This window comes from Streptomyces sp. NPDC031497, assembly GCF_055580905.1.
Map to the genome: position 1 here is coordinate 55,972 of NZ_JBVIKO010000032.1, position 50,654 is coordinate 106,625.

44 protein-coding genes (1 of these 44 running past the window's edge) are annotated in these 50,654 nt (G+C 71.0%); 24 read left to right on the forward strand and 20 right to left on the reverse strand.

Features of this window, described 5'->3' with window-relative positions:
• The 4 genes from ACZ5K7_RS41775 to ACZ5K7_RS41790 form a co-directional block, all read left to right on the forward strand.
• Positions 1-806, forward strand: partial view of an acetylornithine transaminase gene (locus ACZ5K7_RS41775; protein WP_450972294.1) — the 3' portion only. The gene continues 349 nt to the left of window position 1, outside the view; only the last 806 of its 1,155 coding nucleotides appear in the window; its start codon lies beyond the left edge, outside the window; it ends in the stop codon at positions 804-806.
• A 7-nt stretch (positions 807-813) separates the two neighbouring features.
• Positions 814-1,359 carry an arginine repressor gene (locus ACZ5K7_RS41780; RefSeq protein WP_351700519.1) on the forward strand — a complete coding sequence of 182 codons (546 nt, stop codon included), beginning with the start codon at positions 814-816 and terminating at the stop codon, positions 1,357-1,359.
• A gap of 109 nt (positions 1,360-1,468) precedes the next feature.
• The gene (locus tag ACZ5K7_RS41785) at positions 1,469-2,056 is read left to right on the forward strand and encodes an RNA polymerase sigma factor (protein ID WP_351700522.1); all 588 of its coding nucleotides are present in this window, start codon (positions 1,469-1,471) and stop codon (positions 2,054-2,056) included.
• Positions 2,046-2,801: a hypothetical protein gene (locus ACZ5K7_RS41790; protein WP_468922534.1), complete on the forward strand. Its 756-nt coding sequence runs from the start codon at positions 2,046-2,048 to the stop codon at positions 2,799-2,801. Before ACZ5K7_RS41785 ends, ACZ5K7_RS41790 begins: the two co-directional genes overlap by 11 nt.
• Positions 2,802-2,852: 51 nt before the next feature.
• Here ACZ5K7_RS41790 and ACZ5K7_RS41795 read toward each other — a convergent pair whose 3' ends face one another.
• The 7 genes from ACZ5K7_RS41795 to ACZ5K7_RS41825 all read right to left on the reverse strand — a co-directional run bounded on the left by ACZ5K7_RS41795 (position 2,853) and on the right by ACZ5K7_RS41825 (position 10,097).
• Positions 2,853-4,667, reverse strand: a complete 1,815-nt coding sequence (locus ACZ5K7_RS41795) for an ABC transporter ATP-binding protein (RefSeq protein ID WP_468922537.1) — start codon at positions 4,665-4,667, stop codon at positions 2,853-2,855.
• Positions 4,668-4,742: 75 nt separating this feature from the next.
• The gene (locus ACZ5K7_RS41800; RefSeq protein ID WP_468922540.1) at positions 4,743-4,916 is read right to left on the reverse strand and encodes a hypothetical protein; all 174 of its coding nucleotides are present in this window, start codon (positions 4,914-4,916) and stop codon (positions 4,743-4,745) included.
• Positions 4,917-5,193: 277 nt separating this feature from the next.
• Positions 5,194-5,934, reverse strand: coding sequence for an FAD:protein FMN transferase (locus tag ACZ5K7_RS41805; RefSeq protein WP_468922610.1), 741 nt, complete (start codon positions 5,932-5,934; stop codon positions 5,194-5,196).
• 55 nt (positions 5,935-5,989) lie between these two features.
• Complete coding sequence (locus ACZ5K7_RS41810; protein ID WP_351700537.1) at positions 5,990-6,775, reverse strand: FMN-binding protein; 786 nt, start codon at positions 6,773-6,775, stop codon at positions 5,990-5,992.
• 46 nt (positions 6,776-6,821) lie between these two features.
• Positions 6,822-8,204 (reverse strand): ferredoxin reductase family protein, encoded by a 1,383-nt coding sequence (locus ACZ5K7_RS41815; RefSeq protein WP_351700540.1) that lies wholly within the window; start codon positions 8,202-8,204, stop codon positions 6,822-6,824.
• Positions 8,205-8,263: 59 nt separating this feature from the next.
• Complete coding sequence (locus ACZ5K7_RS41820; RefSeq protein ID WP_351700543.1) at positions 8,264-8,728, reverse strand: FMN-binding protein; 465 nt, start codon at positions 8,726-8,728, stop codon at positions 8,264-8,266.
• Between the two features lie 10 nt (positions 8,729-8,738).
• Positions 8,739-10,097: a ferredoxin reductase family protein gene (locus ACZ5K7_RS41825; protein ID WP_468922544.1), complete on the reverse strand. Its 1,359-nt coding sequence runs from the start codon at positions 10,095-10,097 to the stop codon at positions 8,739-8,741.
• 152 nt (positions 10,098-10,249) lie between these two features.
• On the opposite strand from ACZ5K7_RS41825, the gene ACZ5K7_RS41830 reads away from it, so the two are divergent.
• Together ACZ5K7_RS41830 and ACZ5K7_RS41835 are read left to right on the forward strand one after the other, a co-directional pair.
• Positions 10,250-10,990, forward strand: a complete 741-nt coding sequence (locus tag ACZ5K7_RS41830; protein WP_351700696.1) for a response regulator transcription factor — start codon at positions 10,250-10,252, stop codon at positions 10,988-10,990.
• Complete coding sequence (locus ACZ5K7_RS41835) at positions 10,987-12,471, forward strand: HAMP domain-containing sensor histidine kinase (RefSeq protein WP_468922546.1); 1,485 nt, start codon at positions 10,987-10,989, stop codon at positions 12,469-12,471. Before ACZ5K7_RS41830 ends, ACZ5K7_RS41835 begins: the two co-directional genes overlap by 4 nt.
• 41 nt (positions 12,472-12,512) lie before the next feature.
• On the opposite strand, the gene ACZ5K7_RS41840 is transcribed toward ACZ5K7_RS41835, so the two are convergent.
• The 6 genes from ACZ5K7_RS41840 to ACZ5K7_RS41865 all read right to left on the reverse strand — a co-directional run bounded on the left by ACZ5K7_RS41840 (position 12,513) and on the right by ACZ5K7_RS41865 (position 20,824).
• Positions 12,513-13,124 carry a hypothetical protein gene (locus ACZ5K7_RS41840; protein WP_351700552.1) on the reverse strand — a complete coding sequence of 204 codons (612 nt, stop codon included), beginning with the start codon at positions 13,122-13,124 and terminating at the stop codon, positions 12,513-12,515.
• Positions 13,121-13,504 carry a hypothetical protein gene (locus tag ACZ5K7_RS41845; RefSeq protein WP_351700555.1) on the reverse strand — a complete coding sequence of 128 codons (384 nt, stop codon included), beginning with the start codon at positions 13,502-13,504 and terminating at the stop codon, positions 13,121-13,123. The genes ACZ5K7_RS41840 and ACZ5K7_RS41845 overlap by 4 nt, the downstream gene beginning before the upstream one ends.
• Positions 13,497-18,437 (reverse strand): HD domain-containing protein, encoded by a 4,941-nt coding sequence (locus ACZ5K7_RS41850; protein WP_468922550.1) that lies wholly within the window; start codon positions 18,435-18,437, stop codon positions 13,497-13,499. Before ACZ5K7_RS41850 ends, ACZ5K7_RS41845 begins: the two co-directional genes overlap by 8 nt.
• 75 nt (positions 18,438-18,512) lie before the next feature.
• Positions 18,513-19,217, reverse strand: a complete 705-nt coding sequence (locus tag ACZ5K7_RS41855; RefSeq protein ID WP_468922553.1) for a L,D-transpeptidase family protein — start codon at positions 19,215-19,217, stop codon at positions 18,513-18,515.
• 3 nt (positions 19,218-19,220) lie between these two features.
• Entirely contained in the window at positions 19,221-19,808 is a 588-nt protein-coding gene (locus tag ACZ5K7_RS41860; protein ID WP_351700563.1) for a pyridoxamine 5'-phosphate oxidase family protein, read from the reverse strand.
• 143 nt (positions 19,809-19,951) lie between these two features.
• Entirely contained in the window at positions 19,952-20,824 is an 873-nt protein-coding gene (locus tag ACZ5K7_RS41865) for a hypothetical protein (RefSeq protein WP_351700566.1), read from the reverse strand.
• A gap of 189 nt (positions 20,825-21,013) precedes the next feature.
• Between ACZ5K7_RS41865 and ACZ5K7_RS41870 the strand changes: the two genes are divergently transcribed.
• The 5 genes from ACZ5K7_RS41870 (at position 21,014) to ACZ5K7_RS41890 (ending at position 27,056) form a co-directional block, all read left to right on the forward strand.
• Positions 21,014-22,210, forward strand: coding sequence for an argininosuccinate synthase (locus tag ACZ5K7_RS41870; protein ID WP_468922556.1), 1,197 nt, complete (start codon positions 21,014-21,016; stop codon positions 22,208-22,210).
• Between the two features lie 99 nt (positions 22,211-22,309).
• Positions 22,310-23,737 carry an argininosuccinate lyase gene (gene argH, locus ACZ5K7_RS41875; RefSeq protein WP_468922559.1) on the forward strand — a complete coding sequence of 476 codons (1,428 nt, stop codon included), beginning with the start codon at positions 22,310-22,312 and terminating at the stop codon, positions 23,735-23,737.
• A gap of 178 nt (positions 23,738-23,915) precedes the next feature.
• Positions 23,916-24,890 (forward strand): aldo/keto reductase, encoded by a 975-nt coding sequence (locus ACZ5K7_RS41880; RefSeq protein ID WP_468922562.1) that lies wholly within the window; start codon positions 23,916-23,918, stop codon positions 24,888-24,890.
• Positions 24,891-24,975: 85 nt separating this feature from the next.
• Positions 24,976-25,527: a TetR/AcrR family transcriptional regulator gene (locus tag ACZ5K7_RS41885; RefSeq protein WP_351700578.1), complete on the forward strand. Its 552-nt coding sequence runs from the start codon at positions 24,976-24,978 to the stop codon at positions 25,525-25,527.
• Positions 25,524-27,056 (forward strand): MFS transporter, encoded by a 1,533-nt coding sequence (locus ACZ5K7_RS41890; protein ID WP_468922565.1) that lies wholly within the window; start codon positions 25,524-25,526, stop codon positions 27,054-27,056. The genes ACZ5K7_RS41885 and ACZ5K7_RS41890 overlap by 4 nt, the downstream gene beginning before the upstream one ends.
• 4 nt (positions 27,057-27,060) lie before the next feature.
• Here the strand turns inward: ACZ5K7_RS41890 and ACZ5K7_RS41895 are convergent, their stop codons facing one another.
• Positions 27,061-28,695, reverse strand: a complete 1,635-nt coding sequence (locus ACZ5K7_RS41895; RefSeq protein ID WP_468922568.1) for a multicopper oxidase family protein — start codon at positions 28,693-28,695, stop codon at positions 27,061-27,063.
• A 161-nt stretch (positions 28,696-28,856) separates the two neighbouring features.
• Complete coding sequence (locus ACZ5K7_RS41900) at positions 28,857-29,528, reverse strand: lysophospholipid acyltransferase family protein (RefSeq protein WP_351700587.1); 672 nt, start codon at positions 29,526-29,528, stop codon at positions 28,857-28,859.
• Positions 29,529-29,848: 320 nt separating this feature from the next.
• Between ACZ5K7_RS41900 and ACZ5K7_RS41905 the strand changes: the two genes are divergently transcribed.
• From ACZ5K7_RS41905 to ACZ5K7_RS41915, 3 genes are all read left to right on the forward strand, one after another.
• Positions 29,849-31,033: a glycerophosphodiester phosphodiesterase gene (locus ACZ5K7_RS41905; protein ID WP_468922572.1), complete on the forward strand. Its 1,185-nt coding sequence runs from the start codon at positions 29,849-29,851 to the stop codon at positions 31,031-31,033.
• A gap of 74 nt (positions 31,034-31,107) precedes the next feature.
• Positions 31,108-31,614 carry an RNA polymerase sigma factor gene (locus ACZ5K7_RS41910; protein ID WP_468922575.1) on the forward strand — a complete coding sequence of 169 codons (507 nt, stop codon included), beginning with the start codon at positions 31,108-31,110 and terminating at the stop codon, positions 31,612-31,614.
• Between the two features lie 44 nt (positions 31,615-31,658).
• Complete coding sequence (locus tag ACZ5K7_RS41915; RefSeq protein WP_351700595.1) at positions 31,659-32,156, forward strand: GNAT family N-acetyltransferase; 498 nt, start codon at positions 31,659-31,661, stop codon at positions 32,154-32,156.
• Between the two features lie 65 nt (positions 32,157-32,221).
• Here the strand turns inward: ACZ5K7_RS41915 and ACZ5K7_RS41920 are convergent, their stop codons facing one another.
• The gene (locus tag ACZ5K7_RS41920) at positions 32,222-32,641 is read right to left on the reverse strand and encodes a hypothetical protein (protein WP_351700598.1); all 420 of its coding nucleotides are present in this window, start codon (positions 32,639-32,641) and stop codon (positions 32,222-32,224) included.
• A 1-nt stretch (position 32,642) separates the two neighbouring features.
• Positions 32,643-33,002 carry a hypothetical protein gene (locus tag ACZ5K7_RS41925; protein ID WP_351700601.1) on the reverse strand — a complete coding sequence of 120 codons (360 nt, stop codon included), beginning with the start codon at positions 33,000-33,002 and terminating at the stop codon, positions 32,643-32,645.
• 69 nt (positions 33,003-33,071) lie between these two features.
• Here ACZ5K7_RS41925 and ACZ5K7_RS41930 point away from each other — a divergent pair, with 69 nt between their 5' ends.
• The 9 genes from ACZ5K7_RS41930 to ACZ5K7_RS41970 all read left to right on the forward strand — a co-directional run bounded on the left by ACZ5K7_RS41930 (position 33,072) and on the right by ACZ5K7_RS41970 (position 45,680).
• On the forward strand, positions 33,072-33,719 hold the full coding sequence (locus ACZ5K7_RS41930; protein WP_468922578.1) for an HAD family hydrolase: 648 nt from the start codon (positions 33,072-33,074) through the stop codon (positions 33,717-33,719).
• 320 nt (positions 33,720-34,039) lie between these two features.
• Positions 34,040-35,074, forward strand: coding sequence for a methionine ABC transporter ATP-binding protein (locus ACZ5K7_RS41935; protein ID WP_351700607.1), 1,035 nt, complete (start codon positions 34,040-34,042; stop codon positions 35,072-35,074).
• The gene (locus ACZ5K7_RS41940) at positions 35,071-35,796 is read left to right on the forward strand and encodes a methionine ABC transporter permease (protein WP_468922582.1); all 726 of its coding nucleotides are present in this window, start codon (positions 35,071-35,073) and stop codon (positions 35,794-35,796) included. Before ACZ5K7_RS41935 ends, ACZ5K7_RS41940 begins: the two co-directional genes overlap by 4 nt.
• Positions 35,797-35,873: 77 nt before the next feature.
• Positions 35,874-36,710: a MetQ/NlpA family ABC transporter substrate-binding protein gene (locus ACZ5K7_RS41945; protein WP_468922585.1), complete on the forward strand. Its 837-nt coding sequence runs from the start codon at positions 35,874-35,876 to the stop codon at positions 36,708-36,710.
• A 164-nt stretch (positions 36,711-36,874) separates the two neighbouring features.
• Positions 36,875-37,504, forward strand: a complete 630-nt coding sequence (locus ACZ5K7_RS41950; RefSeq protein WP_351700616.1) for a GNAT family N-acetyltransferase — start codon at positions 36,875-36,877, stop codon at positions 37,502-37,504.
• Positions 37,505-37,618: 114 nt separating this feature from the next.
• Positions 37,619-38,845 (forward strand): precorrin-6y C5,15-methyltransferase (decarboxylating) subunit CbiE, encoded by a 1,227-nt coding sequence (cbiE, locus tag ACZ5K7_RS41955; protein WP_351700619.1) that lies wholly within the window; start codon positions 37,619-37,621, stop codon positions 38,843-38,845.
• A gap of 344 nt (positions 38,846-39,189) precedes the next feature.
• Positions 39,190-42,930, forward strand: coding sequence for a nicotinate-nucleotide--dimethylbenzimidazole phosphoribosyltransferase (cobT, locus tag ACZ5K7_RS41960; RefSeq protein WP_468922589.1), 3,741 nt, complete (start codon positions 39,190-39,192; stop codon positions 42,928-42,930).
• 490 nt (positions 42,931-43,420) lie between these two features.
• Positions 43,421-44,680: a uroporphyrinogen-III C-methyltransferase gene (cobA, locus tag ACZ5K7_RS41965; RefSeq protein WP_468922592.1), complete on the forward strand. Its 1,260-nt coding sequence runs from the start codon at positions 43,421-43,423 to the stop codon at positions 44,678-44,680.
• A 100-nt stretch (positions 44,681-44,780) separates the two neighbouring features.
• On the forward strand, positions 44,781-45,680 hold the full coding sequence (locus ACZ5K7_RS41970) for a TrmH family RNA methyltransferase (RefSeq protein ID WP_468922594.1): 900 nt from the start codon (positions 44,781-44,783) through the stop codon (positions 45,678-45,680).
• Positions 45,681-45,801: 121 nt separating this feature from the next.
• Here the strand turns inward: ACZ5K7_RS41970 and ACZ5K7_RS41975 are convergent, their stop codons facing one another.
• Together ACZ5K7_RS41975 and ACZ5K7_RS41980 are read right to left on the reverse strand one after the other, a co-directional pair.
• Positions 45,802-46,827, reverse strand: a complete 1,026-nt coding sequence (locus ACZ5K7_RS41975; RefSeq protein ID WP_468922597.1) for a 2-oxoacid:ferredoxin oxidoreductase subunit beta — start codon at positions 46,825-46,827, stop codon at positions 45,802-45,804.
• Positions 46,817-48,712 (reverse strand): 2-oxoacid:acceptor oxidoreductase subunit alpha, encoded by a 1,896-nt coding sequence (locus tag ACZ5K7_RS41980; RefSeq protein ID WP_468922600.1) that lies wholly within the window; start codon positions 48,710-48,712, stop codon positions 46,817-46,819. The genes ACZ5K7_RS41975 and ACZ5K7_RS41980 overlap by 11 nt, the downstream gene beginning before the upstream one ends.
• 505 nt (positions 48,713-49,217) lie before the next feature.
• Between ACZ5K7_RS41980 and ACZ5K7_RS41985 the strand changes: the two genes are divergently transcribed.
• The gene (locus tag ACZ5K7_RS41985; RefSeq protein ID WP_450972239.1) at positions 49,218-49,982 is read left to right on the forward strand and encodes a response regulator transcription factor; all 765 of its coding nucleotides are present in this window, start codon (positions 49,218-49,220) and stop codon (positions 49,980-49,982) included.
• A 221-nt stretch (positions 49,983-50,203) separates the two neighbouring features.
• Here ACZ5K7_RS41985 and ACZ5K7_RS41990 read toward each other — a convergent pair whose 3' ends face one another.
• Positions 50,204-50,473 carry a hypothetical protein gene (locus tag ACZ5K7_RS41990; protein WP_351700639.1) on the reverse strand — a complete coding sequence of 90 codons (270 nt, stop codon included), beginning with the start codon at positions 50,471-50,473 and terminating at the stop codon, positions 50,204-50,206.
• Positions 50,474-50,654 lie beyond the last annotated feature (181 nt).

Below are 50,654 nucleotides of genomic sequence, written 5' to 3' on the forward strand. Positions count from 1 at the left end.
GCTTCCACGGCCGGACGATGGGCGCCCTCGCGCTCACCGGACAGCCCGCCAAGCAGGACCCGTTCCGCCCGCTGCCCGCCGACGTCACCCACGTGCCCTACGGCGACGCGCAGGCGCTGGCCGCCGCCGTCACCGAGGACACCGCCCTGGTCGTCATCGAGCCCGTGCAGGGCGAGAACGGCGTGGTCGTACCCCCGGCCGGCTATCTCAAGGCGGCCCGTGCGATCACCGCGGCCACCGGCGCGCTGCTCGTCCTCGACGAGGTGCAGACCGGGATCGGCCGCACCGGCACCTGGTTCGAGTACCAGGCCCACGAGGGCGTGCTGCCCGATGTCGTCACCCTCGCCAAGCAGCTGGGCGGCGGACTGCCGCTCGGCGCGACCGTGGCCTTCGGCCGGGCCGCCGAACTCCTCCAGCCGGGCCACCACGGCACGACCTTCGGCGGCAACCCGGTCGCCTGCGCCGCCGGCCTCGCCGTCCTCGACACCATCGAGAACGAGGGGTTGCTGGAGAACGTCAAGCGGCAGAGCGAGAAGTTGCGGGACGGAATCGAGGGTCTCGGCCACCGGTTGATCGATTATGTCCGGGGCGCGGGTCTCCTCCTGGGTATCGTGCTCACCGAGCCGCTGGCAGCACAGGTGCAGCAGGCGGCTCAGGAGGCCGGGTTCCTGGTGAACGCGCCCGCCCCGGACGTCGTTCGGCTGATGCCCCCGCTGAACCTCCGAGACGACGAGGCGGACGCGCTGCTGCGGGCCCTGCCCGGCATCCTCGACGCAGCGAGCGGGGACGGACGATCCGGAGAATGAGACGACGATGAGCCAGGCGCAGGAGTTCGACCAGTCCGGCGGGGCGGGGCCCGCGGTACCGCAGACCCGGACCGCCCGGCACCGCCGGATCGTGGACATCCTCAACCGGCAGCCGGTGCGGTCGCAGAGCCAGCTCGCGAAGCTGCTCGCCGACGACGGGCTGACGGTCACCCAGGCGACGCTCTCCCGGGACCTCGACGAGCTGAACGCGGTGAAGATCCGCAACACCGACGGGGAACTGATCTACGCGGTACCGAGCGAGGGGGGTTTCCGTACCCCGCGCGCGCCGCTGGGAGGGTCGGCGAAGGAGGAGCGGATGCGACGCCTCTCCCAGGAACTCCTGATCTCCGCGGAGGCGTCGGCGAACCTGGTCGTCCTGCGGACCCCGCCGGGGGCGGCGCAGTTCCTCGCGTCGGCGATCGACCAGGCGGAGCTGCAGGACATCCTGGGGACGATCGCCGGTGACGACACGTTGCTCCTGATCAGCCGCGACCCGACCGGCGGCCAGGCCCTCGCGGACCACCTGCTGCGCCTGGCCCAGAACGGCCACTGACCCGCGTGCGGGGCCCGGCCCGCCGACGGACAATGGACATGTGATCTTCCGCGGCGGGCGGACAGGCGGGAGAGCAATCCCCTGGCGGCCGTCGAACGTATACAGAGGTGTGTCGGGATTCCGGTTCCCCATCGGCCGCCTCCCGGACGAGGCTCTGCTGTCCGGGCTGGCCACCGGAGATCCGGACCTCGCTGTGATCTTCGTACGGAGGTTCCAGCACCGGGTCTTCGGAGTCGCCATGGCCGTCACCGGGGACCTGCAGCTCGCCGAGGACGTCGCCCAGCAGACGTTCGAGCGTGCCTGGCGGCATGCCCAGATCTACGACTCGCGCCGCGGCTCGGTCGCGACCTGGCTGACGACCATCGCGCACAACCTCGCCGTCGACGCCGTCCGCGCCCGGCGGACGGAACCGATGGCACCCGAGGGCCTCGACCCCCTCCTCGAAGCCGTCACCGAGACCCCCGAGCAGTGGGCGCTGGCCGACGAGGCCTCCACCCAGCTCCGGGCCGCACTGGCGCGGCTGCCGCGGGAGCAGGCCAGGGCCCTGACCATGGCAGGCATCTACGGCATGACCGCCCAGCAGATCGCCGACGCGGAGCAGATCCCGCTGGGCACCGCCAAGACGCGGATCAGAGCGGCGATGGCGAAACTCCGCACCGCACTCGCGTCTCCGAAGCGAGGCGACCATGTCCAGTGACGCGCACTGCGAGAAGCTGCGGGAGGTCGGCGCCGAACTGGCGCTGGGCGTACTGCCCGGCCGCGAGCGGGCCGAGGCCGTCGCCCATCTGGACCGGTGCGCGGACTGCCGGGAGTACGTACGCCAACTGACCGGGATCGGCGACCGGTTGATCGGCCTGCTGCCGGAGCGCGAGCCGCCGCCCGGCTTCGAGGCCCGGGTGGCGCGCAGTCTCACCGAGCAGGCGGCGGGACCCGAAGGGCAGCGAGCCGCCGCCCGCGCCCCCCGGGACTGGCGCAGCCACGCCCGGCGGGCCCGGCTGCGGCTCGCGGCGGTCGCCGCCGCCCTCGCCGTCGCCGTCGGATTCGCCGGCTGGGCGGTCGGCACCGCCGTCCAGGAGGTCACCGCCTCGGCGCCGCCCGCCGTCGAGTCCGAGCCCGTACTGGTCGGGGACATGATTCCGGCCGGCGGGGGGCAGCCCGTCGGCGAGGTCTACGCCCACCCCGGCAGCCCCGCCTGGATCTTCGTGTCCGTCGCCCTCACCGGCACTCCGTACACCGGCAAGGTCACCTGCCTCCTCGAACGCGCCGACGGCGGCACCGCCAGGGTCGGCGAGTTCCCGCTGCGGGCCGGACGCGGCAACTGGGGCGTGGCGGTACCCGTCGACCTCACCAAGTACACCGGCGCCCGTCTGACCTCTCCCGCCGGCGCCGTCCTGGCCACCGCCGAGCTGCAGAAGGGCACAGTGGTGGCCCCGCAGACGTGAACCGCCCGCTTGGGGACGGCAGGGCGGCGCCCGCGTTCAGGTCCCCGAGGTTCATGGCAGGGCGGCGCCCGCGCTCAGCCGGTGCAGCCGGGCGTATGTCCCCTCCCGTCCCAGCAGATCCGCGTGGGAGCCGTCCTCGACGACCCGGCCGCGGTCGAGCACCACGATGCGGGTGGCGTCGCGGACGGTCAGCAGATTGTGCGAGATGACGACGGTCGTCCGCCCGGCCATCAGCCGGCGCAGCGGGTCCATGATCCGCCGGCCCGAGCGGACGTCGAGCCCGGCGGTCGGTTCGTCCAGAAGCAGCACCGGCGCGTCCCGGATCATCGCCCGGGCGATCGCCAGCCGCTGGCACTGGCCGCCGGAGAGCGTCCGGCCGCGCTGGCCGACGAGCGTGTCGTAGCCCTCCGGAAGCCGCTCGACGAACTCGTGGGCGTCCGCGGCCCGCGCCGCCGCAATGATCTCCGCCTCCGTGGCCGCCGGCCGGCCGTAGGCGATGTTGTCCCGCACGGTGCCGTGGAAGACGAGCGTTTCCTGCAACACCACCGCGATGCTCTCCCGCACGTCCGACAGGCTGAACTCGCGCAGGTCGGTCCCGTCCAGCCGGACCGCGCCCCGGTCGGGGTCGTAGAACCGCAACTGCAGCTTCGCGAGCGTGGACTTGCCCGCCCCGCTCGCCCCTACCAGCGCCAGCGTCTGACCGGGCGCCACCTCGAAGGACACGTCCGACAGCGCCCAGGCCGCCGTACCGGGATAGCGGAACCACACCCCGTCGAACTCCACGGCACCCCGCGCCCGGTTGATCCGCCGGGCCCCCGGCGCCTCGGTCACCTGGGGGCGCTGGTCCAGCAGTTCGATGATCCGTTCCGCCGAGGCGGAGGCCGCGTAGAAGGTGGTGCCGAGCCCGGACAGGCCGTGCACCGGGCTGTACAGCTTGCCGATCAGGGCGAGGAACACCAGCAGTCCGCCGAGGGTGAGCTGGCCCTCCGCCAGCTTCCACGTGCCGAGGCCCAGCACCGCGAGGCCGCCCGCCACCTCGATGAACTCGACGACGGGTCCGTACACCGCACGGATCCGTGCCGAGGCCATCGCCGCCCGGAACCTGCCGACGTTCTCCCGGTCGAACCGGCGTGCCTCCCAGCCCTGCCGGTTGTACGCCTGCACCAGTACCACGTTGCCCAGCGACTCCTCGGCGATCGCGCTGAGCGAGCCGCCGCGACGCCTGCGCTCCCGCGACGCCTCCTTGATCAGCCGGGAGAAGTGCCGGGCGGACCCCCAGAACAGCGGCACGATGACGAGGGCGAGCAGGGTCAGGTCCCAGCGCAGATAGAACAGCAGACCGACGAAGACACCGAGGCGGATCACGTAGTACAGGGCGTCCGCCACGCCCGAGAGCAGGAACGTCTCCACCGCGTCGACGTCGCCCGTGACCCGGGAGAGCACGTCCCCGAGCCGCCGGCGCTCGAAGAAGCCGAGCGACAGCCCCTGGACGTGCCGGAAGACATCGGAGCGCAGCGACAGCAGGAAGCGTTCGCCGACCCAGGTGGACGTCACGTCGTCGGCGTAGCCCAGCACGCCGGAGCAGACGACGAGACCGAGATAGGCCGGTGCGACCCACAGGAACGGCCGCAGATCCCGAGGTACCAGCACGTCGTCCACGACGGTCTTGAACAGCCAGAGTTCCGCCGCGTCCACGACCGGGGCGGTCAGGCTCAGCAGGACGACGGGCACCAGCCAGCGGCGGCCACCGCGGGTGTACCGCCAGAACCGCCGGAACACCTCGCGCGGGGACACCGCGGGAGCGGCCGCGACCACGGTGCCGGAGGGATCGCCGGCCGGCAGCAGACGCCGTAGCACGTGCGCCATGACAGGGATTCTCGGAAACCGCCGGCGGAGCGGACCGGCTGACCCGTTTCCGGTCCGCTCCGCCTTCAGGTGTGGTCAGTAGCGGTCGTGCCCGTGCCGGTCGCCGTGGTCGTGCCGGTGACCGTGGTGGTCGTGGCGGTCGTGGCGGTCGCGATCGTGGTCGTGCCCGTGGTCGTGGCCGTGCCGGTCGTTGTGGTCGCGGTCGCGGTCCCGATGGTTGAACGGCATGAGGTTGCTGAAGACAGCCATGGTGTTCCTCCCGAAACTTGCTTCACAGGGGGTACGGCCGGGAGGGGCGTTGGGATGGCGTTTTACGGGACGAATCTGAAATACGTCGCGGCAGAGTCCGAGTGTCGGCGGCTGCGGGTGGTTCGTGGCTGGTCGCTCAGTTCTCCGCGCCCCTACGGGGCGCTGCCCAGCCGCCCCCTTTCTCAGCTACCTCAGCCGCGGGCAGGCGTGCCGCAGGGCGGCACGGGTGGGCGCGGCGGCACCCGGCAAGCTCCGGTGAGCGTCCCTACCCCCCACCTCAGCCCAGACGCGCCGCCAGCCCCCCGGTGCACCGCACCTCGTCGCCGGCCGTGATCAGCAGGGCCTCGACGTCCGGCAGGGACTCCAGCCACGCCAACCCCGCCCGCGACCCCATCGCGAACGCCGCTGTGGCCCAGCAGTCCGCCCAGGTCAGACGGGGGCCGACCACCGTCACCGCCACCAGGTCCGTCACCGCCGACTTCCCGGTCCGCGGGTCGACGATATGGGCGCCCCGCTCCGCCGTACCGGACGTGGCCACCGCCAGCTCGTCCACCCCCGCCGCCGTGATCACCGCGGCCAGTCCGCCCGGCCTGAGCGGATCGGCGATCCCCACCCGCCAGGCCCGCGTGGGCTCGGGCGCGCCGAACATCTGGACGTCGCCGCCCCCGTTCACGCTCACCCCGGTCACCCCGGCCACCCGCGCCAGCGCCCGCGCCGCCCGCTCGACGGACCAGCCCTTGACGATGCCGGTGGGGTCCAGGCTGCCCCGGTAGCGGGTGCTGAACCAGCCGTCGCTCACCCGTTCCGCCTCGGCAGCGAGCTCCAGCACCTCGGCCACCTCGGGGTCGCACTCGGCGAGGGCGGTCTCCTCCCGTGCCAGCCGGGACACCTGGCTGTTCTCGCGGTAGGTGCTGAACACCTCGTCGACCCGGTGCAGCCCGGCGACCGCCTCGTCCAGGGCCGCCCGTACGGCGTCCGGATCCCCGCCGCGGACGTCGAAGGAGAAGACGGTCCCCATGACCTCCTCCGCGTGCCGTACCGCCGCCGGAGCCTGCGCGGACTCGGCCACCGCCTCAGCCACCGGCCTGGTCCAGCGCCGACTGCAGGGACTGCTTGTAGCCGGTGCTGGTGTAGGTGGCCCCGGAGACCGAGTCGATGTTCGCGTTCCCGGCCGCCACCGCCTCCTGGTTGAGCTTCGGTACGGACAGCGCCGTCTTCTGGTCGCTGGTGCCGCCGCTGGGCGCCTGCACGGCCTCCGCCTTGGTGATCTTCCCGCCGGCGACGGTGATCCGGACCTGGACCGGCCCGTACTGGGTCTGCGCGACCTGCCCGGTCACCGTCTTGGCCTGCGCCTGCGCGGAACCGGAGGATCCCGAGGTACCCGACGAGGAGCCGGTCGCGCCCGCCGTCTCCTTCATCTTGTCCAGCGCCGACTGCAGGGACTGCTTGTACCCGGTGCTGGTGTAGGTCGCGCCGGAGACCGAGTCGATGTTCGCGCTCTGCGCCGCCACCGTCTCCTTGTTCAGCTGCGGCACCGACAGCGCGGTCTTCTGGTCGCTGGTGCCGCCCTTGGGGGCCTGGACCGCCTCGGCCTGCGTGATCTTGCCGCCTGCGACGGTCAGCCGCACCTGCACGACCCCGTACTGGGTCTGGGTCGCGTCACCGGTGACGGTGGTGGCGCCGGCGGCCCCGGTGCCGCCCTGCGGCGACTCCTGTCCCGCCGCCGCGGCCGACGGGGCCGCGCCCGCCGCCGCGGACGCCGGGTCGGACGACGGCTTCAGCGACAGCAGCAGCACGACACCGGACACGGTCGCCGCGGTGGCCAGCACCACACGCCTGATGGGGTGACTCTTCCTCATCGTTTCCGAACTCCCGATTCCCTGGATTCCCGTGTGGTCCCGTCGCTCACATCTCGAACGACTCGTGATGGATGCGGCGGGCGGGAACTCCCGCGCCGCGCAGTGCTTCGTACACGCCCTGCGCGAACCCGGGCGGGCCGCACATGAAGACGTCGTGGTTGTCGATGTCCGGGATCTTCCGCTGGAGGTTCTCCGCGGAGATGTCCGGCCGTTCGCCCTCCGGGCTGTTGACCGCGTACATCAGCCGGGCCCCGCGCTCGTTGGCGATCTTGGCCAGCTCGTCCCAGAGCGCCAGGTCCTGCGTGGTGTTGGCACGGTAGAGCAGGGTCAGGTCGCCGGCGGCGCCGGGCAGCGTCTCGAACAGCGCGCGCATGGGCGTGATCCCGACACCGCCCGCCACCAGCAGGACCTTGCCGCGGCTGCGCCGGGACGCGGTCATCGCCCCGTACGGCCCTTCGGCCCACACCCTGGTCCCGGGCCGCAGTTCGCGCAGCCGCGCGCTGTGGTCGCCGATCGCCTTGACGGTGATCCGCAGCATGTCGGGACGGGGTGCCGCCGACAGCGAGTACGGGTGCGAGCTGAACCGCATCCCGGGCGCCATGAACCGCCAGCGGAAGAACTGGCCGGCCTCCGCGCCCATCCGGTGCAGCTTGCGCCCGCCGATCAACACCGACACGATGCCCGGCGTCTCCTCGATGACCGCCTCGACCCGCATCCGGTGCCGCAGGTTGAGCCGGATCGGGGTGAAGATCCGGTACCACACGACCAGCGCGGTGACGGCGCCGTACAGGCCGTACCAGAACGTCTTGGCCATCGGCGTGAGGGCGAAGTCGTTGCCGGTGGTGATCTGGTGCCAGAAGGTCAGGAACACCGCCGCGTACGTGAGCAGGTGCACGTGGTACCAGGTGTCGTACGGCATCCTGCGCCGGACCGGGCCGATCGACGTGAGGCCGATGACCACGAACAGGCCGGTGCCGATGGCCGCCTTGCCCATGTCGGGAAGCTGGTTCACGGAGTCGATGGTCTGCTGGACGATGTCGTTCAGCGTCTTGCCGGCCTGCAGGGCATAGCCCCACATGATGAGGAAGACGTGCGCGAAGACCAGGCAGAGGGTGTAGCGGCCGCTCATCGCGTGCCAGCGGGCGACGCGGTCGGAGCCGACCCGCCGCTCCAGCGCCGGCACCCGGGCCATCTGCAGCACGACGAGTGCCATCAGGTATCCGGCCAACAGCCCGGTGATCCGGCCCGCGTTGAGGATCTTGCCGTTCTGGTCGGCGATGGACGGGGTGTTGTGCCACCACAGCCACAGCACGGCCGCCGCCCCCGCCCATACGGCGAGCAGCAGCGGTACGGCCGGGGAGCGGCGCGGGCGGATGCGGCGCATCGTCTGGCGGCGGGCGGCACGTCCGCCTGCGAGCGTGGTGGTCACGGTTCCTCCGTAGGGACTTGACCCTTGGCCCACAGATACGTGCCTTACAGCCTGAGTGTTCAGAGACCCGCGGAGTCCAGCGCGGACTGGAGCGACTGCTGGTAACCCTCGCTGGTGTAGGTGGCCCCGGAGACGGTGTCGATGCTCGCGCTCTGTGCCGCCAGCGCCTCGCTGCGCAGCTGCGGCAGGGCGTAGCTGTTGATCTGCTGGTCCCGGGGGTTGTCCTGCGGGTACTGGAGCGCCGTGACGTCGGTGATCTTCCCGCTCTTGACGGTCACCCGCACCTGGACGGGGCCCCAGCGGGTCTGCACGGTGTCCCCGGTGACTGTCCTGGTACCGGTACTGCTGCCCGACCCGCCGGACGCGGCGCTCGCGCTGCTCGACGGCGCGGGGGGCGCCGAGTCCGTGACCACGGTCGGGGCGGTGTGCGGCTTCAGCGCCAGCAGCAGCACCATCCCGGAGACGGTGGCGGCGCTCGCCAGCATGATGCGCCGCAGCGGCCGGTTCTTGTTCAGCGGATGCACGGCAGGGGCCTCACAGCTCGAAGGACTCGTGGTGAATACGGCGATCGGGCACACCGGCGGCGCGCAGCGCGCCGTACAGCTCCTGGGCGAAGCCGTGCGGGCCGCAGACGTACACGTCGTGCCCGGCGAGGTCGGGGAAGGTGGCCCGCAGCGACTCCGCGGTGAGGGCGGGGCGTTCGCCGCGCGGACCGTTGAGGGCATAGAGCACCCGGGCCCCGCGCCACCGCGCGATCGCCTCCAGTTCGCCGCCCAGCGCCAGATCCTCGGCCGTCCGGGCCCGGTAGAGCAGCGTGACCTCGCCGGGCAGCGTCTCGAAGAGCGCCCGCAGCGGGGTGACCCCGACGCCGGCCGCGATCAGCAGGGACCGGTGACCGGTGGCCCGGTCGGCGGTGAGCGAACCGTACGGCCCCTCCGCCCACACCCGGGTGCCGGGCCGCAGCAGCGACACGGCCGCGCTGTGGTCGCCGAGCGCCTTGACGGTGATCCGCAGCAGGTCGCCCCGCGGCGGCGCCGAGAGCGAGTACGGAGTCGACGTCCAGCCCATGCCGTCGCCGCCGAAGAACCGCCAGCGGAAGAACTGTCCCGCCCGCGCGCCCAGTTCACCGATCCGCCGGCCCCGCACCACGACCGAGTACACGCCCGGCGCCTCCTGCCCCACGGACTCCACCCGCAGTCGGTGCCGGAGGTTGAGCCGCACCGGCGCCAGCACCCGGAACCACACCACCAGGGCCGCGACCCCCAGGTACAGCGCGTACCAGAAGGCGGTGGCGACCGGCTTGCCGTTGAAGTCGTTGCCCAGCGTCAGCTGGTGGAAGAAGGCGAGGAAGACGGCGGCGTAGGTGAGCAGGTGGACGTAGTACCAGAACTCGTAGCTGGTACGCCGGCGTGCCGCGCGCATCGAGGTGATGCCGACGGTGAAGAGGATCACCGTGCCGGCGGTCGCCTTCAGCATGTCGGGGTAGTCCAGGACGACGTTCAACGTCTCGTGGACGATCGAGGCGTGGTCCTGGGCCGCGTACCCGGTGAGGATCAGCACGATGTGCGCGACCAGCAGACAGACGGTGTACCGGCCGGCCGTCGCATGCCAGCGGGCGACCCGGTCCGAGCCGACCCGCACCTCCAGCAGCGGCACCCGGGCCATCAGGCCGACGAGGACCGCGCAGGCGTACCCGCACAGCAGCCCGGCCATCCGCCCGGCCCCGGTCAGCCAGCCGGCCGCGCCGACGACCGAGCCGGTGTCCGACCACCACAGCACGAACACGGCGGCCGCCCCGGCCCACAGCACGGCGAGCACGGCGGCGGCCGGGGAGCGGCGCGTGGCCACGGCGGGCACGGCCGAGGCCGTACGCCGTTCGTCCACGGTCGTCATGAGTCGGGTCCTTTCTCCGTTCGGTGCCGCCACTGTGCAGCCCGAACCTCTGAGCGACCTCTCAGTGACCACCGTGCTGAGCCGACTCAGAGCAAACTCAGAGGGCCGCGGGTCACCGCTCGCCACCAGGAGGGGCGATGCTGGTAGACGCCATGAACACCACCCGCTCCGGCCGCCCCGCCCTCACCCGCCCCGACGGCACCCCGCTCCGCGTCCTCGTCGTCGACGACGACCCCGACCTGGCGGAGGTGCTCACCGGCGCCCTGCGTTACGAGGGCTGGGAGGTCCGCGCGGCCGGCGACGGCGCGTCCGCCCTGGCCGCGGCCCGGGAGCTGCTGCCGGACGCGGTGGTCCTCGACGTGCTGCTGCCGGACACCGACGGCTTCGCGGTGCTCCGCTCGCTGCACCAGGTCAAGCCGGACGTCTGTGTGCTCTTCCTCACCGCCCGGGACGCCGTCGAGGACCGCATCGCCGGCATCACCGCGGGCGGCGACGACTACGTGACCAAGCCCTTCAGCCTGGAGGAGGTCATCGCCCGGCTGCGCGGCCTGCTGCGCCGCGCCGGCATGGCCCGCCAGCAGGAGGACGGCCCCCGGCTGGTCGTCGGCGACCTGGCCATGGACGAGGAGGCCCGCGAGGTGACCCGGGCCGGCGAGCTGATCGAGCTCTCCCCGACCGAGTTCGAACTTCTCCGCTTCCTGATGCGCAACCCGCGCCGCGTCCTCAGCAAGGCACAGATCCTGGACCGGGTGTGGTCGTACGACTTCGGCGGCCGCGCCCACGTCGTCGAGCTGTACATCTCCTACCTGCGCAAGAAGGTGGACGCGGGCCGCGAGCCGATGATCCACACGGTCCGCGGCGCGGGCTACGTCCTCAAGCCGGTGACCAGGTGAGTCCCGTACGACGGCTACCGCGGCTACGGCGCCTGCCCCGCCTGCGCACCCTCCGCGCCCGCCTCACCGCGGGCCTGGTCGTCCTGCTCGCGCTGAGCTGCGCGGCCGTGGGCGTCGCGGCCGTGGTCGAACTGGACGGCTTCCTCACCGGCCGCCTGGACCAGCAGCTCCAGCAGACCGGCCCGAGCTTCCCGCAGTCCCTCGAACACGGCGGCAAGTTCAAGCCCAGCGACCGGGACGGCGACGAGCACGGCGACACCCGCCGCCAGGCCGCCGGCACCTTCGGCGCCCGCCTGCTGAAGGGCCGGGTCACCAACGCGGCCGTCGTCCCCTCCGGAGCCGACCCGGACCTGACCGTCGGCCTCAGCGCCCGCGATCGCTCGGCCCTCGCCGAACTGCCGGTGGACGGACGCGGCCACACGGTTCACCTCTCCTCGATCGGCGACTACCGGTTGCTGGCCTGGACGGGCCGGGACGGCGACGTCCTGATCACCGGCCTGCCCCTGGAGCCGGTACGGGCCACCGTGCACCGCCTGGAACTGGTCTGCGCCGCGGTCTTCGGCCTGGGCCTGGCCGTGGCCGGGGTGGCCGGCGCCCTCTGGGTCCGCTGGTCCCTGCGCCCGCTGAGCCGGGTCGCGGCGACGGCCACCCGGGTCAGCGAACTCCCGCTCGCCAGCGGCGAGGTGGCCCTGCCGCCCCGCGCCCCCGAATCCGACCCCCGCAGCGAGGTCGGCCGGGTGGCCACCGCCTTCAACCGCATGCTGGGCCACGTCGAGGACGCGCTGACGAAACGCCACGCCAGCGAGGAACGTCTCCGCTCCTTCGCCGCCGACGCCAGCCACGAGCTGCGCACCCCGGTCGCCTCGGTCCGCGGGCACGCGGAACTGGCACTGCTGCACCCGGGCCCGCTGCCCCCCGAGATCACCAGGGCCCTGGAACGCATCGCCGCCGAGTCCGCCCGGATGGGCGAGATGGTCGACGACCTCCTCCTGCTGGCCCGCCTGGACGCGGGCCGCCCGCTGGAACGCCACCCGGTGGACCTCACCCACCTGATCCTGGACGCGGTCACGGACGCGCGAGCCACGGGTCCCGACCACCGCTGGACCCTGGACCTCCCCGAGGAACCGGTGACGGTGACCGGCGACACGCACCGCCTGCAACAGGTGCTGGCCAACCTGCTGGCCAACGCCCGTCTGCACACCCCTGCGGGCACGCAGGTGACGGTGACGCTGGAGACGGACGGCGCCCGGGCGGCCCTTCAGGTCCACGACGACGGCCCCGGCATCCCGAGGGACATCCGGTCCGGCGTCTTCGAACGCTTCACGAGAGCGGAACACCGCCGCCGCGCGGACGTCTCCGGCGGGGGAGCGGGCCTGGGCCTGTCGATCGTGGCGGCGGTGGTGGAGGCGCACCGGGGGACGGTCGCCATGGAAAGCATCGAGGGATCGACGACGTTCACGGTCGGGCTCCCGCTCAGGTGACACACCTGGGGTGCAGGGCCGTATCGACCCGCGGCTCCTCGCTACGGGGTGTCGCCCGGCCCGCACGCCTCAACCGGCAGAACGGATACCACCGCCTTCTCGGACAACACCGTCCGCTTGTCGTCCTCCGTCCGCAACACCAGTCCACCTGAACCCTCGCCCAGAAACTCGCCACACCGCTCACCGGTCGTCGTCACCACTCGCACCAGATGATCCGGCGGCGACTCGGTGGTCGCCCAGGCGACGACGACCGCGCCGCACACCAGAAGGATCCCCGTGACACAGCACACCGAGGCCTGCCGCAGCGCCCCGGTGACCCGGACCACCTCCTGCTCGGTCCACCCACGCAGCACCTGCCCGGTGAGCAGCACCCGGCTGCCCGGTCGCCCATGGGCGGCCCGCACCGCCAGCACCGAGCCGACGGCCAGGGACAGGAACGCCGTACCGAGCAGCGCCGCGGCGGTGTTCCGCGCGGCGGAGGGAAGCTGGGACAGATCGTCCCGCCCCTTCAGCGTCACCAGGACCGCGAGCAACGCGGTGAGCCCGGTCAGACCATTGCGCCAGCCCTCCGCCTGCTTCCTGAGCTCGCTCAGCTCGGAGAACTCCAACTCGCGCGCCAGCTGCGCCCAGCGCCGGTCGGACTGGGCGCTCATCCGGTCGCGCCCGCGTTCAGTACGCCGATGCGCCAACTCGCTCCGCATCCTGTGAAGGGGGCGTCCTGCGGAAGGTTCGGATGCGGATGCCCGCACTCGCAGAAGTGGGTTCCCCGGATCAGCAGGCCGGCGTCCTCGGAGGGGTCGGGCTCGGGCTGCTTGCCGGCGAGCCAGGAGCGCAGGCCCTTGGTCCCGGTTCCCGGCGCGCCGTGCCGGTACTCGGTAGACGTCCGCCCATGGCACCGCGGGCATTCGCCCTCGACCACGACGCCGTGCCCGTCGGCGGAGGGGCTGTGGGCAAAGGGAGCGGCCGCCTGGCCGAGGTCTTCCTCGGCGTAGGCGAGGCCGAAGTCGTGACCGGGGCCGGAGGGGTCAGTCATCCGCGCAACTCTCACTCTCGCTCTTGTCCCCGTTGTCGGGAAGGTTCAGGTTGAACATCTCCGCGTACAGCCGCAGTCGGCCGGTGATCCATGCCTCGTCCTCACCGGTGGCCGCAGCGGCGAGCGCGACATGGCGTGCCGGCACGTCTCCTTCGACCGAGGGGAGTCTGCCGTCGAAGTGTCGCGCGAGCAGGGTGAGGTCCTGCCAGCAGGGGACGATGTCCGGGGCGGCGGGCAGCTCACTCCGGGTGGGGAGCAGGGGGAGGTACGGCCTGATCCGGCATGCCGTCTCGGAGACCCGTTCACCGAGGCGTGCGGCGATGCTGACGAGTTCGAGGGCGGTGTAGGCAGAGTCGGGGTCGGCGAGACGCTGCCCCGTGGAGAGGGCGACGAGATCCCAGTCGTCCGGGACGTCGTCGGGGAAATCGGCCAGTTCTTCCACCGTCAGTTCGGGCACGAGCGCGCCGAGAGCGCGGAACTCGCCGAGCTTCTCGTAGGCGGTCGCCGGACCGGTGCTGAGGGCACTGGCGTACTCGGCCAGCGCCGACGGGGAGAGCCGTCTCCAACGCGGGGCCGCGATGTAACCGGGTTCACCGAAATCACAGAGGGTGGAGCAGAGTTCCCAGGTGGGTCGACGGTCGGCAAGAGCGGCCGGCAGCGGCGGCACCTCGAAGCCGAAGGTGGGGGCGTGCTCCGAGGCGATCTTCCACACTTCGTCGAGCGGTTCCTGAAGATGCCGGGCAGCATTGAGCAGCCCGTCCGAAGTGAGCCGCGGCGCGGGGTAGTCGGTCTCGTCGTCCGACGCGTTCTTCCCCGAGAGCACGTACCGGCTGCGCAGATTCAAGGTGCGCCACAGTTGGATGAGCCGATGGTTGCTGGGAAGCGGGACGCCCATGGTGTTCAGGGTGTCGATGTGGTCGCCTGGGACCTGGCTGTCCGTCATGGCGAAGCCCAGGTCGTCCGGATCGATCCCGTCCTCCATGACGACCCCGATGTGCTGCGTCAGGTATTCGACGAATCGGGCGGTGTCCGAAGAAGGCACCAACGAACCCTCGACACAGCCGTCGCCATAGTGCGGTTCATGAGCTCTGCCGAGCGCTTCGGCGACTTTGCCGACGCGCCGCTCCGCGTCGGCCAGCGGGATCTGAAGCGTCCCGGCGATGTAGATGGTGGCGGCCCAGCCCAGCTGGAGCCTTCCTTCTTCGGCCCAGTCGTGCAGGTGGTTAAGGGTGTCCTTGGATTCCTCGTCCAGTTCCGGAAGGGAGGCCATGTCCGAAGGCGAAGGGGCCGTCCAGCCCAGCCAGCTGAACTCGGAGAGAGAGTCCAACACCTCGGACACGGGGATTCCGGTGAGATGGCAGTGCAGACGGATGCTGCCGGGACCGGACACCCTGGACCGAAGGGGCTGATTCGTGGTCGAGAACAGGCGACGGATATCGGCTTCGGTGCAGATGCGGTCCACGTGGTGCTCGGGTGGCGAGGGAATCGCCAGGCCATGCAGCGGCGCCAGCCGAGTCAGCGACTGGACCAGCTCGCCCAGCGGTATGCCGTGCTTTTGCGATGCCAGAACGATGGCGCTGAGCGCATCGGGGGCGAGGGCAGTCTCGCGCCTCGCCGGCCGAGCGTCCAAAGCCTGGACCAGAGCGGCGTCCGATTCCGTCGGAATCCATGCCAGTACCGTGTCATCGAGGGCGGGGGGTGGCGAGAGACTCGGGTCCGCGATGCGCAGCCGGCGAGCCCGGCGCAGCAGGGCGGCAAGGGGGATCTTGTTCTCCGCCGAGTAGGCGACGAAGCCGGGCCAGGAGCCGAGGCTCTCCTCGACCAGACGTGCGTCCCCGGGGGACGGCACCGGGTGGCCGGTGAGGCTCTGCGGCGGTGCCGCGTGGCCGAGGCCCGTGGGGCCGCCCAGTACGGCCAGGCGCCACGGCTGGATCCGATGGATGGCGCGGCTGCCCGGGTTGGCGGTGTCCATCTGCCGATCGAGGTAGAACCAGCCTGTGTCGTCCAGGGACAGCGGGTGGCCCGCTGTCCTGGCCACCCTGACATCCTTGCCGCGCCATTCTTCGTCCAGTGCCTGTGCTGCGTGGAGACTCCGCTGCTCAAGCATCGCTGTCCACGTCGTCGTCAGACCGGGCCACCGCGACAGCACCTCGGCCCCGGACCGCCACTGTTTTTCGGCCCAGCCGTGGTCGTAGTCCTGAAGCTGCGTACGGCTGACACTGAGCTTGCCCGCGTACGGACCGGACAGGTTCAGCACGTACCCGAACGGCTTCTGGTTCGTCATCACGCCGTCACAGAGAATGGCTCCCTCTCCGGCGACCCACCACAGCACCCTGGGAATCGCCCGCACCGAATCCTGTACGGAGTGCGCAGACAACGACTGGAGCACCCCGGGCTCCCACCGGTGCCCGACCCCGTCTCCGTCCACCGCGGACACCCGGAACTCGCTGACGCGCACCAGACCCCGCAGCACCCGAGTGCACGACAGCCCGGCGGTCGCCGCGCCCTCCCGCAGATAGAGCCGTACGCGGGTACCGCCCTCCGCCAGTCCGTCGTCCGGTCCGGTGTGGTGCCGGATCCGGAAGAGGCTTCCGCTGCTCGGGATGTCGACGCGCAGGGCGTGCTCGGCGGGGATGCCCTCCGGGCTGACCTGCCGGGTCACGATCGTCATCTCGTCGGCGAGCATGAAGTAGCTGAACACACCGATGCCGAAGCGGCTGTTGGGGTAGAGCCGGAGACTGCGGTCGTGCCGCAGCCAGCGCGACTGCTCCCGGCGAAATGACTTCGACCGCTCGAACCGGCTGCCGGCCCGGGTGAACGTATGGGTGAGCAGTTCTTCGCTCATGCCCACGCCGTTGTCCCGGCACTCGACGTACCGCCCCCGCTCGTCCTCGCCCTGAGTGAAGGTGATCTGCCCGTTCCACTTGACGGGACGGGCACCGCTGCTCGTGAGATAGGTCCAGCGCATGGCCCGGTACCGGCAGGCGTCCATGGCGTTCTGGTAGAGCTCGCGCAGTGCAAGGGTCGGGTCACCGCCGTACAGCTGCTCGCCCATGAGCAGCTCCCGTACCTCTGCCTGGGCGAGATGGAAGCGCAGCAGCGGCACTTCGTACGGCTTGTGCCGGCCACTGGTCCGCGCCGGGCGCAGCGCACGTGCGGTCACTCGTTTCGGCACGTCCGTCAGAAGGTCCGCCTCTGGGCCCGGCAGTTCGACGGCCCGGTCGCGGATGCGGGTGACGAGCTGGTCCGCCTCCTCCACGACCTCGGCGAGCGCGGCGTGCACCGCCTGATGCGGGCAGGGCGCGTCCAGATGGAGCGCCGAGTCCTCTCGCTCCCAGCTCAGGCCATGCGCGACGACCGTGACGTGCTCGGGCAGGACCGGATCTGTCACGGCCAGATGTTCCGCCAGGATCTCGGGGAACGTCCGGACGTCGACGGACAGGACGGCCGCCAGCCGCAGCAGTGCGGCCAGCGGGCGTATCCGCAGGGGCTGGGGGCCGGCCGGCAGCACCGCCTTGACCGACACCCGGCCGGACGCCACGACGCCGTCGGGCAGTTCGTCGAAGCCGATGGCCGAGGCCACCGCGCACAGCAGCTCGGCCACCTCGTGCACCCGGTCCGAGGCCACTCCCAGGTCACCGGCGAACGTCTTGGCCAGGCTGACCGGCATGGGCTCGTCGTCCGTCTCGAAACGGTCGGCGATCCAGCGGTGCACCAGCCACATCACGACCGCGGTCTCGTCCTCTGTCCGATCGCGAGCCCGGCACTGGTCCACCTTGCGCACGATGCGTGCGTGCTGGTCGCAGACCTGCTCGAAGTGCCTGCGGTGGGCCTCGGCTTCCGGCTGCCGGTCCGTTCGGTACGGATCGACATCGACTGCCTGGCTGAGCCGGTCGGCCCAGGCCGCTTCCCACAGGAACGGCGCCACGACGAGGAACGCCACTTCCATCGCGGACAGCTGCCGAGTCTCCGGCAGCACCAGCGGCAGCCGTTTCTCGACCAGCCGGACCGGGAACGCCTCGTCCGACCACGGATCGGGACGGAAAAGCCTGCCCTGCGCCAGATGCAGCATCCGGGCACACCGCTCCACCAAGGCGGCCACGTGCTCCTGGAATCCGGGCACCGAAGCCTGGTCCTCCGGGCGGACCAGGTCCCACAACGGCGTCGCCCGCACCGCCCGCAGCCAGGTCTCCAGCAGCGGCCGGCCCTCGCAGATGGCCGTCTCCCGGGTCGCCGCCTCGCCGTTGGTGCCGTAGCGGATCAGAGCCGTTTGGCTCAGTCCGTGCCGACGCGCGGCAGCGGCCGTACGGCCCCGGGCCAGCTCGAAGACCTCCTCGACGGTCCGCGCCGACGTCAACGGGCCCAGTGCGTGCGCCAACCCCCGGGTGAAGAAACTCCCCTCGGCCGAGTACCCGCTGTGCTCACCGGTGGAGCAGGCGGTCAGCACGGCGAACCCGCCTTTCGGGGGTCCGTTGTCGATGGCGTTGCCGAAGGCCGCCTCGTCGTCGCCGAGATCGGTACGGCAGGCGTCGACCAGCCAGAGCACCGTCCCCGCCCGGCACTTGTTCAGCAGCTGACTGACGTTCGCAGGTAGCAGGGAATCCAGGTAGGGCCACTCCCAGCCCCCCTCGGGCGAGGGTTCGGCGTCGGCGGGTACCAGGTAGTCGGAGCCTCCGACCCGGACGCCGTGCCCCGTGAAGTACAACAACAGTGTGCTGTCGGGTGGTGCGTCGCACGCGACCTGGTAGAGCCTGCGCTGGATCTGGCCGCGGTCCGCGTCGGGCAGGACCTCCACCTCGTAGCCGATCCCGTCCAGTACCGAGGACATCAGCCGCAGGTCGGCCTCGACTACCTCGTCCAGCGGCTCCAACAGCCCGTCGGTGGCGGGCGCCCGTCCGACCCCGATCAGCAGCGCCCTGCGCGCTCGTTCCATATGCCCTCCCCGCAGAGGGACATGATGTCACCAGCCACCGACACCGGCGGGTCGAACGGCGGCGCGCCCGGGTACTCAGTACCGCGTGAGGGCCGTGTCCCCACTCGCCGTTCCGACGGCGATGTGCGGCGCCTTTCCCGGATCCACCCACCGCAGGATCTCCCGCATCGCGTCCACCGGCACGGACACACACCCGGCCGTGGCGCCGTCCCCGTTGACGTGCAGGAAGATCCCGGCCCCGTGCCCCCGGACCGGACGCTCGTAGTTGAACCCGATGACCAGTGCGTACGCGTACTGCGACCCGTACGACGACAACTTCTCCGCCTCGGCGGCCCGGCAGTCGGACGGCAACGGCTCGACCCAACGGTTGTAGGAGGTCGAGTCGTTGTCCTGGCACCACCAGGAATCCGCGGTCACCGGCCGGTACGTGACGGAGGTGCCCGTCGGCGCCGTCTGAAGGCCGAACCCGAACGGAAGGTCGTACAACCCCGTCGGGGTGGTGTTCGTGCCCTGCTGCCGCGCGGCCCCCTCGACCAGCCCCTTCGCGCCGAACCGTGCGGCGGCCGTACCCACCTGCGCCCACTGCCCGTCCCGGCGCTCCCACCAGGTCACGGTCCCCGAGGTCGAGCTCAGCGCGGACGCCTCGGCGGTGATCAGCTGGTCGCCGCCGCCCGTGTCGGCCATCCGGGCGGGCAGCGGCTGCGGTTCCCCGGCCCCCGGCGCCGCACCGAGCAGCAGCAGGGACGCGGAGACAAGGGTGACGACGACGCCTGGACGCATGGCTCAGACGGTAGACGGCGGCAGCGGCAACGGCAGCCCGGGTAGGCCGTCCAGGCTCACCGCGATGTGGTCCTTCTTCTCGAAGTACGCGCTCAGCGAGGCGTCGTCCTCGCGCGCGAACCGCTTCCCGTGCAGGTCACGGTCGGCCTCGTACGCCATGTAGGGGACCGCGTAGCCGCAGCTGTCCCGGACGAGTTCGGCGTGCACGACGATGATGGCGCGCAGGCCGTGCCGGGTCGGGTCGATGTCCGGGAAACGGGTGAGGAGTTCCCGGAAGCGGGGGTCGTCGCGGAAGACCGCCTCGCCGTGCCCGTGTACCCGCACGATGTTCGGCGGGCCCTGGAACGCGCACCACATCAGGGTGATGCGGCCGTTCTCCCGCAGATGGGCGATGGTCTCGGCGTTGGAGCCGGCGAAGTCCAGGTACGCGAGGGTGTGTTCGTCGAGTACCACGAAGGAGCCCTGGAGGCCCTTGGGGGAGAGGTTGACCGTGCCGTCGCCCGCGAGCGGGGCGGTCGCGGTGAAGAACAGGGGCTGTTCCTCGATGAACGTGCGGAGCCTGCCGTCGATGCGCTCATAGGTCTTTCCCATACCGGGGAATTATCGGCGCGTTTACTTCGCACGTCTAAGCAATTCCGGCATCCGGACGATCCCCGGGGGCCCCAGCCCTCCGGACACCACTGTGGCCGCCCCGGCCGGCGCTGTACACGGGGCGGCCACAGCTGCCTGTCACGTCACTTGGTGAGCGTGCAGGCGGCCAAGGAGTCGAGGCCGGCCGGCTTGGCCGACGTACGGCCGATCGCGATCGCGATCCGGTCGATGGTCGACTTCCGCTTGTCCGCCAGGGGGCCGAGGATCGCGTTCTGTACGAAGTTCGGGCCGCCCTGGCCGACCGTGGTCTGAAGCCGGTTGTTGGCCTCCTGGATCTGAGTCTGGAGCAGGGTGAGGTTCCGGTCGACCTCCGCCTGCGCGGACGCGGGGATCGCCGGCAGCTGCGAGGCGACGTCGGGGCAGGTGATCGTGCCCACCGCGGAGCCGCCGGTGCTCGTGCCGGTGCTGCCGGTCGACTGCTGCTGGGTGGCCGCCGCGCTCGGCGTGGCCGTGGCGGAGGCCGCGCCGGTCGCCGTACCGCTGCCCGTGTTCGTGGAGGTCCCGCTCGCGTTCAGGGTGCACGGCGCCAGCGCGTCCAGGCCGGTCGGCTTGGCGGCCGTACGGCCGATCGCCGTCGCGATCCGGTTGACGGTCGCCACGCGCTTGTCCTTGAGGGGACCGAGGATCGCGTTGTTCACGAAGTTCGGGCCGCCCTGGCCCACCGTGTCGACCAGCCGCTTGTTGGCCTCCTGGATCTGCGTCTGCAGAAGCGTGAGGTTGCGCTCGACCTCGGCCTGCGCGGAGGCCGGGATCGCGGGCAGCTGGGAGGCGACGTCCGGGCAGGTGATGGTGCCGGGCGAGGCGGCGAGGGTGCGCGCGTTGCTCGTGCCACTGCTCTTGTCGGGCGTACCGGCGAGGGCCGAACCGGCGATGACCGCACCGGAGAGCGCCACGGCGGCAGCGCCGCCGATCAGCACGACACGACGCTTGTTGTACTTCGGAAGAGCCCTGGACATGCGGATGCCTCACTTGGGTCAGAGGTGGGTTTACAAACGCGGCGCCGGCGTTCAGGGATGGGTACGGGAAAGCGGTTTCGTTTGTTCAAACCTTTTTCATATCGGTCAGCCGAACCCGGCCGGATTGACGAATCATGCAGAGCTCTGCATACTCATGCATAGCAAGTGGATGTACGGGAGGAGGGACCCATGACCGAGCGCGTCGTACTCGCCTACTCGGGCGGGCTGGACACCTCCGTCGCCATCGGCTGGATCGCCGAGGAGACGGGCGCCGAGGTCATCGCCGTCGCGGTGGACGTCGGCCAGGGCGGCGAGGACCTGGACGTCATCCGCAAGCGCGCCCTCGCGTGCGGCGCGGTCGAGGCCGAGGTCGCCGATGCCAGGGACGAGTTCGCCGAGGAGTACTGCCTCCCGGCGGTCAAGGCCAACGCCCTCTACATGGACCGCTACCCGCTGGTCTCCGCCCTCTCCCGGCCGGCGATCGTCAAGCACCTGGTCGCCGCCGCCCGCAAGCACGGCGCCACCACGGTCGCCCACGGCTGCACCGGCAAGGGCAACGACCAGGTCCGCTTCGAGGCCGGCATCGTGGCCCTCGCCCCCGACCTCACCTGCATCGCCCCGGTGCGCGACTACGCGATGACCCGCGACAAGGCCATCGCCTTCTGCGAGGCGAAGCGCCTCCCGATCGCGACCACCAAGAAGTCCCCGTACTCCATCGACCAGAACGTCTTCGGCCGCGCCGTGGAGACCGGATTCCTGGAAGACATCTGGAACGGCCCGATCGAGGACATCTACGAGTACACCCAGAACCCGGCCACCCCGCGCGAGGCCGACGAGGTGGTCATCACCTTCGAGCAGGGCGCCCCGGTCGCGATCGACGGCAGGCCCGTCACCGTCCTCCAGGCCATCCAGGAGCTGAACGAGCGCGCCGGCGCCCAGGGCGTCGGCCGGATCGACATGGTCGAGGACCGGCTGGTCGGCATCAAGTCCCGCGAGGTGTACGAGGCGCCGGGCGCGATCGCGCTCATCACGGCCCACCAGGAACTGGAGAACGTCACCGTCGAGCGCGAACTCGCCCGCTACAAGCGGCAGGTGGAGCAACGCTGGGGCGAACTCGTCTACGACGGCCTGTGGTTCTCCCCGCTCAAACGCGCCCTGGACGGCTTCGTCGACGAGGCCAACCAGCATGTCACCGGCGACATCCGGATGACCCTGCACGGCGGCCGCGCGGTGGTCACCGGCCGCCGCTCCGGCTCCTCCCTCTACGACTTCCACCTCGCCACCTACGACACCGGCGACTCGTTCGACCAGGCCGCGGCCAAGGGCTTCATCGACATCTACAGCCTGTCGTCGAAGATCGCGGCGGAGCGTCAAATGCGGGCGTAGCCCGACACGACCTGTCCTGAGCAGTAGCGTGACGACCGCCTCCCCGTTCATGGCCGGGGAGGCGGTGCCACATCCGTAACTCTTCTAGGAGCAACGCAAGTGAGCAGCAACAGCGGTGACGTACGGCTCTGGGGCGGCCGTTTCGCCGACGGTCCCGCCGAGGCCCTGGCGAAGCTGTCCGCGTCCGTCCACTTCGACTGGCGGCTCGCGCCCTACGACATCGCCGGCTCGCGTGCCCACGCGCGCGTGCTGCACAAGGCGGGCCTGCTCACCGAGGACGAACTCCAGCGCATGATCGCCGGCCTCGACCTGCTGGAGGCCGATGTCGCCGACGGCTCCTTCGTGGGCACCATCGCCGACGAGGACGTCCACACGGCTCTGGAGCGCGGCCTCCTGGAGCGCCTCGGCCCCGACCTCGGCGGCAAGCTCCGCGCCGGCCGCTCCCGCAACGACCAGGTCGCCACCCTCTTCCGGATGTACCTCCGGGATCACGCCCGGGTGATCGGCGGGCTGATCGCCGACCTCCAGGACGCCCTGATCGGCCTCGCGGAGGCCCACCCGGACGTGGCCATGCCCGGCCGCACCCATCTCCAGCACGCCCAGCCGGTGCTCTTCGCCCACCATGTCCTGGCCCACGTCCAGTCCCTGTCCCGGGACGCGGAACGGCTGCGCCAGTGGGACGACCGCACGGCCGTCTCCCCGTACGGCTCCGGCGCCCTCGCCGGCTCCTCGCTCGGCCTGGACCCGGAGGCGGTGGCCGCGGACCTCGGCTTCGAACACGGCAGCGTCGGCAACTCCATCGACGGCACGGCCTCCCGCGACTTCGTGGCCGAGTTCGCCTTCATCACCGCGATGATCGGGGTGAACCTCTCCCGGATCGCCGAGGAGATCATCATCTGGAACACGAAGGAGTTCTCCTTCGTCACCCTGCACGACGCCTTCTCCACGGGCTCCTCGATCATGCCCCAGAAGAAGAACCCGGACATCGCGGAGCTGGCCCGCGGCAAGTCGGGCCGCCTGATCGGCAACCTGACCGGCCTCATGGCCACCCTCAAGGCCCTGCCCCTCGCCTACAACCGCGATCTCCAGGAGGACAAGGAGCCGGTCTTCGACTCCTGCGACCAACTGGAGGTCCTGCTCCCCGCCTTCACCGGAATGATGGCCACCCTCACCGTCAACCGCGAACGCATGGAGGAACTGGCCCCGGCCGGCTTCTCCCTCGCCACCGACATCGCCGAGTGGCTGGTCAAGCAGGGCGTCCCGTTCCGCGTGGCCCACGAGGTGGCCGGCGAGTGCGTCAAGGCGGCGGAGGCCGAGGGCAAGGAACTGGACGAGCTGACGGACGACCAGTTCGCCAAGATCTCGGCCCACCTGACGCCGGAGGTCCGCTCGGTCCTGAACGTCCCCGGCGCCCTGGCCTCCCGCGACGGCCGCGGCGGCACGGCCCCGAGCGCCGTGGCGGTGCAACTGGCGGAGGTCAGGGCGAACGTGGCCCAGCAGCATGAGTGGGCTGACGCGAAGAAGTAGAACTTTTCAGCGCCGGGAGGGACAGCGCCCCGCAAGGGGCGCGGGGAACTGCGCGAACAACCCCCACCCACCCGCACCCGCCGACGCACCGAACCACCCGAGCTGAACGGCGAACCAAAGGTCATCGCGGGTTACGTTGGTCAATAGCCCGACGCAGCCGACCGAAACGGAGCCCGCGATGCCCTTCGCCCGACTGGCAACAGCAACAACTCCCACCTGCCACATCGGCCTGGGCCTCGCCGCAGTAGGCCGCCCCGGCTACATCAACCTCGGCCGCGAGGAGGACCTCGGCGAGGACCGCAGCGTCGCCGCGCTGCGCACCCGCACGCACGAACTCCTCGACGCCGCCTACGCCCTGGGCGTCCGCTACTTCGACGTGGCCCGCTCCTACGGCCGCTCCGAGGAGTTCCTCGCCGACTGGCTGAACACCCGCCCCGACGCCGCCGCCGACGTGGTCGTCGGCAGCAAATGGGGCTACACCTACACCGCCGGCTGGTCGGCGGACGCCGAGACCCACGAGGTCAAGGACCACAGCGTCCAGACCTACGACCGCCAGCGCGCCGAGACCGCCGAACTCCTCGGCGACCACCTCAACCTCTATCAGATCCACTCGGTGACCCCGGACAGCCCGGCCCTCACCGACAAGGAACTGCACGCACGCCTCGCGGAAGCGGCCGGCACCGGCCTCACCGTCGGCTTCTCCACGAGCGGCCCCGCCCAGGCCGACGCCATTCGCGCCGCCCTCGCCGTCACGGTCGACGGTGAGCCCCTCTTCCGTACCGTCCAGTCGACGTACAACGTCCTGGAGACCTCGGCTGGGCCCGCTCTCGCCGAGGCGCGCGAGGCCGGACTGACGGTGATCGTGAAGGAGGGCATGGCCAACGGCCGCCTGGCCGCCCCGCACGCCCCCGACGCGCTGCGGGCCGTGGCCGAGGAAACCGGCCTCGGCTGCGACGCCGTGGCCCTCGCCGTCGTCCTGCGGCAGCCCTGGGCCGGAGTGGTCCTGTCCGGCGCGGCGACGCTCGCCCAGCTCGACTCCAACCTGCACGCGGCCGCCGTCGACCTCGACGAGGACCAGCTGACCCGCCTCGCCACCCTGGCCGAGGAGCCGCGCGCCTACTGGGACCGCCGCGGCAGCCTGCCCTGGCACTGACGAGGAACCACCCCCGACCAGCCTCTCGTGAGTCACACATGCCCGCGGTGAGACAAGGATGTCTCACGTGGGTTACTCTTGTCTCATGGCCCTCGACCGTGAGCAGGTGCTGCGCAGCGCAGCCGCGTTGCTGACCCGCAAATCCACCGCGACCATGGACGAGGTCGCCAAGGCCGCCGGGATCAGCCGGGCCACCCTGCACCGGCACTTCGCGGGCCGGGACGCGCTCGTCCGCGCGCTGGAGGCGCTCGGCATCGAGGAGTGCGAGGCGGCCCTGGACGCGGCCCGCCTGGACGAGGGCCCGGCGGCCGACGCCGTCCACCGCCTGGTCCGCGAGATCGAGCCGGCCGCCGGCCTGCTGGCCTTCCTCTACACCGAGAACCAGCTGTTCGAGGGCGAGCAGCAGAACCAGGGCTGGACCCGCATCGACGACCGCATCGCGGCCCTCTTCCGACGCGGCCAGCAGAACGGCGAGTTCCGTATCGACCTCACCCCGGCCTGGCTCACCGAGGCGCTGTACGGCCTGCTCGCCTCCGCCGCCTGGGCGGTGAGTGAGGGCAGGGTCGCCCCCAAGGACTTCACCCACATGATCGTCGAGCTGCTGCTCGGCGGTGCACGACGAAGAGAGGAATCATGACCAGCACCGTGCGGCCGGCGTTCGCCACGGAGACGGAGGAGAAGCGCCCCGGGCGCTGGCTCGCGCTCTCCGTCCTGGTGCTTGCCGTGCTGCTGGTAGCCGTCGACGCGACCGTCCTCGGCCTCGCGACCCCCTACATCAGCGAGGACCTCAACCCCTCCGGTACCCAGCTGCTCTGGATCGGTGACGTCTACTCGTTCGTCATCGCGGGACTGCTGGTCTCGATGGGCAGCCTCGGTGACCGCATCGGCCGCAAGCGGATCCTGCTCGGCGGCGCGACGGCGTTCGGCGCGATATCCGTCCTGAACGCGTACGCGACGACCCCGGGGACGATGATCGCGGCCCGCGCCCTGCTGGGCGTCGCCGGCGCGACCCTGATGCCCGCCACCCTCGCCCTGATCCGCAACCTCTTCCACGACCCGCGCGAGCGCAGCCTCGCCGTCGGCATCTGGGGCGCCACCGCCTCCGCCGGTACGGCCGTCGGCCCGATCGTGGGCGGCTTCCTGCTCGAACACTTCTGGTGGGGCTCGGTCTTCCTCATCAACCTGCCGGTGATGGTCGTCCTGGTCCTCGTCGGCATCAGGACGCTCCCCGAGTCCCGCAACCCCGACCCCGGCCCCTGGGACCTGATCAGCGTCGTCCTGTCGCTGGTCGGCATGATCGCGGTCGTGTACGCGGTGAAGGAGGCCGCGACCCACGGCCTCACCGGAGTCAGCGCGGCCACCGCCCTCCTCGGCACCGCGGCCCTCTACGGTTTCGTCCGCCGTCAACTCACCATGCCCAAGCCCCTGCTGGACATGCGGCTGTTCCGCCGGCGCGGCTTCAGCGGTGCCGTCCTCGCCGACCTGCTGACCGTGCTCGGCATGTCCGGCCTGGTGTTCTTCCTCTCCCAGTACCTGCAACTGGTCCAGGGCAGGCCCCCGTTCGAGGCGGGCCTGGCCGAACTCCCGGCCGCCGTGGGCGCGGTGGCGGCGGGCCTGGTGGCCGGCCGGACGGCCCGCCGCCACTCGGTACGCGCGGTGGTCTCCGGCGGTCTGGCGGCCGTCGGCGTGGCCCTCGCGGCTCTGACCACGCTCTCGCAGTCCACCGGCTACCCGGTCCTCGGCGCCGCCCTCCTGGTGGTCGGCGTCGGTGCGGGCTTCTCCTTCACGGTCACGGCGGACGTGATCCTCTCCAGCGTCCCCAAGGACCAGGCCGGTGCCGCCTCGGCGGTCTCAGAGACGGCGTACGAACTGGGCGCGGCCCTGGGCATCGCCCTGCTCGGCTCGATCGTGATGGGGGTCTACCGCGGATTCCCGGCCCCGGCGGGCACCCCGGCCGCCGCCCACGAATCCCTCGGCGCGGCGGTGCAGGCATCGACGACCATGCCCCCGCACCCGGCCACCGAGATGCTGGCGGCGGCCCGGGACTCCTTCGTCCACGGCCTGCACCTGGCCTCGGGCGCGGGCGCCGTGGTCCTCCTGGCGACGGCGGTGGCAGCCTGGTTCCTGCTGAAGGGACAGAAACTGGAAGGCGCCCTGCCGGCGTGACATCTCACCTCTTGTAGCCGAGCACGGTCATCATCCCGCTCTCCGAGTGGTACTGGTTGTGGCAGTGCAGCATCCACAACCCGGGGTTGTCGGCGTCGAAGTCGAGCACCAGCTTGCGGTGCGGCAGCACGATCGTCGTGTCCTTCCGGGCCCCCGCCGAGTTCAGCCCGGTGACCGAGAACGTGTGCCCGTGCAGATGCATCGGATGCCACATGTCGGTCGCGTTGATGAGCGTCAGCCGCACCCGCTCACCGGCCCGCACCGCATGCCGCTGCCGCACGTCGTACGGCTTGTGGTCGAACCCCCAGTCGTACTTCTGCATCGTGCCCGTGATCCTGATCCGCAGGTCGCGGTCGGGTACCCGGTCGTCCATGCGGACGGACTCGGCCGGCAGCAGCCGACGGGCCGGCACGACCTCGCGGTCCAGCTCGTTCGGGCGGACATCCGCCGCCGGAAGGTTTCTTCCCTTGTCGGTACGGAGGATCGCGAGCGCCTTGCCCTTCTTGCCCTCGGCGAGTGCGACCAGCGGGAAGACGCCGTCCTTGGCGGTGACGAGGACGTCGTACCGCTCGGCCATGCCGATGAGCAGGGCGTCGGTCTGCTTGTGCTGCACGGGGTAGCCGTCGGTGTGGGTGACGGTCATGGCGTGGTCGCCCAGCGCGACCCGGAAGGCCGTCTCGGAGCCCGCGTTGATGAGGCGGATCCGGACGCGGTCGCCGGGGTTGCAGCGGAAGACGGAGGGGTCGGTGCGCAGCCGCCCGTTGGCCAGGTAGTGGGGGTAGGCGACGTTGCCGCCCTCGCCGTGCAGCATGCTGCTGTGGGAGTCGCGCAGCACCCGGTCCGGGCCCATCCGCTGCTTGGGCTTGGATGCTGCCGAGGGCGCGGCCGCCGGCCGGCGTGGGCTCGGGCTGCCGTGGCCGGGCCCCATGCCCATCCCCATGTGCATCGCCATGGAGCCGCCGGGCTTGAGCTGGTCGAGCACCTGCTCGGGGTTGGAGCCGTCGATGTCGTCCACCCAGTCGTCCAGGACGACGACCCACTCCTTGTCGTAGGCGAGCGGCTCCTTCGGGTCGTCGACGATGAACGGCGCGTACAGGGCACGGTCGGGCTGCATGCCGACGTGCGAGTGGAACAGATAGGTGCCCGGGTGGGCGGCGACGAACCGGTAGACGAAGTCCGTCCCCGGCGCGATGGCCGACTGGGTCAGGTCCGGAACGCCGTCCATGTCGCAGCGCAGCCGCACCCCGTGCGCGTGCAGCGTGGTCTTCTCGGCCAGCCGGTTGCTGACGGTCAGGCTCAGGACGTCACCGGCGGTGACGCGCACCAGCGGGCCCGGGACCGACTCGTTGTAGGCCCAGCTGTGCACCGACCGGCCGCCCAGGTCCAGCATGCTCTCGGCGGCCGTGAACGTGACCATGCGGACGGAGCCGGAGCCGCGCTTCCGCTCGGTCGCGAGTACCTCTGGATCCGACGGGTTGACGAACCCCTTGGGCCCCTGGGGGACGAACGCCGCGGTCCCGGCCGTGTGTTGCGGGCCGGAGCGCGAGGGGGAGTCGGAGTCGGAACAAGCGGCCAGGAGCCCCGCGCCGGCGGCAGCGAACGGAGCACTGAGCAGGGTACGCCGAGAAGGTTTCTGCATATCTGAATAAGACATGCTGTGTGCTCATATGGGCGGTAAATGCGCATGAATAAGCCAAGTGTCGGGCCAGATTCCACCGCCAGGCGGACGTGGACGATGTCAGGCGGATGGCAGACAGAAGGGCACGAACCCCCGGTCCGTGCCCTTGCGCCGAAAGAGTGTCAGGCGGCCTTCGCCTTCGTCGCGTACATGTCCACGTACTCCTGCCCGGACAGCCGCATGACCTCGGCCATCACCGAGTCGGTCACGGCCCGCAGCACATAGCGGTCCCGGTCCATCCCCTCGTACCGGGAGAACTCCATGGCCTCGCCGAACCGGACGGTGACCTTGCCCGGCCGCGGGATGCCCGCGCCGCCCGGCTGCAGCTTGTCCGTGCCGATCATCGCGAACGGCACCACCGGCGCGCCGGTCATCAGCGTCAGCCGCGCGATCCCGGTACGGCCCCGGTACAGCCGGCCGTCGGGGGAGCGGGTGCCCTCCGGGTAGATCCCGAAGATCCGGCCCTCGTCCAGGACCCGCTTGCCGGTCATCAGCGCGGCGACACCACCGCTCGCGCCGTCCCGGTCCACCGGGATCATGCCGACGCCGGTGAAGAACCACGCCATCAACCGGCCCTTGAAGCCCTTCCCGGTGACGTACTCGTCCTTGCCGATGAAGAACACCTGCCGCTTGCTGACCAGTGGCAGGATCATCGAGTCGATGAACGTGAGGTGGTTCCCGGCGAGGATGACCGGACCGTCTCCCGGAATGCGCTCCACGCCCTCCACCTGGGGGCGGAACATCAGGCGCATGATCGGTCCGAGCACTGCCTTGATGAGCGCGAAGCGGGACAACGGGTCCTCCGATGTCGAGGGGCGGTATGAGTCTGTGCAGGTGAGGACATTACTCGCGGCCCCATGGGGAGCGCACATCGAGTACGGCCGGTTCACCGAGGTCTTACGCACTGTTGACGCTGGTTTACCTGCGGTGCTGCCCGGAGGACAGCTCGCGGCGAGGCCGCGGCGATGTGACGGAAGTCGCCGACGGACCGTCATCACGCGCCGTCCGACAGCCATACGGCGTCACCCGGCCGTTGGGCCGACGGTCTCCCGTCGGTCACGTCGACAGCCCTACGATCAGCCCGCATCCAAGGGTGAAGGTCAGGAGGGCGCTCATGAACACGAACGACTCGAACGAGCGGACGCAGGTGAACGGCACGACCGGACGGCGGGCGCTGCTCGGGGCGGCGATGCTCGGCGCGGGCGGAGCGGTCCTCGGACTGCCCGGCGCCGCCAGAGCGGCCGAGGCGAAGCGGTCCGGCCACGGCCACGGCGGCCTGAAGAGCCTCCCGAAGCCGACGATCATCGGCCACCGCGGCGCCAGCGGCTACCGCCCGGAGCACACCTTCGGCTCCTACAACCTGGCCCTCGACCTCGGCGCCGACGTCGTCGAGGCCGGCGACCTGTGCCCCACCAAGGACGGCCACCTGGTCTGCCGCCACGAGCCGGAGATCGGCGGTACCACGGACGTCGCCGACCACAAGGAGTTCGCCGACCGCAAGACCACCAAGGTCCTGGACGGCATCCCCACCACCGGCTGGTTCACCGAGGACTTCACGCTCGCCGAGCTGAAGACGCTGCGCGCGATCGAGCGCATACCGGCCAACCGCCCGCACAACACGCTCTACAACGGCCACTGGGAGATCCCCACCTTCGAGGAAGTCCTCAAGTGGCAGGACGAGCAGACCCGCAAGCGCGGCAAGCAGGTCTGGATCTACCCCGAGACCAAGCACCCCACGTACTTCCGCAAGCTGGGCCTCGGTCTTGAGGAGCGGGTCGCCAAGCTGCTGCGCAAGTACGGCAAGGACAAGCGGAACTCGCCGGTCATCCTGCAGTCCTTCGAGCCGACCAGCATCCAGCGCCTGAACACGCTGGTCGACAACCCGCTGGTCGTCCTGCTCTCCGCGGCGAACACCCAGCCCTACGACTTCGTCGCGACCGGCGACCCGCGCACCGTCGCCGACCTGATCACGCCGAAGGGCCTGCGGGAGATCGCCGGCTACGCGCAGGGCATCGGCCCGACCCTCGACCTGGTCATCCCGAAGGACGCCAACGGCGACTTCACCAAGCCGAGCACGCTGGTCGCGGACGCGCACAAGGTGGGCCTGGTCCTGCACCCCTACACCATGCGCAACGAGAACCCCTTCCTGCCGCCGGCCTACCGCAAGGGCAGCGACGTCACCGCGTACGGCGATGTCTTCCCGGTCTTCCAGACGTACTTCGAGACCGGCATCGACGGCGTCTTCTCGGACAACGCCGACACCGCGATCCTGGCCCGCGACGCTTTCGTCAACGGCTGAGCCCCCGCACCCCGTTCGGGGTGACTCCCGGCCGCCCCGGCAACCTGCCCCGGGGCGGCCGCGTCGTTCCGCATATGACGCACGACCTGGTTGCCGCCCTGGGCCCCCTGCTCACCGCCGAGGCCTCGGCCGAGGCGTATGCCTGTGGCAGCGACCCCGGCGACCTGGAACAGACCGTCTGGCTCCGTCTCCTGGAGCGGCTGGCGGCCCACGGCCCGCCCCGGGCCCCCGAGGACTGGCTGCGCAGAGCCGTCCGCGCCGAGTCCCGCCGCACCCGCCGCACGACACGCCATGAACGCCCCTACGGCACCGAACCCGCCGACCACGCCACCCCCACGCCCGAACAGCGCGTCCTCGCCACCGCCCATCACCGCGCCCTGCGCGAGGCGGTCGCCCGCCTGCCCGGCCGCTGCCCCCGCCTCCTCGATGCCCTGCTCTCCCCGAAGGACCTCACATACCGGGAGATCGCGGGGGAGTTGGGTATCTCACAGGGCAGTCTGGGACCGGAACGTTCCAGATGTCTGGGATGTCTGCGCCGATTGTTGACGCCGGAGGTTGCGTCCCGCGCGGCGCGGGGATAGGAGTGAGAACGACAGGCGATCAGGTGAGCGGGAGGCGTGCGCACATGGGCATGAGCGTGACCATCTCGGTGGCGACCGAGCAGGATGCAGAGCAGATCTTCAGGCTCCAGTACCTGTGCTTCCAGAGCGAGGCGGCGCTGTACGGCAACTACCGCATCGATCCGCTCGTCCAGAGCCTCGACTCGGTCCGCCAGGAGGTCGCGTCCGACTGCGTCTTCGTCGCCCGGCTCGGCGAGGAGGTCGTCGGCTCGGTCCGCGGTTCGGTCACCGAGGACGGCGCCGCCGCCATCGGCAAGCTCTGCGTCCACCCCCGCCTCCAGGGCCACGGCATCGGCGCGCGGCTGCTGCGCGCGGCCGAGTCGGCGCTGGTCGAGGAGCGCGGCGCCAAGAGGTTCCGCCTCTTCACCGGCCACCGCAGCGAGGGCAACCTCCGCCTGTACCGCCGCGTCGGCTACGAAACGGTAGGCACGTCGAAGGGCGCGGACGGCGTCCCGATGATCGTCCTGGAAAAGCCGGCCGGTACCTATGCAACAACGGCCTGACAACTAACCCAGGGGTGCGGGGAACTGCGCGACCAGCCAAGACGGTCCCGCAGTCGCCCTGTTGCTCAGCCTTCCTGCTGCCTGGGCGCCTTCCGCAACCAGTACAACGCGGAGATCGGCAACAGCACCGGAATGAACACGTACCCCATCCCGTAGTCCGACCACACGGTCGCATCCGGGAACGCGGACGAGTCGACAAGGGTCCACGTACCCACGATCAACACCCCCGCGAGCTCGGCGGCGCAGCACACCTGCGCCGCCCTGCGCGCCGCCTCGCCGCCCCGCACCAGCGTGTACGTGATGAACCCGTACACCACCCCCGCGACCGCCGACAGCGAGTACGCGAGCGGCGCCCGGTCGAACTCGGTCGCGATCTGGTACGCGGACCGCGACACCGCTCCGACGACCATCACGCCGTAGAACCACACGAGAAGCGTGCCCGGCCCACTGGTGAGCCGCTTCGGCCTCTGCTCCACGGTCGTCATCTCACCCTCCCCAGATGTCATAGAGCCGCACCTCCAACACGGCCAGCACCACACCGCCCGCGGCGACCGTCACGGAGCCCCACCGGGTCCGCTCGGCCAGCGACATGAACCCCGCCGCCGGGACGCACGCGAAGGCGCCCACCAGATACGCCACGAAGATCGTCGTCCCCTGCGCCGGCTTGTCGCCCCGGGCCAGCAGCACGATCCCGGCCACCAGCTGGATCACCGCCAGCACCGACACCACGGCCATCCCGATGAAGTGCCAGTCCTTCGTCGGCTGGTCCCGGTACGCGGCCCAGCCGCACCACGCGGCGAGCAGCAGTGCGGCGACTCCGGTCACCAGCAACAGGGCATTGAGCATGCGGTGACCTTATTACGGCGGAAACGGCCCCACGCCGTCGCCCCTGCCGTACACCGTAGGGTCTAGACCATGACGATCCACGCACAAGCCCTGCTCTTCGACAACGACGGCACCCTGGTCTCCTCCCTCGACTCCGTGGAGCGCTGCTGGACCCGCTGGGCGGCGGAGTACGGCGTCACGGACGAGTTCGCCCGAGTCGAACTGCACGGCAGGACCGCCGCGGACATCGTCGCCGACCTGGTCCCCGCCCACCTCGTCCCGGAGGCCGTCGCCCGGGTCGAGCAGCTGGAGGTGGAGGACGTCCCGGGCGGCGGGGTCCGGCTGCTGCCCGGCACCACCGCCTTCCTCGACTCCCTGCCCGCCGACCGCTGGGCCGTCGTCACCTCGGCCACCCGCCGGCTCGCCGAGGCCCGCCTGGACGCGGTCGGGATAAGGCCCAAGACGCTGATAGCCGCGGACGACATCACCCGTGGCAAGCCCGACCCCGAGCCCTACCTCCTCGCCGCCCGCCGGCTGGGCGTCGACCCGGCCCGCTGCGTGGTCTTCGAGGACGCCCCGGCCGGGCTCCAGGCGGGCCGCGCCGCCGGGATGACCACCGTGGCGTTGGCCACAACCCACCCGGCGCACGAGCTGGACGCGGACCTCGTGGTGCAGGACCTTTCGGCCCTGTCGGCACTGGTCAACGACCACCTCGTGGAGATCTCCGCGCGCCGCTGACGGGTGTCCGCGGCTGTCCAGCATGCGGACAGCGGCGGCCTGTCAGGACCGTAGGTCTGGTTTACTGATCGCATGACCACGACGAGCGACCGCACCCCTGCGACCGAGGCGACCATGACGCCCGGTGCTCGTTGTATGTGTCGAATGTGCGCCTTCTAGAGGGCCCCCGCACCACCCGAGAGCCTCGCGCCCCGAAGCGAGCCGCCGCCGTGGCCTGTCCGTACGCCCTGAGCCGTATGTGACCCGGCTGCCCCGCGCACATTTTCCCTCCCGTACCAGGGCCCACCCACGCCCGCGTACTCAACAGTGATGGAATCCCAGTGATCACCACAACGGGCCTGACCAAGGTCTACCGCTCCCGCGGTCGCGAGATCACCGCCCTCGACGGCGTCGATCTGCACGTCCGCGAGGGTGAGGTGTACGGCGTCATCGGCCAGTCCGGCGCCGGCAAGTCCTCGCTCATCCGCTGCGTCAACCTCCTGGAGCGTCCCACCGCCGGCACCGTGACGGTCGACGGACAGGACCTCACCGCCCTCGCCGGGCGCGGCCCCCGGGCCGGCAAGGAGCTGCGGCAGGCGCGCAGCCGTATCGGCATGGTCTTCCAGCACTTCAACCTGCTCTCCTCCCGGACCGTCCAGGACAACGTCGAGCTGCCGCTCGAAATCCTCGGCATCTCAGGGAAGGAACGTTCCCGCAAGGCGCTGGAGCTGCTCGACCTGGTCGGGCTCGACGACAAGGCGAAGGCCTTCCCCGCCCAGCTCTCCGGCGGCCAGAAGCAGCGCGTCGGCATCGCCCGCGCACTCGCCGGCGACCCCAAGGTGCTGCTCTCCGACGAGGCCACCAGCGCCCTCGACCCGGAGACCACCCGCTCCATCCTCCAGCTGCTGCGCGACCTGAACCGGCAGCTGGGTCTGACCGTCCTGCTCATCACGCACGAGATGGACGTGGTGAAGTCGATCTGCGACTCGGCCGCCCTCATGGAGAAGGGGCGCATCGTCGAGTCCGGGACCGTCAGCGAACTGCTCGGCACCCCCGGCTCCGAGCTGGCCGCCGCGCTATTCCCGGTCGGCGGCGAGGCCTCCGGCGACGACCGCACCGTCCTCGACGTCACCTTCCACGGCGAGGCCGCCACCCAGCCGGTCATCTCCCAGCTCTCCCGCACCTACAACATCGACATATCGATCCTCGGCGCCGCCATCGACACCGTCGGCGGCCTCCAGATCGGCCGGATGCGCATCGAACTGCCGGGCCGCTACGAGGACAACGTGGTGCCCGTCGGCTTCCTGCGCGAACAGGGCCTGCAGATCGACGTGGTGGGCCAGGAGCCCGCGCTGGTGAAGGAAGGTGCCAAGTGAGCTGGTCCGAGATGCAGCCGCTGCTGTCCCAGGCGTGTTGGGACACCCTCTACATGGTCGGCTGGTCCACGCTGATCGCCGTCGTCGGCGGACTCCCGCTCGGCGTCCTGCTGGTCCTCACCGACCGCGGGGGACTGCTCCAGAACGTGCTGGCCAACAAGGTCATCGGGCAGATCGTGAACATCGCCCGCTCGATGCCCTTCATCATCCTCATGGTCGCGCTGATGAACTTCACGCGCTCGATCACCGGGACGACCATCGGCCGCGAGGCCGCCATCGTGCCGCTCGCCATCGGCGCCATCCCGTTCTTCGCCCGGCTGGTCGAGACGGCTGTCCGCGAAGTGGACGGCGGGCTCGTCGAGGCCGTGCAGTCGATGGGCGGCAACACCTGGACCGTCGTACGCAAGGTCCTGGTGCCCGAGTCGCTGCCCTCGCTGATCTCCTCCACCACGACCACCATCGTCGCGCTCATCGGCTACTCGGCCATGGCCGGTACGGTCGGCGCCGGCGGTCTCGGCGACATCGCGATCCGCTACGGCTACCAGCGCTTCGAGACCCAGCTGATGTGGATCACCGTGGCGATCCTCGCCGTCGTCATCTCGCTCATCCAGTTCGCCGGCGACTACACGGCCCGCTCCCTGCACCGTCGCGGCGGCCAGTCCGGCCCGGTGCCGAAGCTGCGGCTGCTGAAGGCCTCCACGGCCACCGGCAAGACCGTCTGAGCCCCCGGCGCCCTCCCTCAGATTTCCCCGCACCACCCATCGCGGGGTCGCTCCACCCTTAAGGAAAGGCACTTTTCGTGCGTAACACCGCCAAAATCACCACCGCCGTCCTCGCCGCCGGAGCCCTCACCTTCGGGCTCACCGCCTGCGGCTCGGACAAGGACTCCGCGTCCTCCTCCTCCGACTACAGCGGACCGCTGGTCGTCGCCGCGAGCCCGACCCCGCACGCCGAGATCCTGAACTACGTCAAGGACAACCTGGCGAAGAAGGCCGGACTCGACCTGGAGGTCAAGGAGTTCCAGGACTACATCGTGCCGAACACGGCGACCGAGGACGGCTCGGTGGACGCCAACTACTTCCAGAACCAGCCGTACCTCGACGACTTCAACAAGAAGCGCGGCACCCACATCGTGCCCGTCGTCACGGTGCACCTGGAGCCGCTCGGCCTCTACTCCCACAAGGTCAAGAGCGCCGACGCGCTGAAGAGCGGTGCGACCGTCGCCGTCCCGAACGACGCGGTGAACGAGGCGCGTTCCCTCAAGCTGCTGGCCGCCAACGGGCTCATCACCCTCAAGGACGGCGCCGGCAGCGAGGCGACCCCGCAGGACATCGCCAAGAACCCGAAGAACCTCCAGTTCAAGGAGGTCGAGGCGGCCCAGACCGCGCGCTCCCTGGACGACGTGGACGCCGCGGTGATCAACGGCAACTACGCCATCTCGGCCGGTATCAAGCCCGCCAAGGACGCCCTCGTCCTGGAGTCCGCGAAGAACAGCCCGTACGGCAACTTCCTCGCCGTGAAGAAGGGCAACGAGAAGGACCCGCGGGTGAAGAAGCTCGCCAAGCTCCTCACCTCGCCCGAGGTCAAGAAGTTCATCGAGGACAAGTACCAGGGCTCGGTCATCCCGTCCTTCTGATCGTCTTTCCGATCGTCTTCCGGCGGCACGTATACGGCGTATCGCCACGCACGGGGTCCACTCGCTCACCGCGGGTGGGCCCCGTCGTGCGGTTCAGTGGTTTCATGCTGCATGCTGGGCAGTTCGCACGCCCTGAAGGATTTCCGAAGGTTACGGAGTGGCGCATGACTAGCACCTTCCCCAACATCTCCATCAGCACGGAGCGGTTGGTGCTGCGTCCCCTCGACGAGGACGACGTGCCCGCCCTGGCCGAGATGATGAACGACGAGCAGGTCGCCGCCTGGACCGACGTGCCCCAGCCGTTCACCGAGGACGCGGCCCGGCACTGGATCACCGAGTACGCCCCCGCCGAACGCACCGACGGCCGGGGCCTCGACCTCGCGGTCACCGAGTTCCTCACCCAGCGCCTGGTCGGCGTCATCCAGCTCACCAAGACCAACTGGCACATCCGGTCGACCGAGTTGTCGTACATCATCGCCCCCTGGGCCCGCGGCGAGGGCTATGCCTCCGAGGCCGCGCTCGCCACCGCGCACTGGCTCCTGGGCGACCAGAAGCTCGAACGCATCGAGATCCGCACCGCCGCCGACAACACGGCCTCCCAGCAGGTGGCCCAGAAGATCGGCGGTATCAGCGAAGGCGTGCTGCGCAACGCCTGCATAGTCCACGTCCGCACCGAGGACGGCACCTGGGCGGACGTGCGCACCGACTTCATCGTGTGGAGCCTGCTCCCGGAGGACCTGGAAGGCGCGGGCGAGGAACTCGCCGAGAGCGGTGGCTTCACCTCCTGGAACTGACGCCGACGGGATTCGCCCCGTCGCGCGCCGGACAGCTCCACCAGGTACTCTCACGGAGCCCGCCCATGGGCCCCGGACCCTGACGACCTGCGAAAACCCTGGAGACTGACGACGATGGCCGACCGGGTCACGGTGATCGGCTGGGACGGCTCGCCCCTCACCGCCGCAGCACGCGGCGCGCTCGGTGCCGCCACGCTCGTCGCGGGCGCGGCCCACCATCTGGCCCTCCCCGAGGTGCCGGGAACGGCCGAACGCATCCGCCTCGGCAGCGTCGCCCTCGCCGCCCGCCGCATCACCGGCCACCGCGGCACCGCGGTGGTGCTCGCCGACGGCGACCCCGGCTTCTTCGGCGTCGTACGGACCCTGCGCGCACCGGAGTTCGGCCTGGAGGTCGAGGTCGTCCCCGCCGTCTCCTCGGTGGCCGCCGCCTTCGCCCGCGCCGGCATGCCCTGGGACGACGCACAGGTGGTCGTCGCACACCGGCGCACCCTGCGACGCGCGGTGAACGTGTGCCGCGCCCACACCAAGGTCGCCGTTCTCACCTCGCCCGGCGCCGGACCCGCCGAACTCGGCCTGCTGATGGAGGGCGTCCACCGCACCTTCGTCATCTGCGAGGAACTCGGCACCGACCGCGAGCAGGTCAGCGTCGTCACCTCGGACAAGGCCGCCGACCACACCTGGCGCGACCCCAACGTCGTCATCGTCATCGGCGGGCCTTCCGGGCCGGTGCCGGCCGGCGAGGGCGGCGGCTGGATCGCCGGCCGGGACCCGTCGGCCGGCCCGCGCGGCTGGGTGCAGCCCGACACGGAGTACGGCGAGGGAGCCGCGCTCGGCGAAGGGGAAACGGATCTGCTCAGGGCCGCCCAACTCGCCCGGCTGGGCCCCCGGGTGGGGGACCTCGTCTGGGACATCGGCTGCGGCAGCGGTGCGTTCGCCACCGAGGCGGCGCGTGCCGGGGCCGCCGTCATCGCCGTCGACCGGGACCTCGCGGCCTGCGTCCGCAGCGAGGCGGCCGCCCGCAAGTTCGGGGTCCAGCTCCAGATCGTGCACGGCGGCGCGCCCCATGTGCTGGAGAACCTGCCCGAACCCGACGTCGTCCGGGTCGGCGGCGGGGGAGCGGCCGTGGTCGGCGCGGTCGCCGACCGCCGCCCGCAGCGCATCGTCACCCACGCCGCCACCCGCGACGCCGCCGAACTCATCGGACGCGACCTGACCGAGCACGGATACCAGGTCGAATGCGCCCTGCTGCAGTCCGTCGAACTCGACACCAGAGCCTGGACGGAGACCGAGCGAAACGTCGCTTTCCTGCTCAGTGGCGTCTTGCCCGAGCGCGCCCCGTGATCCTGTTGTCATACTGCGCGCGGTAGGCTGGCCGATCGCTGCACCGCACCGGTGGCCCGGAAATTCGTTCGTCAATATCCGGAAAACGCGCCCCTTTTGGGGCGGGTGTGGTACGGCAGAACCGGGGACGCGCAACGTGGCGCAGTCCACAGCGGGCTGTCGCGGATCACGCTGTCGCGACGGTCGAACGGCCGGGACAATGCCACTGAATGGCTTTGTCGCCTTTTCCGGCGGGTCGTTCGTGCCGCTGGGCACGCACGCTCGTTCTTCACTGCGGGACGGTCGGTGCGCCGCCCCGAGTGAGCTGGTCGTAGAAGGCACTAACCGATGGGCGAGGGGTACGCATGACGGACACCGGCCAGGTCCCGGGCGAGGGACTGCCGGAGAGCGCAGGCATGGTGGAACAGCCGGGCGTTCCCGCGCACGGCGCGTACACCTACCTCTCCGAGTCGCCCGCCGAGGACGAAGACCTGCTGCTGCCGGGCGCCCAGGGCGCCTGGGGCAACGAAGTGCCGCCGCCGGCCCCCGAGCCGGTCGTCGAGACCGTCCACGAGCCCGGTCCGCACGAGACGGACGGCCGGGACAGCGGCTCGGTCGACCTCACCGCCGTCCGGCTGCCCAGTTCGGTACCGGCGTCCCCGATCCTCTCCGTGCCCCACGATCCGACGACCGCCCCGGCCCCGCGCCGCCCGCTGCACCTCGGTCCGCCGATCCCCGACACCTCCGCCAGTCCGGTCCGATCCCTCGCCGACCGTGGCCCGGCCGGCACGCCGGTCCGGCAGCCGGGCCTGCCGACGGCCGGGCCCGAGTACCTCGACGCCCAGCCGTCGGGCGATGCCGCGCCGCAGTCCGCCGCACCCTGGGGCGCGCCGCAGACGGCGGTGCCGGGGACCGCGGTGCCGGGGGCTGTCGCGCAGGCCGCTCCGGTGGCACAGGTGGCCGCACAGGCCCCGGCTGCGGAAACGGTTGTTCCGGCACCGGAGACGATTGCTCCCCTCGCTCCCGTGGCCGTCGCGGATCCCGCGGCCCACGCGCAGGAGTCCGTGGCGGCGGACGTCGCGGGTGTCCCGGCGGAGCAGCAGGCACCGGCGGCGCCCGGGGTGTGGCCCGAGAGCGCGTACGGTCCGGAAGGCGCGGCCCAGCCGGTCGACGGGGGCGTTCCGGTGGCCGTGGCCGGGCCGGTGGTGCCGCAGGCCGCCGAGGTTGCGGACGGTGCTCCTGGATCTGTGACGGGTGCGGTGCCGGGTGGAGTGCCGGAGGCGGCTCCGGAGGCCGCTGCGGTGGTCGAGGCGGTTCCGGCGGCCCCGCAGGTTTTGGAGGTCCCGGAGGTCCCGGAGGTTCCCGAGGCCGCCGAGGCCGCCGAGGCCTTTGAGGGTCAGGGCGCCATGCCGACGCCCGGTGCCGGGGTTGCTCCTGGCGCGGTGGCCGAGCCTGAGGCCGTGCCCGTGGCGGAGGCCGCGCATCAGCTCATGGAGCCGGCGGTTCCGGAACCGGCCGCCCAGACCATGACGGCCGAGCCGGTGCTGTCCCCGCCGGTGCACCCCGTGCCGCCGGTCGCGCCGGAGCCCCAGGTCGTGGAACCGGCCGTACCCGCGCAGGCCGCGGAGACCGTCGTACCCGAGTCCGTACCGGTACCGGAGGCGGTCGCGCACGAGTCCGCTCCCACTCCGGAAGCCGTCCTGGCCGAGCCCGGTCAGCCGGTGGCCGCCGCGCCGCTCGCGCCGCCCGTGCCCGTGCAGCCCGAGGAGGCGGTCGTCGAGGCACCCGCCCCGGCCGCCCCCGCCCCGGCAGCCCCCGCAGCCGTCGCCGAGGCCCCGCAGCCGCCGGAGCCCCTCGCCGCCGCCGAGGCCGAGCAGCCCCCGCCGGACGCCGTGGCCCTCGCGGCCCCCGCCGAGTTCCCCGCGGCGGCTGCCGTGCCGCCGGCGGAGACCGCTGCCGTCCCTGAGCCGCTGCCGGCCCAGCCCCCCGCCGGCCCCCAGACCCAGGGCACCCCGCCCACCCCCGCGGCCCAGCCGGAGGAGACCCCGGCGGTCCAGGAGCCCCTGGACACGACGTTCCCGGCAGAGTCCGCGCCCGAGCAGCCGCTCGGCGAGTTCGTCGCCGTCGACGGCTTGGTGCCGACCACCCCGCACCTCGCCCCGACCCCGCCGCACCCGCTGGTCCTTCCCGCCCAGGACCAGGGCGAGACCGTGCCGGAACCGGCCGCTACCGTCCCGGCGCCCCGCGTGGCCGAGCCCGGCCCGGTGGCGGAGCACCACCCCGATGTCGTACAGCAAGCGGAGGACCTGGACACCAGGGCCGCCGACCAGGAAGAGAGCACGGCCCCCGTGGCAGAAGCACGTCAGTCCACCGGCCCGGCCGCACCCGCCTACGACGACGCCGAGCGCGAGGCCGTCCTCAAGGTCATGCGTGAACGCCGTGACATCCGCAACGGCTTCCGCGGCGACCCCATCCCGCACGAGGTGCTGCTGCGTGTCCTGGAGGCCGCCCACACCGCGCCCTCCGTCGGCCACTCCCAGCCCTGGGACTTCGTCGTCATCCGGTCCGCCGACACCCGGCGCAGCATGCACGAACTGGCCATGCGCCAGCGCGACGCCTACGCCAAGTCCCTCCCCAAGGGCCGCGCGAAGCAGTTCAAGGAACTGAAGATCGAGGCCATCCTCGACACCCCGGTCAACATCGTCGTCACCGCCGACCCGACCCGGGGCGGCCGCCACACCCTCGGCAGGCACACCCAGCCGCAGATGGCGCCGTACTCCGCCGCCCTCGCCGTCGAGAACCTCTGGCTCGCCGCCCGCGCCGAAGGCCTCGGCGTCGGCTGGGTCAGCTTCTTCGACGAGCGAGAGATGGTCCGCGCGCTCGGCCTGCCCGAGCACCTGGAGGTCATCGCCTACCTCTGCGTCGGATACGTCGACGAGTTCCCGGACGAGCCCGAGCTGATGCAGGCCGGCTGGTCCAAGCGGCGCCCGCTGTCCTGGGTGGTGCACGAGGAGACGTACGGCCGCCGTGCCCTGCCCGGCGAGGACCCGCACGACCTGCTCGCCGAGACAGTCGCCGGGATCCGCCCGCTGGACGCCAAGGCGCTCGGCGAGGCCTGGGAGCGGCAGAAGCGGATGACCAAGCCGGCCGGTGCGCTCGGCATGCTGGAGATCATCTCCGCCCAGCTGTCCGGCCTGTCCCGGCAGTGCCCGCCGCCGATCCCGGAGCCCGCGGCCGTCGCGATCTTCGCCGGTGACCACGGGGTGCACGCCCAGGGCGTCACCCCCTGGCCGCAGGAGGTCACCGCCCAGATGGTGGCCAACTTCCTCGGCGGGGGAGCGGTGTGCAACGCGTTCGCCTCCCAGGTGGGCGCCGAGGTGTGCGTGGTGGACGTCGGCGTCGCCTCCGAACTCCCGGCGACACCCGGCCTGCTGCCCCGCAAGGTCCGCGCGGGCACGTCCGACATGACGACCGGGCCGGCCATGACCCGCGAAGAGGCCAAGCAGGCCATCGAGGTGGGCATCGAGACCGCCCGCGACCTGGTGGCGGCCGGCAACAAGGCCCTGCTCACCGGTGAGATGGGCATCGCCAACACCACGGCGTCCGCCGCACTCATCTCCGTCTACACCGGGGCCGACCCCGCCGAGGTCACCGGCCGCGGTACCGGCATCAACGACGAGACCCTCGCCCGCAAGACCGAGGTCGTCCGCCGCGCCCTGGACCTCCACCAGCCGGACCCGGCCGACCCCATCGGCGTCCTCGCCGCGGTCGGCGGTTTCGAACACGCGGCGATGGTGGGCCTGTTGCTCGGCGGCGCGTCGCTGCGCACGCCGGTGATCCTGGACGGCGTCAGCGCGGGCGCCGCGGCCCTGGTGGCCCGCGCGATCGCCCCCGAGGTCCTGGCCGCGTGCATCGCGGGCCACCGCAGCGCGGAGCCCGGCCACGTCGCCGCCCTCAACAAGCTGGGCCTGCGCCCCCTGGTCGACCTCGACCTCCGTCTGGGCGAGGGCACGGGCGCGCTGCTGGCACTTCCCCTGGTGCAGAGCACGGCGAGGGCGATGCACGAGGTGGCCACGTTCGACTCGGCGGGCGTGACCGAGAAGTAGCGGGTCCCTCCCGCGCCGACGCGAAGCGAACAGTGGCAGTGCGGCGCCGCGCGGGCCGGGACCTGGCCCGGGTGACCAACCACAGCCTGCGCGATGCGCTCCACACCGACAACGGGTCGCCGTGGCCCGGGCGGCCCGTCCGGTGGGGGCGGTAACCGTTTCGTGGTCTGGGCGGCTGGGCCTGCGGGGGTGTCGGGCGTTTTCGCGGTCTGGGCGGCCCGTCCGGCGCGGGCGTTTCGTGGTCTGGGCGGCCCGGCCTGCCGGGGCGCCAACCGCATCGTGGCCCGGAGGGACCGCCCTGCGGGGGCGTCAACCGCAGTGTGGTTCGTGGGCGGGCGTTCCGCAGGGCGGAACGGGTGGGCACGGACCACGCACCCGCACCCGGCCACCCTGCCCAGTACCCGGGCACCTGAGCCGCCGCAATCCCGCGCCCCGTAAAATCTGCACGTCAGGGCATCGCACCGCCGCCACACCAGGGAGTCGCACCCGCATGGCCGAACACCCCGCCTACCCCGTAGGCCTCCGCCTCGCCGGCCGCAAGGTGGTCGTCCTCGGCGCCGGCCAGGTCGCCCAGCGCCGCCTCCCCGCGCTCATCGCGGCCGGCGCCGCCGTCACGCTCGTATCCCCCGAGGCCACCCCCTCCGTCGAGGCCATGGCGGACGCCGGTGAGATCACCTGGGTGCGGCGCCCCTACCAGGACGGCGACCTCACCGACGCCTGGTACGCCCTCATCGCCACCAGCGACCCCGACGCCAACTCCGCCGCCTCCGCCGAGGCCGAGCGCCACCGCGTCTGGTGCGTCCGCTCCGACGACGCCGACCAGGCCACCGCCTGGACCCCGGCCACCGGTCACAGCGAGGGCGTCACGGTCGCCGTGCTCACCACCGACGCCCGGGGCCGCGACCCCCGCCACACCGCCGCCATTCGGGACGCGGTCGTGGAGGGCCTGCGCGACGGCACCCTCGTCGCCCCGCACCACCGCACGCGCCACGCGGGCGTCGCCCTGGTCGGCGGCGGCCCCGGCGACCCCGACCTGATCACGGTGCGCGGCCGCCGTCTGCTCGCCGAGGCCGACGTGGTGATCGCCGACCGCCTCGGCCCTCGCGACCTGCTCGCCGAACTCCCGCCGCACGTCGAGGTGATCGACGCGGCGAAGATCCCGTACGGCCGTTACATGGCCCAGGAGGCCATCAACAACGCCCTGATCGAGCACGCCAAGCAGGGCAAGTCGGTCGTACGACTCAAGGGCGGCGACCCCTATGTCTTCGGCCGGGGCATGGAGGAGGTCCAGGCGCTCGCCGAGGCCGGAATCCCCTGCACGGTCGTGCCCGGTATCTCCAGCTCGATCTCGGTGCCGAGCGCGGCCGGTATCCCGGTCACGCACCGGGGGGTCGCGCATGAGTTCACCGTGGTCAGCGGCCATGTCGCGCCGGACGACGCGCGGTCGCTCGCCGACTGGCCGTCCCTCGCGAAGCTCACCGGGACCCTGGTGATCCTGATGGGCGTCGACAAGATCGGGCAGATCGCCGAGACCCTGGTGGCCCACGGCAAGTCCCCTGACACCCCGGTCGCCCTGGTCCAGGAGGGCACGACGGCCGCCCAGCGCCGGGTCGACGCGACCCTTGCCACGGTGGCGGAGGTCGTCCGCACGGAGGACGTGAAGCCCCCGGCGGTCATCGTCATCGGCGAGGTCGTGAACGTCGGCCCGCATCCGTCCGCCGGAGAGGCACCGGCTCCGTCCGCCGGATAGGCACCGGCTCGGTCCGCCGGAGACGCACCGGCGTAACCCCGGGTAACACAACCCGTTCCAGCCCGTTGGCACCACACCCAGGACAAGGCAGTATCACCCTGTGGCCGAACTCATCACCGTTGAGGACCCCGACGACCCGCGCCTGCGCGACTACACGGGCCTGACCGACGTCGAGTTGCGCCGCAAGCGCGAGCCGGCCGAGGGCCTGTTCATCGCCGAGGGCGAGAAGGTCATCCGCAGGGCGAAGGACGCGGGCTACGAGATGCGTTCGATGCTGCTGTCCGCCAAGTGGGTCGACGTCATGCGTGATGTCATCGACGAGCTCCCGGCCCCCGTCTACGCGGTCAGCCCGGAGCTCGCCGAGAAGGTCACCGGCTACCACGTGCACCGCGGCGCGCTCGCCTCCATGCAGCGCAAACCGCTGCCGACGGCGACCGAACTGCTGAGCACCACCCGCCCGGTCGGCGTCACGGAGCCGGTCGGCGACCACACGGACATCGGCGCGGTGTTGCCTCCGGGTCTGCAGGAGCGTGCCGACCACCGCCGTATCGCGATCTTCGAGGACATCGTTGACCACGCAAACCTGGGTGCGGCCTTCCGTAACGCGGCGGCTCTCGGGGTGGACGCCGTATTCCTCACCCCACGCTGTGCCGACCCTCTCTACAGGCGGGCCGTGAAGGTGTCCATGGGGGCCGTCCTCGCCGTCCCGTACGCCAGGTTCGAGTCATGGCCGCGTGACGCCGATGTCATCCGCAAGCACGGCTTCGTGCTCGCGGCGCTCTGTCTCTCGGCGCGGTCCATCACTCTCGACGAACTCGCCGCCCGCCGTTACGAGAAGCTGGCCCTGATGCTGGGCACGGAGGGGGAGGGGCTGTCGGCCGGAGCGCTGCGGGCGGCCGACGAGCATGTGCGCATTCCGATGGATGCCGGTGTCGACTCGCTGAACGTGGCCGCTGCCTCTGCTGTCGCCTTCTACGCCACCCGGCCGGGATCTGACTGACCCCCGCAGAGGGGCTGTTCCCGGCGCGGCAGTCTGTCCGGTTCACCGCTGCCCGTGGCTTCGCCCCGGAAAGGGCCTCCTGTGACGGAGGCCCGGCCCTGTCAGAGGCCACCGGTTTCCGTCAGCCGACGACGGTCCAGGTGTCGCCGCCCGCGAGCAGTGCGGCCAGGTCGCCTTTGCCGTGCTGCTCGATCGCCGTGTCGAGCTGCTCGGCCATCAGGGTGTCGTAGACCGGCCGTTCGACGGACCGGAAGACGCCGATGGGGGTGTGGTGCAGGGTGTCGGGGTCGGCAAGGCGGGAGAGGGCGAAGGCGGCGGTCGGGGAGGCGGAGCGCGCGTCGTGGACCAGGACGTCGGCCTCGTTCTCCGGGGTCACGTCGACCACCGTCAGGTCACCGGTCAGCCGGTCGCGTACGACTCCGCGTGTGCCGTCGGTGCCGAAGCGGATGGGCTGCCCGTGCTCCAGGCGGATCACCGCCTCGTCCGCCGACTGCTTGTCCTTGAGGGCGTCGAAGGCGCCGTCGTTGAAGATGTTGCAGTTCTGGTAGATCTCGATCAGGGCCGTGCCCGGGTGGGCGGCGGCCGCGCGCAGTACCTCGGTGAGGTGCTTGCGGTCGGAGTCGATGGTGCGGGCCACGAAGGACGCCTCCGCGCCGATCGCCAGCGACACCGGGTTGAACGGGGCGTCCAGTGAGCCCATCGGCGTCGACTTGGTGATCTTGCCGACCTCGGAGGTCGGCGAGTACTGGCCCTTCGTCAACCCGTAGATCCGGTTGTTGAAGAGCAGGATCTTCAGGTTGACGTTGCGGCGCAGGGCGTGGATGAGGTGGTTGCCGCCGATGGACAGCGCGTCGCCGTCGCCGGTGACCACCCACACCGACAGGTCCCGCCGGCTGGTCGCCAGCCCGGTGGCGATCGCCGGCGCCCGGCCGTGGATGGAGTGCATGCCGTAGGTGTTCATGTAGTACGGGAAGCGGGAGGAGCAGCCGATGCCGGAGACGAAGACGATGTTCTCCTTCGCCAGCCCCAGCTCCGGCATGAAGCCCTGGACGGCCGCGAGGATCGCGTAGTCACCGCAGCCGGGGCACCAGCGCACTTCCTGTTCTGACTTGAAGTCCTTCGCCCGGAACTTGAGTTCAGTCTTCACGAAGCGCCTCCTCCAACACGCGAGCCAGTTGTTCAGCCTTGAACGGCATGCCGTTGACCTGGGTGAAGGACCGCACGTCGGTCAGGTACCTCGCGCGCAGCAGCATCGCCAGTTGCCCCAGGTTCATCTCGGGTACGACGACCCGCCGGTACCGGGCGAGAACGTCGCCGAGGTCGGCCGGGAACGGGTTGAGATGGCGCAGGTGGGCCTGCGCGATCGATTCGCCGGCCGCACGCAGCTGTCGTACCGCCGCCGTGATGGGCCCGTAGGTGGAGCCCCAGCCCAGTACCAGGGTGCGGGCGCCGCGCGGGTCGTCGACATCGAGGCCGGGGACGTCGATGCCGTCGATCTTGGCCTGCCGGGTGCGCACCATGAAGTCGTGGTTGGCCGGGTCGTAGGAGATGTTCCCGGTCCCGTCCTCCTTCTCGATGCCGCCGATGCGGTGCTCCAGCCCCGGAGTCCCGGGAACGGCCCAGGGGCGGGCCAGGGTCCGGGGGTCCCGCTTGTACGGCCGGAAGACCTCGGTGCCGTCGTCGAGGGTGTGGTTCGGGCCCTGGGCGAACCGCACGGTCAGGTCCGGGAGTTCGTCCAGCTCGGGGATGTGCCAGGGCTCGGACCCGTTGGCCAGGTAGCCGTCCGACAGCAGCATCACCGGCGTCCGGTACGTGAGCGCGATCCGGGCCGCCTCCAGTGCCGCGTCGAAGCAGTCGGCGGGTGTGCGGGGCGCGACCACCGGGACGGGGGCCTCGCCGTTGCGGCCGTACATCGCCTGGAGCAGATCGGCCTGTTCGGTCTTGGTCGGCAGCCCGGTGGACGGCCCGCCGCGCTGGATGTCCACGATCAGCAGCGGCAGTTCGAGAGAGACGGCGAGCCCGATGGTCTCCGACTTCAGGGCCACGCCCGGACCGGAGGTGGTGGTGACGGCGAGCGAGCCGCCGAAGGCCGCGCCCAGTGCCGCGCCGATCCCCGCGATCTCGTCCTCGGCCTGGAAAGTGCGCACGCCGAAGTTCTTGTGCTTGGACAGCTCGTGCAGGATGTCGGAGGCCGGAGTGATCGGGTACGACCCGAGGAACAACGGCAGATCCGCCTGCCGGCCCGCGGTGACCAGGCCGTACGCCAGCGCCAGGTTGCCCGAGATATTGCGGTAGGTGCCGGTCGGGAAGGCGGTTGCGGCCGGAGCGACCTCGTAGGAGACGGCGAAGTCCTCGGTGGTCTCGCCGAAGTTCCACCCCGCCCGGAACGCGGCGATGTTCGCCGCCGCGACGACGGGCTTCCTGGCGAACTTGGCGGTCAGGAACTTCTCCGTGCCCTCGGTGGGGCGGTGGTACATCCAGCTCAGCAGCCCCAGCGCGAACATGTTCTTGCTGCGCTCGGCTTCTTTGCGGGACAGGTCGAATTCCTTCAGCGCCTGCACCGTCAGCGTGGTCAGGGGCACCGAGTGAACGCGGTAGCCGTCCAGCGAGCCGTCTTCGAGCGGGTCGCCGTCGTAGCCGACCTTCCGCACCGCCCGCCCGGTGAACTCGTCCGTGTCGACGATGATCTCCGCGCCGTGCGGCAGGTCGCCGACGTTCGCCTTCAGCGCGGCCGGGTTCATCGCCACGAGCACGTCCGGCGCGTCACCGGGGGTGAGGATGTCGTGGTCGGCGAAGTGCAGCTGGAACGACGACACCCCGGGCAGGGTGCCGGCGGGAGCGCGGATCTCGGCCGGGAAGTCGGGCAGCGTCGACAGGTCGTTGCCGAACGACGCCGTCTCCGCGGTGAACCGGTCACCGGTGAGCTGCATGCCGTCTCCGGAGTCCCCCGCGAACCTGATGATCACCCGGTCCAGTCGGCGGACCTCCTTCGCTCCCGATGCCTCACGACTCACCGCATCTGCTGGGGTCATGTACTCGTTCCCTCTCCCTGGGGCGATGTCAAGATCAGGTCAGGCGCGTGTCGGCCATAAGCTGGCCGATTCATCTCTGCTTCTTCATAAAGTGTCTCGATAGTGTGCGCTTTTGGGCCGAGACCGTATGGTTCTCGGTCCGGGTCAGGGTGACCTGACACACGTATACATCGTACGCACGCACGTGTACGATGTATCAAGAGTGTCTTATGCGGCCATGCACGGGGGGCTGGTTGGCCAGTTGAACGGGGTATGTCGGGCGTTATGTCGCCTGCGAAATCGACAGAAACCGGGCGGTGCGTGACCGGCCTTCGCCTGAGTGAGGTTTCTTCGGGGTGAATTCCATTTTGTTTCGGCGGCGTTTCCCGATTTCCTTTATTCGCTGGCGTGGGCCATTGATTCTTTGACGGGTCGACTGCTCGGTCTGTACCCTGTACAGAGACCGTACCCTCTATGGCTTGGCGCGACGCTCCGCTTTATCAGATGAATATGGGGGATTTCACGGATGGGGCATCAGTCCATAAGGCTTGTAGAACCGCGCATTCCGCAGCAACTTGCCGGGCGGGGTGCGCCCGTCAGGGCCGAGGCGAAGCGGGCTCGCAAGGCGATACGCGTGCTCACTGTCGAGAGCGAGCCTCAGGTCGCGAAAGCGCTTATCCGCAACCTGTCCCGGCACGGGTTCCAGGCGGAGAGCGTGCCGACCGGGGCGCAGGCGCTGCAGAAGTACCGGAACGTCGATCTGCTCCTCGTCGACCTGGACCTGCCAGACCTCGAGGGGGTCGAACTCTGCCGCAGCATCCGCGCCGTCTGCGACGTCCCGATCATCGTCGTCACGGCTCGTGACTCGGAACTGGACCGGGTGCTCAGTCTGCGCGCCGGTTCGGACGACTACGTGACCAAGCCCTACAGTCTCGCCGAACTGATCGCCCGGATCGAGGCAGTCATGCGCCGGGCTCTGCGGCAACCGGTTTCCGTCGAAGAGGCCATTACCGTCGGTCCGCTCGGTATCGACCCGGGCGCTCGGCAGATCAGCCTCGACGGCCAGCCGGTCGAGGTGACACGCAAGGAATTCGATCTGCTGTATCTGCTCGCCTCGCGTCCGGGTAGCGTCGTTACCCGCAAGCAGATCATGGCGCAGGTCTGGAGGGATTCCCGGTCGGAGCCGGGGCGCACCATCGACACGCATGTCAGCAGCTTGCGGAGCAAGCTGGGATCGAGTAGCTGGATCATCACGGCCCGCGGTGTCGGATTCCGCATGGGGCACGCCTGATCCATTGCGGCGGTCATCCGGGGGCACCCCGGGTGATGACTGTCCCTTCTACGGGATTCACCTTGATTTCGGGACGTACCCCACTCGGGGACTTTCGGATCAAAGGTTGAATTCGAGGACGTCCGGTCAACGGCGACCGGCGCTCCTCCCCTTCCGGGCCCGTCGTGAAGTGCCGACGGGATCACCGACCAGTCCACGAAGGCCTCCTTGGCGGGGCGTCCTCATGCCGCGCCGCGCCACCCCGGCAGTGGGCCGGCTGCCCATGAAGTGGCCGTCCTGCGCCTGGTCGAGGACAGTGGCCAAGGGGCCTTGTTCCGAAGGTCCGGGTCCGTCTCCCGCACCGCCTGGACGGTGCGCGCGGTGAGGACGGTGGAGAGCGCGACCGCGACCGCGGCGAGCTCCTCGGCCGTGGGAGCGCCGCTGGTGATGCGCCAGGAGGTGGCGGCCGGCATCCGGGAGGCGTCGACCGTGGTGTTTTCCTCTGCTGTCATTGGTTCCTCTCCCCAAGACGTCGGCGGGGAGGGGGGGGGGAGGGGAGGGGGGGGGGGGGGGGGGGGGGGGGGGGTAACGGGGGGGGGGGGGGGGGGGGGGGGGGGGGGGGTGGAGAGGTGTGGCTGTGAAAGTTTAAAAAAGCAACCTGCTAGACATAAGGGGTGGGGATGTTCTTCGGTC

Excerpts from the sequence above, each read along its gene's own strand:
- ACZ5K7_RS41780 (WP_351700519.1), top strand. The coding sequence starts at position 814 with ATGAGCCAGGCGCAGGAGTTCGACCAGTCCGGCGGGGCGGGGCCCGCG.
- cobA (WP_468922592.1), top strand. The coding sequence starts at position 43,421 with ATGGCCGAACACCCCGCCTACCCCGTAGGCCTCCGCCTCGCCGGCCGC.
- ACZ5K7_RS41890 (WP_468922565.1), top strand. The coding sequence starts at position 25,524 with ATGACCAGCACCGTGCGGCCGGCGTTCGCCACGGAGACGGAGGAGAAG.
- ACZ5K7_RS41860 (WP_351700563.1), bottom strand. The coding sequence starts at position 19,808 with ATGGGAAAGACCTATGAGCGCATCGACGGCAGGCTCCGCACGTTCATC.
- ACZ5K7_RS41870 (WP_468922556.1), top strand. The coding sequence starts at position 21,014 with ATGACCGAGCGCGTCGTACTCGCCTACTCGGGCGGGCTGGACACCTCC.
- cobT (WP_468922589.1), top strand. The coding sequence starts at position 39,190 with ATGACGGACACCGGCCAGGTCCCGGGCGAGGGACTGCCGGAGAGCGCA.
- ACZ5K7_RS41795 (WP_468922537.1), bottom strand. The coding sequence starts at position 4,667 with ATGGCGCACGTGCTACGGCGTCTGCTGCCGGCCGGCGATCCCTCCGGC.
- ACZ5K7_RS41930 (WP_468922578.1), top strand. The coding sequence starts at position 33,072 with ATGACGATCCACGCACAAGCCCTGCTCTTCGACAACGACGGCACCCTG.
- ACZ5K7_RS41915 (WP_351700595.1), top strand. The coding sequence starts at position 31,659 with ATGGGCATGAGCGTGACCATCTCGGTGGCGACCGAGCAGGATGCAGAG.
- ACZ5K7_RS41810 (WP_351700537.1), bottom strand. The coding sequence starts at position 6,775 with ATGAGGAAGAGTCACCCCATCAGGCGTGTGGTGCTGGCCACCGCGGCG.
- ACZ5K7_RS41830 (WP_351700696.1), top strand. The coding sequence starts at position 10,250 with ATGAACACCACCCGCTCCGGCCGCCCCGCCCTCACCCGCCCCGACGGC.
- ACZ5K7_RS41790 (WP_468922534.1), top strand. The coding sequence starts at position 2,046 with ATGTCCAGTGACGCGCACTGCGAGAAGCTGCGGGAGGTCGGCGCCGAA.
- ACZ5K7_RS41885 (WP_351700578.1), top strand. The coding sequence starts at position 24,976 with ATGGCCCTCGACCGTGAGCAGGTGCTGCGCAGCGCAGCCGCGTTGCTG.
- ACZ5K7_RS41895 (WP_468922568.1), bottom strand. The coding sequence starts at position 28,695 with ATGCAGAAACCTTCTCGGCGTACCCTGCTCAGTGCTCCGTTCGCTGCC.
- ACZ5K7_RS41905 (WP_468922572.1), top strand. The coding sequence starts at position 29,849 with ATGAACACGAACGACTCGAACGAGCGGACGCAGGTGAACGGCACGACC.
- ACZ5K7_RS41990 (WP_351700639.1), bottom strand. The coding sequence starts at position 50,473 with ATGACAGCAGAGGAAAACACCACGGTCGACGCCTCCCGGATGCCGGCC.
- ACZ5K7_RS41880 (WP_468922562.1), top strand. The coding sequence starts at position 23,916 with ATGCCCTTCGCCCGACTGGCAACAGCAACAACTCCCACCTGCCACATC.
- ACZ5K7_RS41910 (WP_468922575.1), top strand. The coding sequence starts at position 31,108 with ATGACGCACGACCTGGTTGCCGCCCTGGGCCCCCTGCTCACCGCCGAG.
- ACZ5K7_RS41980 (WP_468922600.1), bottom strand. The coding sequence starts at position 48,712 with ATGACCCCAGCAGATGCGGTGAGTCGTGAGGCATCGGGAGCGAAGGAG.
- ACZ5K7_RS41950 (WP_351700616.1), top strand. The coding sequence starts at position 36,875 with ATGACTAGCACCTTCCCCAACATCTCCATCAGCACGGAGCGGTTGGTG.
- cbiE (WP_351700619.1), top strand. The coding sequence starts at position 37,619 with ATGGCCGACCGGGTCACGGTGATCGGCTGGGACGGCTCGCCCCTCACC.
- ACZ5K7_RS41805 (WP_468922610.1), bottom strand. The coding sequence starts at position 5,934 with ATGGGGACCGTCTTCTCCTTCGACGTCCGCGGCGGGGATCCGGACGCC.
- ACZ5K7_RS41920 (WP_351700598.1), bottom strand. The coding sequence starts at position 32,641 with ATGACGACCGTGGAGCAGAGGCCGAAGCGGCTCACCAGTGGGCCGGGC.
- ACZ5K7_RS41855 (WP_468922553.1), bottom strand. The coding sequence starts at position 19,217 with ATGCGTCCAGGCGTCGTCGTCACCCTTGTCTCCGCGTCCCTGCTGCTG.
- ACZ5K7_RS41865 (WP_351700566.1), bottom strand. The coding sequence starts at position 20,824 with ATGTCCAGGGCTCTTCCGAAGTACAACAAGCGTCGTGTCGTGCTGATC.
- ACZ5K7_RS41925 (WP_351700601.1), bottom strand. The coding sequence starts at position 33,002 with ATGCTCAATGCCCTGTTGCTGGTGACCGGAGTCGCCGCACTGCTGCTC.
- ACZ5K7_RS41845 (WP_351700555.1), bottom strand. The coding sequence starts at position 13,504 with ATGACTGACCCCTCCGGCCCCGGTCACGACTTCGGCCTCGCCTACGCC.
- ACZ5K7_RS41800 (WP_468922540.1), bottom strand. The coding sequence starts at position 4,916 with ATGGCTGTCTTCAGCAACCTCATGCCGTTCAACCATCGGGACCGCGAC.
- ACZ5K7_RS41850 (WP_468922550.1), bottom strand. The coding sequence starts at position 18,437 with ATGGAACGAGCGCGCAGGGCGCTGCTGATCGGGGTCGGACGGGCGCCC.
- ACZ5K7_RS41985 (WP_450972239.1), top strand. The coding sequence starts at position 49,218 with ATGGGGCATCAGTCCATAAGGCTTGTAGAACCGCGCATTCCGCAGCAA.
- ACZ5K7_RS41840 (WP_351700552.1), bottom strand. The coding sequence starts at position 13,124 with ATGAGCGCCCAGTCCGACCGGCGCTGGGCGCAGCTGGCGCGCGAGTTG.
- ACZ5K7_RS41825 (WP_468922544.1), bottom strand. The coding sequence starts at position 10,097 with ATGACGACCGTGGACGAACGGCGTACGGCCTCGGCCGTGCCCGCCGTG.